The organism is Nonlabens sp. (assembly GCF_965657255.1).
Taxonomy (GTDB): Bacteria; Bacteroidota; Bacteroidia; order Flavobacteriales; family Flavobacteriaceae; genus Nonlabens.
Genome location: NZ_CBFHNM010000003.1, coordinates 1 through 57671 on the forward strand (window position 1 = coordinate 1; position 57671 = coordinate 57671).

At 36.0% G+C, this 57671-nt stretch carries 46 protein-coding genes and 3 tRNA genes (1 of these 49 running past the window's edge); 17 read left to right on the forward strand and 32 right to left on the reverse strand.

The window, feature by feature from the left end; all coding sequences use genetic code 11:
• From ACTF54_RS04265 to ACTF54_RS04290, 6 genes are all read right to left on the reverse strand, one after another.
• The coding region (locus ACTF54_RS04265) for an HYR domain-containing protein (RefSeq protein WP_438968822.1) at positions 1–7256 on the reverse strand (7256 nt) is incomplete at its 3' end.
• A complete protein-coding gene (locus tag ACTF54_RS04270; RefSeq protein WP_438968823.1) occupies positions 7256–7654 on the reverse strand; it encodes a hypothetical protein in 399 nt (132 codons plus the stop codon). The genes ACTF54_RS04265 and ACTF54_RS04270, both read right to left, overlap by 1 nt.
• Positions 7655–8343: 689 nt before the next feature.
• Positions 8344–8429 (reverse strand) — tRNA-Leu (locus tag ACTF54_RS04275).
• Between the two features lie 53 nt (positions 8430–8482).
• A tRNA-Gly gene (locus ACTF54_RS04280) sits at positions 8483–8557 on the reverse strand.
• A gap of 80 nt (positions 8558–8637) precedes the next feature.
• Complete coding sequence (gene mutS, locus ACTF54_RS04285) at positions 8638–11256, reverse strand: DNA mismatch repair protein MutS (protein WP_438968824.1); 2619 nt, start codon at positions 11254–11256, stop codon at positions 8638–8640.
• A 257-nt stretch (positions 11257–11513) separates the two neighbouring features.
• Positions 11514–12545, reverse strand: a complete 1032-nt coding sequence (locus ACTF54_RS04290) for a hypothetical protein (RefSeq protein ID WP_438968825.1) — start codon at positions 12543–12545, stop codon at positions 11514–11516.
• 200 nt (positions 12546–12745) lie between these two features.
• Here ACTF54_RS04290 and ACTF54_RS04295 point away from each other — a divergent pair, with 200 nt between their 5' ends.
• Complete coding sequence (locus ACTF54_RS04295) at positions 12746–15088, forward strand: histidine kinase (protein ID WP_347196823.1); 2343 nt, start codon at positions 12746–12748, stop codon at positions 15086–15088.
• A 4-nt stretch (positions 15089–15092) separates the two neighbouring features.
• On the forward strand, positions 15093–15827 hold the full coding sequence (locus tag ACTF54_RS04300; protein ID WP_347196824.1) for a LytR/AlgR family response regulator transcription factor: 735 nt from the start codon (positions 15093–15095) through the stop codon (positions 15825–15827).
• Positions 15828–15995: 168 nt separating this feature from the next.
• Here the strand turns inward: ACTF54_RS04300 and murI are convergent, their stop codons facing one another.
• From murI to purN, 11 genes are all read right to left on the reverse strand, one after another.
• On the reverse strand, positions 15996–16781 hold the full coding sequence (gene murI, locus ACTF54_RS04305) for a glutamate racemase (protein ID WP_347202398.1): 786 nt from the start codon (positions 16779–16781) through the stop codon (positions 15996–15998).
• A gap of 262 nt (positions 16782–17043) precedes the next feature.
• Entirely contained in the window at positions 17044–19164 is a 2121-nt protein-coding gene (feoB, locus tag ACTF54_RS04310; RefSeq protein WP_438968826.1) for a ferrous iron transport protein B, read from the reverse strand.
• On the reverse strand, positions 19157–19387 hold the full coding sequence (locus tag ACTF54_RS04315) for a FeoA family protein (RefSeq protein WP_347196827.1): 231 nt from the start codon (positions 19385–19387) through the stop codon (positions 19157–19159). Before ACTF54_RS04315 ends, feoB begins: the two co-directional genes overlap by 8 nt.
• Positions 19388–19618: 231 nt before the next feature.
• Positions 19619–20497 (reverse strand): T9SS type A sorting domain-containing protein, encoded by an 879-nt coding sequence (locus ACTF54_RS04320; protein WP_438968827.1) that lies wholly within the window; start codon positions 20495–20497, stop codon positions 19619–19621.
• Positions 20488–20733 carry a hypothetical protein gene (locus ACTF54_RS04325; RefSeq protein WP_347196829.1) on the reverse strand — a complete coding sequence of 82 codons (246 nt, stop codon included), beginning with the start codon at positions 20731–20733 and terminating at the stop codon, positions 20488–20490. The genes ACTF54_RS04320 and ACTF54_RS04325 overlap by 10 nt, the downstream gene beginning before the upstream one ends.
• Positions 20721–21434 (reverse strand): hypothetical protein, encoded by a 714-nt coding sequence (locus ACTF54_RS04330; protein ID WP_438968828.1) that lies wholly within the window; start codon positions 21432–21434, stop codon positions 20721–20723. Before ACTF54_RS04330 ends, ACTF54_RS04325 begins: the two co-directional genes overlap by 13 nt.
• Positions 21435–21500: 66 nt before the next feature.
• Entirely contained in the window at positions 21501–22313 is an 813-nt protein-coding gene (locus tag ACTF54_RS04335) for an alpha/beta hydrolase (protein WP_438968829.1), read from the reverse strand.
• Positions 22314–22447: 134 nt separating this feature from the next.
• Entirely contained in the window at positions 22448–22816 is a 369-nt protein-coding gene (locus ACTF54_RS04340; RefSeq protein ID WP_347196832.1) for a hypothetical protein, read from the reverse strand.
• 307 nt (positions 22817–23123) lie between these two features.
• Positions 23124–23762, reverse strand: coding sequence for a hypothetical protein (locus ACTF54_RS04345; RefSeq protein ID WP_438968830.1), 639 nt, complete (start codon positions 23760–23762; stop codon positions 23124–23126).
• Positions 23763–23826: 64 nt separating this feature from the next.
• On the reverse strand, positions 23827–24309 hold the full coding sequence (gene rnhA / locus ACTF54_RS04350; protein ID WP_347196835.1) for a ribonuclease HI: 483 nt from the start codon (positions 24307–24309) through the stop codon (positions 23827–23829).
• Positions 24309–24872, reverse strand: a complete 564-nt coding sequence (gene purN / locus ACTF54_RS04355) for a phosphoribosylglycinamide formyltransferase (protein ID WP_438968831.1) — start codon at positions 24870–24872, stop codon at positions 24309–24311. Before purN ends, rnhA begins: the two co-directional genes overlap by 1 nt.
• Positions 24873–25188: 316 nt before the next feature.
• Between purN and ACTF54_RS04360 the strand changes: the two genes are divergently transcribed.
• From ACTF54_RS04360 to pyk, 5 genes are all read left to right on the forward strand, one after another.
• Positions 25189–25425, forward strand: a complete 237-nt coding sequence (locus ACTF54_RS04360; protein WP_015361896.1) for an acyl carrier protein — start codon at positions 25189–25191, stop codon at positions 25423–25425.
• Positions 25426–25515: 90 nt separating this feature from the next.
• Complete coding sequence (gene fabF / locus ACTF54_RS04365) at positions 25516–26763, forward strand: beta-ketoacyl-ACP synthase II (RefSeq protein WP_347196511.1); 1248 nt, start codon at positions 25516–25518, stop codon at positions 26761–26763.
• Between the two features lie 17 nt (positions 26764–26780).
• Positions 26781–27515, forward strand: a complete 735-nt coding sequence (gene rnc / locus ACTF54_RS04370; RefSeq protein ID WP_347196510.1) for a ribonuclease III — start codon at positions 26781–26783, stop codon at positions 27513–27515.
• 179 nt (positions 27516–27694) lie between these two features.
• Positions 27695–28183, forward strand: coding sequence for an IPExxxVDY family protein (locus ACTF54_RS04375; RefSeq protein WP_347196509.1), 489 nt, complete (start codon positions 27695–27697; stop codon positions 28181–28183).
• Positions 28183–29613: a pyruvate kinase gene (gene pyk, locus ACTF54_RS04380; protein WP_347196508.1), complete on the forward strand. Its 1431-nt coding sequence runs from the start codon at positions 28183–28185 to the stop codon at positions 29611–29613. The genes ACTF54_RS04375 and pyk overlap by 1 nt, the downstream gene beginning before the upstream one ends.
• Positions 29614–29685: 72 nt before the next feature.
• Here the strand turns inward: pyk and ACTF54_RS04385 are convergent, their stop codons facing one another.
• Together ACTF54_RS04385 and dinB are read right to left on the reverse strand one after the other, a co-directional pair.
• A complete protein-coding gene (locus tag ACTF54_RS04385; protein ID WP_347196507.1) occupies positions 29686–30189 on the reverse strand; it encodes a PAS domain-containing protein in 504 nt (167 codons plus the stop codon).
• Positions 30190–30245: 56 nt separating this feature from the next.
• A complete protein-coding gene (gene dinB / locus ACTF54_RS04390; RefSeq protein ID WP_347196506.1) occupies positions 30246–31337 on the reverse strand; it encodes a DNA polymerase IV in 1092 nt (363 codons plus the stop codon).
• A 56-nt stretch (positions 31338–31393) separates the two neighbouring features.
• On the opposite strand from dinB, the gene ACTF54_RS04395 reads away from it, so the two are divergent.
• Positions 31394–32062: an NAD-dependent epimerase/dehydratase family protein gene (locus ACTF54_RS04395; protein WP_347196505.1), complete on the forward strand. Its 669-nt coding sequence runs from the start codon at positions 31394–31396 to the stop codon at positions 32060–32062.
• 363 nt (positions 32063–32425) lie between these two features.
• Positions 32426–32890 (forward strand): CYTH domain-containing protein, encoded by a 465-nt coding sequence (locus ACTF54_RS04400; RefSeq protein ID WP_347196504.1) that lies wholly within the window; start codon positions 32426–32428, stop codon positions 32888–32890.
• A gap of 4 nt (positions 32891–32894) precedes the next feature.
• Here ACTF54_RS04400 and pbpC read toward each other — a convergent pair whose 3' ends face one another.
• The 3 genes from pbpC to ACTF54_RS04415 form a co-directional block, all read right to left on the reverse strand.
• On the reverse strand, positions 32895–35264 hold the full coding sequence (gene pbpC, locus ACTF54_RS04405; RefSeq protein WP_438968832.1) for a penicillin-binding protein 1C: 2370 nt from the start codon (positions 35262–35264) through the stop codon (positions 32895–32897).
• 85 nt (positions 35265–35349) lie between these two features.
• Positions 35350–36132 carry an NAD(P)H-binding protein gene (locus tag ACTF54_RS04410; protein ID WP_438968833.1) on the reverse strand — a complete coding sequence of 261 codons (783 nt, stop codon included), beginning with the start codon at positions 36130–36132 and terminating at the stop codon, positions 35350–35352.
• The gene (locus ACTF54_RS04415; protein WP_438968834.1) at positions 36122–38539 is read right to left on the reverse strand and encodes a M28 family peptidase; all 2418 of its coding nucleotides are present in this window, start codon (positions 38537–38539) and stop codon (positions 36122–36124) included. The genes ACTF54_RS04410 and ACTF54_RS04415 overlap by 11 nt, the downstream gene beginning before the upstream one ends.
• 391 nt (positions 38540–38930) lie before the next feature.
• Here ACTF54_RS04415 and ACTF54_RS04420 point away from each other — a divergent pair, with 391 nt between their 5' ends.
• The 3 genes from ACTF54_RS04420 (at position 38931) to aat (ending at position 41090) form a co-directional block, all read left to right on the forward strand.
• Positions 38931–39782: a flavin reductase family protein gene (locus ACTF54_RS04420; RefSeq protein WP_347196500.1), complete on the forward strand. Its 852-nt coding sequence runs from the start codon at positions 38931–38933 to the stop codon at positions 39780–39782.
• A 3-nt stretch (positions 39783–39785) separates the two neighbouring features.
• Complete coding sequence (locus tag ACTF54_RS04425; RefSeq protein WP_347196499.1) at positions 39786–40160, forward strand: DUF3127 domain-containing protein; 375 nt, start codon at positions 39786–39788, stop codon at positions 40158–40160.
• A gap of 282 nt (positions 40161–40442) precedes the next feature.
• Complete coding sequence (aat, locus tag ACTF54_RS04430; RefSeq protein ID WP_438968835.1) at positions 40443–41090, forward strand: leucyl/phenylalanyl-tRNA--protein transferase; 648 nt, start codon at positions 40443–40445, stop codon at positions 41088–41090.
• 1 nt (position 41091) lies between these two features.
• On the opposite strand, the gene ACTF54_RS04435 is transcribed toward aat, so the two are convergent.
• Genes ACTF54_RS04435 through ACTF54_RS04445 form a run of 3 tightly spaced genes read right to left on the reverse strand, consistent with a single transcriptional unit; the run spans position 41092 to position 42872 of the window.
• Positions 41092–41754: a DUF2490 domain-containing protein gene (locus tag ACTF54_RS04435; RefSeq protein WP_438968836.1), complete on the reverse strand. Its 663-nt coding sequence runs from the start codon at positions 41752–41754 to the stop codon at positions 41092–41094.
• The gene (locus ACTF54_RS04440) at positions 41735–42322 is read right to left on the reverse strand and encodes a hypothetical protein (protein WP_347196496.1); all 588 of its coding nucleotides are present in this window, start codon (positions 42320–42322) and stop codon (positions 41735–41737) included. The genes ACTF54_RS04435 and ACTF54_RS04440 overlap by 20 nt, the downstream gene beginning before the upstream one ends.
• On the reverse strand, positions 42309–42872 hold the full coding sequence (locus tag ACTF54_RS04445; RefSeq protein WP_438968837.1) for a DNA-3-methyladenine glycosylase I: 564 nt from the start codon (positions 42870–42872) through the stop codon (positions 42309–42311). The genes ACTF54_RS04440 and ACTF54_RS04445 overlap by 14 nt, the downstream gene beginning before the upstream one ends.
• Before the next feature lie 34 nt (positions 42873–42906).
• Between ACTF54_RS04445 and ACTF54_RS04450 the strand changes: the two genes are divergently transcribed.
• The 4 genes from ACTF54_RS04450 to ACTF54_RS04465 all read left to right on the forward strand — a co-directional run bounded on the left by ACTF54_RS04450 (position 42907) and on the right by ACTF54_RS04465 (position 51917).
• Entirely contained in the window at positions 42907–43398 is a 492-nt protein-coding gene (locus ACTF54_RS04450) for a nuclear transport factor 2 family protein (RefSeq protein ID WP_347196494.1), read from the forward strand.
• 35 nt (positions 43399–43433) lie between these two features.
• Complete coding sequence (locus ACTF54_RS04455; protein WP_347196493.1) at positions 43434–46307, forward strand: alpha/beta hydrolase family protein; 2874 nt, start codon at positions 43434–43436, stop codon at positions 46305–46307.
• Positions 46308–46489: 182 nt separating this feature from the next.
• A complete protein-coding gene (locus ACTF54_RS04460) occupies positions 46490–49837 on the forward strand; it encodes a T9SS type A sorting domain-containing protein (protein ID WP_347196492.1) in 3348 nt (1115 codons plus the stop codon).
• Positions 49838–50009: 172 nt separating this feature from the next.
• Entirely contained in the window at positions 50010–51917 is a 1908-nt protein-coding gene (locus ACTF54_RS04465) for a CocE/NonD family hydrolase (protein ID WP_438968838.1), read from the forward strand.
• 157 nt (positions 51918–52074) lie between these two features.
• Here the strand turns inward: ACTF54_RS04465 and ACTF54_RS04470 are convergent, their stop codons facing one another.
• The 3 genes from ACTF54_RS04470 to ACTF54_RS04480 form a co-directional block, all read right to left on the reverse strand.
• Positions 52075–52527, reverse strand: a complete 453-nt coding sequence (locus tag ACTF54_RS04470) for a 6-pyruvoyl trahydropterin synthase family protein (protein WP_347196490.1) — start codon at positions 52525–52527, stop codon at positions 52075–52077.
• A complete protein-coding gene (locus ACTF54_RS04475) occupies positions 52524–52658 on the reverse strand; it encodes a hypothetical protein (protein ID WP_347202404.1) in 135 nt (44 codons plus the stop codon). The genes ACTF54_RS04470 and ACTF54_RS04475 overlap by 4 nt, the downstream gene beginning before the upstream one ends.
• A gap of 129 nt (positions 52659–52787) precedes the next feature.
• A complete protein-coding gene (locus ACTF54_RS04480) occupies positions 52788–54134 on the reverse strand; it encodes an MATE family efflux transporter (RefSeq protein ID WP_347196489.1) in 1347 nt (448 codons plus the stop codon).
• A gap of 63 nt (positions 54135–54197) precedes the next feature.
• Here ACTF54_RS04480 and ACTF54_RS04485 point away from each other — a divergent pair.
• A tRNA-Ala gene (locus ACTF54_RS04485) sits at positions 54198–54271 on the forward strand.
• Between the two features lie 210 nt (positions 54272–54481).
• On the opposite strand, the gene ACTF54_RS04490 is transcribed toward ACTF54_RS04485, so the two are convergent.
• The 4 genes from ACTF54_RS04490 to ACTF54_RS04505 all read right to left on the reverse strand — a co-directional run.
• A complete protein-coding gene (locus tag ACTF54_RS04490; RefSeq protein WP_347196488.1) occupies positions 54482–54730 on the reverse strand; it encodes a hypothetical protein in 249 nt (82 codons plus the stop codon).
• Positions 54731–54904: 174 nt separating this feature from the next.
• Positions 54905–55354, reverse strand: coding sequence for a Fur family transcriptional regulator (locus ACTF54_RS04495; RefSeq protein WP_347196487.1), 450 nt, complete (start codon positions 55352–55354; stop codon positions 54905–54907).
• A 115-nt stretch (positions 55355–55469) separates the two neighbouring features.
• Complete coding sequence (locus ACTF54_RS04500; RefSeq protein WP_347196486.1) at positions 55470–56087, reverse strand: HmuY family protein; 618 nt, start codon at positions 56085–56087, stop codon at positions 55470–55472.
• Between the two features lie 29 nt (positions 56088–56116).
• Positions 56117–57671 carry the 3' portion of a TonB-dependent receptor plug domain-containing protein gene (locus ACTF54_RS04505; RefSeq protein ID WP_438968839.1) on the reverse strand. 527 nt of this gene lie beyond the right edge of the window, so 1555 of the gene's 2082 nt are visible here — the last part of the coding sequence; the start codon falls outside the window, past its right edge — the gene reads right to left on this strand; its stop codon occupies positions 56117–56119.

Consider the following 57671-nt stretch of genomic DNA (forward strand, 5'->3'; position numbering starts at 1 on the left):
GTGGTTGTTCCTACTGGGAATTCATCACCTGAATTATGCGTACTTACAAAAGTATCCACGTCACAGTTATCACTAGCGGTAGGTAAGGTCCAAGTAACTACGGCACCACAAATACCAAGGTCATTATTTACACTGATATCTGCTGGTGTATTTGCAATTACTGGCAATTCATTATCGATAACTACTATATCAAACTGAGTGGTAGAAACATTATTATAAATATCGGTCGCTGTGTAAACTACCGTCGTAGTTCCTACTGGGAATTCATCACCAGAATTATGCGTGCTTACTAAAGTATCCACACTACAATTATCACTTGCCGTTGGTAAGGTCCAAGTAACTGCTGCTCCACAAATACCAAGATCATTATTTACACTGATATCTGCTGGTGTATTTACAATTACTGGCAATTCATTATCGGTAACTACTACATCAAACTGAGTGGTAGAAACATTGTTATGAATATCGGTTGCTGTATAAACTACCGTGGTTGTTCCTACTGGGAATACATCACCAGAATTATGCGTGCTTACTAAAGTATCCACGTCACAGTTATCACTAGCTGTAGGTAAGGTCCAAGTAACTACGGCACCACAAATACCAAGGTCATTATTTACACTGATATCTGCTGGTGTACCTGCAATTACTGGCAACTCATCATCTGTAACTACTACATCAAACTGAGTGGTAGAAACATTGTTATAAATATCGGTCGCCGTGTAAACTACAGTGGTTGTTCCTACTGGGAATTCATCACCAGAATTATGGTTACTTACTAAAGTATCCACGTCACAGTTATCAGTAGCTGTCGGTGCTGTCCAAGTAACTGCTGCTCCACAAATACCAAGGTCATTATTTACACTGATATCTGCTGGTGTATTTGCAATTACTGGCAACTCATTATCGGTAACTACTACATCAAACTGAGTGGTAGAAACATTATTATAAATATCAGTCGCTGTGTAAACTACAGTGGTTGTTCCTACTGGGAATTCATCACCTGAATTATGCGTACTTACAAAAGTATCCACGTCACAGTTATCACTAGCGGTAGGTAAGGTCCAAGTAACTACGGCACCACAAATACCAAGGTCATTATTTACACTGATATCTGCTGGTGTATTTGCAATTACTGGCAATTCATTATCGATAACTACTATATCAAACTGAGTGGTAGAAACATTATTATAAATATCGGTCGCTGTGTAAACTACCGTCGTAGTTCCTACTGGGAATTCATCACCAGAATTATGCGTGCTTACTAAAGTATCCACACTACAATTATCACTTGCCGTTGGTAAGGTCCAAGTAACTGCTGCTCCACAAATACCAAGATCATTATTTACACTGATATCTGCTGGTGTATTTGCAATTACTGGTAACTCATTATCGGTAACTACTACATCAAACTGAGTGGTAGAAACATTGTTATAAATATCGGTCGCTGTATAAACTACCGTAGTTGTTCCTACTGGGAATACATCACCAGAATTATGCGTGCTTACTAAAGTATCCACACTACAATTATCACTTGCCGTTGGTAAGGTCCAAGTAACTGCTGCACCACAAATACCAAGATCATTATTTACGTTGATGTCTACTGGTGTATTTGCAATTACTGGTAACTCATTATCGGTAACTACTATATCAAACTGAGTGGTAGAAACATTGTTATGAATATCGGTCGATGTATAAACTACCGTGGTTGTTCCTACCGGGAATACATCACCAGAGCTTAAGCCTGAACTATCAGTTTGGATTAAGGAATCCCCCACGAACGAAACATTATCCAATCCAAATGCACCAGGTCCAGAATAATCATCTGGAATATTTTGAACAAACACAATTCTAACATTTTGGCCAGAAAATGCATTCATATTATAAGAATTAGAAATCCAATCACCATCAACAGAAGTTCCCGCAAGTGCTGTAACACTCTTAGCTGTTGCCAAAACATTGTTAGATAAATCTCTAATTTGAACTTCATAAATTCTGCTAGAACATCCATCACAAAAATTTAACAGGTCATAATCTAATTGATCATCCCAAGTTAAAGTTCCTCCATTAGCTGGAATATTCACATCTTGATACAAAATTGCAGTTCCTGTTTCACCATCAAAACCGTTTCCTGCTAAGAAATTCTCATCAATAGGAGAGATAGCAGGAAAAAAGCCTGTATCAATAATTGGAGCGGCTGTCCATGGGCTTAATGGATTAGGATTATTGATCGCTGTCCATGCAGTTAATCCAGACTCAAACGAACCATTCTGAATTACTTGGCTATCGAACCCACAATTATCACTTGCTGTTGGTAAGGTCCAAGTAACTACGGCACCACAAATACCAAGGTCATTATTTACACTGATATCTGCTGGTGTATTTACAATTACTGGCAACTCATCATCTGTAACTACTACATCAAACTGAGTGGTAGAAACATTATTATAAATATCAGTCGCCGTGTAAACTACCGTGGTTGTTCCTACTGGGAATTCATCACCAGAATTATGCGTGCTTACTAAAGTATCCACACTACAATTATCACTTGCCGTTGGTAAGGTCCAAGTAACTACGGCACCACAAATACCAAGATCATTATTTACACTGATATCTGCTGGTGTATTTACAATTACTGGCAATTCATTATCGGTAACTACTACATCAAACTGAGTGGTAGAAACATTGTTATGAATATCGGTTGCTGTATAAACTACCGTGGTTGTTCCTACTGGGAATACATCACCAGGATTATGGGTACTTACTAAAGAATCCACACTACAATTATCAATAGCCGTTGGTAAGGTCCAAGTAACTGCTGCACCACAAATACCAAGATCATTATTTACACTGATGTCAGATGGTGTATTTGCAATTACTGGCAACTCATCATCGGTAACTTCTACATCAAACTGAGTGGTAATAGAGACATTATTATGAATATCTGTTGCTGTATAAACTACCGTAGTTGTTCCTACTGGGAATACATCACCTGAATTATGTGTACTTGTTAAAGAAGCAATACTACAATTATCGGTCGCTGTAGGCGCTGTCCAAGTAACTACTGCACCACAGGCTCCGGTGTCATTACTAACACTAATATCTGATGGTGTATTAGTAATTACAGGTAACTGATCATCAGTTATTACTACATCAAATGAGCATTCACTTGTGTTACCAGATGGATCTGTAGCAGTCCATGTTACTGTGGTCGTACCCACATTAAAGGCAACACCGTCTAAGCTTGAACCATTACTTGTAGTCGCACCTGTTAACTCGTACGCCACAGTCGCAGTACAATTATCAGTTGCCGTAGCATCCCAATTCGTTCCTGTATGAGTGTAAGAACAAGCATCATCATCTGCAGTTATTTCTTGATCTGAAACCGTACAAGTAATTACTGGTAGTTCATTATCTATCACCGTCACATTGTATGCACATTGCGTTGTATTTCCAGAGGCATCAGTAACGGTATAGGTAATATTTGTAACACCTACATTAAGTGTTAATGCATTTGGGAAATCATTTCCATTTAATACAGTGGCACCTGATGTTACGTAGGTAACAGATGCAACAGAACAATTATCGCCTGCCGTTGGTATCGTTAAGTTCACTAAAGTATCACAACTACCTGCTGTATTGTTCACAGAAAAATCAGCAGCACAATTTGTTATGGTAGGAAGTTGATTATCAATAACTACTATAGTTATGGTACATAAAGTTTGATTACCGCTGCTATCAGAGGCTGCGAATGTTACATCAGTAGTCCCTACTGGGAAGTTTCCAAAAACAATATCACCAAAGTTTGATAGGAATACATTATTATTAGCAGACTGTGAGGTACTCACAACGCTCACATTATCGTCCCATACAGGCTTAGCCACAGAAACTAAGGCTACACAAGAGCTAGGACCTGCATTAAAAGTATGTGTTGAACCGCAAGTGTAGTTATCAATTTCTGGATCATTAGCTGAATCTGTAGATGACACAAAAGGAGGAATGTTGTCTTCCACTGTTACCGTTGCGTTTGCACTACTTTGATTACCAGTTTCATCAAACACAGTTAACACAACTGTATTCACGCCAGCGTTGGCCAAATCTGAGTCATCAAAAGTATCAGGTGATACCGTCATAAAATCTATAGCACAATTATCTGTAGAACCGTTATCAACTTGAGCAGGTAAAATACTAGCTTCACCATTGTTGTCTAATTGAACTATAATATCTTGAGTAACAACTATTGGGCTCTCAATATCGACTATAGTAGTAATCTCGGTACTTGAGGTAGCTACACAACCGGATTGATTAAACACCGTAACATTGTATATTCCTGGATCTAAACCTGTAATCGTTTCTGTAGTGGCAGTGAAACCACTAGGGCCAGTCCAATCATAAGTATATGTATCTGACCCAGTCAAATTATTAACATTGGCCGTAGCCGTCCCGTCGCCAGAAGCACTACAGGTCTCATCAGTTTTAGTAATAATGGCCTCAAACGGAATACTAAAATTACGATAAGATGTAGCCTCTTGTGAATAGTTGTAAAATCCAAAACGACCTTCTTCAAACGTACCATCTATATTAAATACTTCAGTACCATCAATAAATATAGTGATGTTATCTGCACTATAAGTGACTTTGAAATCATACCAGGTATTATCGGCCCAACCACCTATTGCAGTGTTTGAAGCTAAAACTTCAACACCAGGATCTGTACCTTCCCAAAAAGCATTATTTTGATTCGCAATTCCACCATTAAATCTCATAACTCGCATCCCTGCCATTGCGCCAGATTGATCAGCTTGTTTCCAGTCAAACAGAATCATTTGATAATTATTTGGATTTGCATTTGTAGGGGCTTGATAACCCAATACAAAACCGAAAAAATCATCGTCGGTTGTTGTAAATACACCAAACTCACCTTGGATAGAAGTATTAAAGTAATTTTCTTGACTTACAAAAAACGTTGGATTACTATTGGTGCCTTGTGTGACTGTAAAATCACTATTAGACAAGGTCCAAGATCCATTTGAAAGGTCTCCTTCTTGAATCCAATTAGTTAAGCTAATAGGTATGGCACAGGCCGCTTCAGCATCTTCAATAGTTACGGTTTTTATATCAGACAACTGTACGCAAGACGCATCGGTTAAACCGCCGTACTCGACCACATAACCGTCTATATTTGAATTGTCAAAGGCAAAATCATTCCAGGTACCATCTGTTTTAAAGTGGGCATAATCTTCGCCGCTAGAATCATTAGGTTCATTCGTACTCCAATTGTTATACTCGCCGCCTACAGCACTACCAGATCCTTCACCTTGCCAGAATTGTGTTCCTGCTTCTGGGCCCGTGACCCATAACCATTGATCTTCAGTAGATGCATCGCTCGCACCTATCCAACCTTGACCGGCTAATTTAGCGAAAATAAAGTCGTTTTCAGCTTGGCTCGTCACCGTGGCTAAATAGCCTGGTAAGCCATATAAACTGCGATTGCTCGCTGCTGTTCTAGCGTCTTGCCAAGAAATACCTGATGCAGATACAAATTCGTAAAAATGACCGTTATCTTCTAAGGATTGTGCACTTCCTAACGTAAACTCTATATCACGGCTACTTAAATTTGTACTCGTTGTACTAAACTCAACGCCTTGTAGTAGAGACTGTGCTTGAGCATCGGTCATACTTCCCGATATGCTTAAAACACCTGTAGTTGCGTTAAATGAACTTGTAACTCCAGCTGGTAGAGCAGTACTTACGGCAAGATTATCGCCAGATTGTAAATTATTAATACTCACTCTAAGCTCATCGATCGATTGATCTTGAACAATAATAATTCCTGAATCGACTACATAACCAAAACCACTATTTAAAGCAGCTGTGTCGCCAGAAGTCGCTGTAATCGAAGCGCTTAAACTTAAGGCTATCTCAAAGGTTTGAGAAGTAGATTCCCCTTCACCATCAGTGACTGTAATCGTAATATTAGTAGAGCCTATGGCATCAGCTACAAATGTGTAAGCAAGCTGATAATCAGACCCAGAGTTTGAAATTGTTAATCCTGTATCCTGAATCAATGATTGATTAGATGACGTTGCCGTCACCGTTAATGGGGCCGCTGGAAAATCATCACTCACCGTGAAAGCAACCGGCGCAAACGTCTCACCCACACAAAAACTTAAATCGTCTATCGAAGAAACGACTGGTGTGTCGTTAGCTAAAGTGGTAAAATCTATTGAAGATATGTCACTGGTAACTTGATTACCAAAACCATCGTCAAATTCAGACACAAAGTAAACAGTGTAATCTGTACCATAAGTTAAACCTGTAATATTTTCTACAAAAGAGGTGTTGGCTGTAGTTGAAATATTATTTTCAAATACTACGTTAACTCCATTATAATCTACACCAGCAATAATTTGACTTTCAGTAGGTGCTGTAGCTGATGCCTCAGCTACTAGGAAATAAGTTTGAGAGTCTTGAGTTGTTTGCGCTGTCAAATCGCCAGATGTGTATGTTACATTATCAACAGAAGCTGAAAAACCTAAAGACCTACCATAGTCAATCATGGCATATAACATATTAGTCATTTGAGGTTGAGGTTGCCAACCTGCATTAGTTAGAAAAAAAGGTGTAGTCATTCCTGAAAACAACACCTTGCCACTACCTATGGTTTTCTCAGCAAATACATTACCAGCGCCCGCATTACCATCTTGGTCTGAAACTTTAATAATAGGGTCTAAACCTGGACCTGTTAAAACATTGTGAGCAATAAAGCTCCCAATATATTCATTAGCTATTATTGGTGTATATTCAGTGTCAGTATAAAACGGGTGATTTACATTGAATGGTTCTGATCTACTTATCAAAATCCTTGTTGATGTTATACCAAAACCAGGAGAAAATTGATCACTAGGAAAACTTTCATTCGTTGCAGCACTTATAAAAAGTATTCCGCCATTGTTTACCCAAGACTCAATTAAAGTCATATTACTATTAAGAAAATTAAGCATCATCGACGTGTCAGAATTACCTCCTTCAACAAATACAAAGCTTCTACCTGGTACAAAAACTTGGGATGCATCAACAGTATTATAGAAATAATGGGTATAGTCTGATGGGTAAATCTCATTCATCCCTAAAATCAAACTATTTTGACTCCAAGGTTGTGTTGTATTACTCACATAAGCCGCTGTTGTTTGCGAATTAGCTACATTAGAATTTAATGCAAAACATACTAGAGTAAATAAGAAAATAAAATTTTTCATTAGTTAGACAGTTTAATAGTTAATGTGTCAATAGGTGATAAATCTTTGTTCAGGATTTTAATCTCCACGTCATAAGTTGAATAATAAATTGTGGCATCTAGAATCAAAAAGTTATTTCTATCACTAATTTTTATTTGATCTAAATCGACTACTTCCCTGCCATTGACAAAAGTGTCTTTCGACAATTCAAAACTTGTCTTATCATTTATATACCTTATGATTAGGCCTTCAAAATTTTCTGTAAATATTTCTTTGAATTTATTAGAGTCCTCTATTGAATTAAGAACAATATTTAAATCCTTTTGTCTGTCACTTTTAAAGTTAAGTACTTCATTAGACTGGCCAAAAGATACTAGTGATGCAAATGCAACGATGGTTATTAATAGGTACTTCCTCATTTTAGTGGTATTATTTGTTTTGTGAGTTATTAATGAATTAAAATAATCATGTTAAAGAAATTAGCATTCAAATAAATTTATAAGCGTGATGGTATTAGTTATTAGAATAAAACCTAAAGAAAAATGGCAAGTTTTATGGTTTTACTATAAATTTTTGCAAAAATAGGCCCTAGCGCTAATTGGATGGTATAAACAAACAGTAAGTCGACAAACGTTCAATATGTCTGTTTAAAAGCTAATAAATCAGTTCAAAATAATTTATTTTATTAATTAAATTAACTTATGTTAATTTAATTGTGTTTATATTTGATATTGACTAGGTAAGTGATTCATAAAAAAGGTGAAATACGTTTATTTTGAATTTATATTATTATACCGAAAGCAGCTTGATTCACAGCTTACATATCGTAATCAACTTTTATTTAAGAATTAGGCAGGAACCAAATTTAAGTTCTATGAAAATTCTTTAAATTAGGAAAGATCTAGATTGACCATATCATCTAGTAATAGAGTTAGATAATTATATTGGGATATAATGTAGTTGATTAAAATTCACAGACTGGCATAATTGCGCGATATACAAAAAGAAAGTTATGAGCATTCAAAGTAGTTACTAGTAGAATCTAGATTTGCTCTTTGCTGTAAATTGAGCATAAAAAAAGGCCTTTCAATTAAGAAAGACCTTTGAGTACTCGAGACGGGACTTGAACCCGTACGGGCATTACTACCCATTGGATTTTAAGTCCAACGTGTCTACCAATTCCACCACTCGAGCGATTGTGTCAGCGACACATCATTGGTATTATAAAATTATTTAAGAACAAACTTTGGAGCGAAAGACGGGATTTGAACCCGCGACCTCCACCTTGGCAAGGTGATGCTCTACCCCTGAGCTACTTTCGCAATTTTAAAAAGTGGAATGCTTTCTAAAGCGGTTGCAAATTTAACAACTTTCCTTATACTGCAAAGGAAAAAAGTAAAAATTATGAATTTGACTTCTCTTTTTTTACCAACATGCGTTTGATCTCGTTTAATTTCATCAAAGCTTCTACTGGTGTTAAGGTGTTTATGTCGACTTGTAGGATCTCTTGTTTGATATTTTCCAGAAGCGGATCGTCTAGATTAAAGAAGCTTAATTGCATTTCTTCTTCTTGTAGATTCTTCATTGCCTCTTTAGAGTCTTCCTGTTTATGAGTCTTCTCAAGCCTTTTCAGTATTTTATTTGCTTTAGAGATTACTTGCTGGGGCATACCGGCCATTTTTGCAACATGAATCCCAAAACTATGATGACTACCGCCAGAGACTAATTTGCGCATAAAAAGCACCTTATCCTTTAATTCTTTAATCTCAACATTAAAGTTTTTAATACGGTTAAATTGAGTAGTCATTTCATTCAATTCGTGATAATGAGTCGCAAATAGGGTTTTTGGACTGGATGGATGTTCATGTAGATATTCTGTTATAGCCCACGCAATAGAAATACCATCGTAAGTACTTGTTCCACGACCTATTTCATCTAATAGTACCAAACTCTTTTCACTGATATTATTTAAAATACTCGCACTTTCATTCATCTCTGTCATGAACGTTGATTCTCCTTGAGAAATATTATCACTTGCTCCTACTCTAGTAAAAATCTTATCTACTATTCCCATTTTGACTTCTTCAGCAGGAACGAAACTACCTATTTGCGCAAGAAGAACGATCAAGGCTGTCTGTCTTAGAATGGCACTTTTACCGCTCATGTTAGGACCAGTAATCATTATGATTTGCTGGGTGTCGCGATCTAACTGAACATCATTTGGAATATACGGTTGATCTGCAGGTAACATTTTTTCAATTACTGGATGGCGACCATTTGTAATTACCAAATCATCGTTATCCAATAATATTGGCCTGATATAATTAGAAGACATTGCATGAGACGCAAAAGAAATCAAGCAATCTAGCTGTCCTATTAATTGAGAATTGTTCTGTATTGTTTTTATAAATGGCAAAATTTCTTTGACTACATCATCAAAAAGTTCCTGTTGTAAAGCGTTGATACGCTCTTCTGCACCCAGAATTTTACCTTCATATTCTTTAAGTTCCTCTGTAATGTATCGTTCTGCATTAACTAAGGTCTGCTTACGCGTCCATTCTGTTGGGACTTTATCTTTATGTGTGTTTCTTACTTCAATGTAATAGCCAAAAACATTATTACTTGATATTTTGAGACTGGTAATACCTGTTTCTTCAGCGTGGCGAGCTAACATTTTATCAAGGTAATCTTTACCAGAAGTAGCTAGTCCTCTTAATTCATCAAGTTCCTCATTATAACCTTGAGCAATCGTATTCCCTTTTAAAATATTAACTGGAGCTTGTTCATCAATCGCTTGTTTAAATAAATCTATTAAATGTATACAAGGGTTTAAACTTTCACCAATAATATTTAGAGCCTTATTATCAGAAGCTATCGCTTTTTCCTTTACTGGAATAATAGCTTCCAAACTGTTTTTAAGCTGTACTATCTCTCGAGGACAAATTTTACCTACTGCAACTTTAGAAATTAACCTTTCTAAATCGCTCATACGTTTTAAGTAGGATTTAATTTCTTCTTGTTGCTCTTGTGAAGTTGTAAAATACGCTACTACATCGTGACGTTTTTTAATCAGAACAGCATCCTTTAATGGAAAAGCCATCCACCTTTTCAACATGCGCCCACCCATTGCAGTAGTGGTTTTATCAATAACATCAATTAGAGTAACCGCGCCTTGACTTAAAGGTGTGTATAACTCTAGGTTGCGCACCGTGAAGCGATCCATCCAAACAAAATTATCATCTTCAATACGAGAAACATTAGAAATATGATCTAGTTTATCATGTTGAGTTTCTTCCAGATAATGGAGAATAGCTCCTGCCGAAATTAAAGCTTGATCTAATTTATCTACTCCAAAACCTTTTAAAGAATTTACCTTAAAATGTTTGAGTAACGAGTCTTTTGCAAAGTCAATTTGAAACACCCAATCTTCTAAATGGAAAAATGGTAAGTCATAAGGAAATTGCTGAGCGAGTGATTTTTTATCGCTACGCGTTACCAAAAGCTCGCTGGGGTTAAAATTTTGTAGCAGTTTATCTACCTCTTCTTTATTTCCCTGAGAAACTAAAAACTCTCCAGTAGAAATATCAAGAAAAGCAACACCGTATACATTTTTATTTACGGACAGTGAAGCAAGAAAGTTATTTGTTTTAGAGCTAAGAACTTCATCATTTAAAGAAACTCCTGGCGTTATTAATTCTGTAACACCTCGCTTTACTATAGATTTAGTTTGTTTAGGATCTTCTAGTTGGTCACAGATTGCCACTCTTTCTCCAGCTTTTACCAGTTTAGGTAAATATGTATTTAAAGAATGATGTGGAAAACCAGCTAATTCTATTTGATCACCACCATTGTTTCTAGCAGTAAGTACAATATTCAAAATACGCGCAGTTTTAATCGCGTCTTCCCCAAATGTTTCATAGAAATCACCTACCCTAAACAGCAACAAAGCATCAGGATACTTGGTCTTGATCTTATTGTATTGCTGCATTAAAGGAGTTACCTTCTTTGATTTAGTGGCCAATTTTTTACTTTTTTAGGAATATCAAAAGTACGATTTAGCCACTGTCATCAGTACCAAACTATAGAACAGTTTTCAACAGTCTAACCTATTATTTGTAGTAATTCTTAAGATTAAGAATTAGATTTTGCTCTCAAACATTGTCTGTATTTATATCCAACACAAAACCCTTTTGGTTGCTCGCTTCGCTTTGTCGCCAACCGGTTTTCCCTTTTTCAAATAGAAATGCTTGCACTTTTTCAAGTTCCAATTCAAGATCTCTAATTATTAGGTATTTGTTTGATATCAACAGGTCCATTAGGGCTGACTACATACACTTTAGGATTAGGGATTTTAACTGGTGCCGGCTGCGGCACTGGTTCTTTAACAATAGGTTTAAGCGTGTATCGCAGGCTTAAGTCCATTCCTAATTGTATTACTGGTTTTATAATAGCAGCGTTTACTACCACATCATAACCGTTGTATGGAATAGGATCATAATAGTAAGAAGTAGGCTTTCTCACGGTAGTCACGCTCTTTTGATTTTTAAGAGATTCCATGCTTATGTTTTCTGCTGCGAGGTAGCTTTTATAGAAATCTTTAGGAGTGTGGTAATATTTTTTATCGGCCATGATGACATCGTACTTGCTCATGTCAAAGCCTAGTTTTTCATAGTAGGCTTTTTTCTTCGTTACCTCAGCAAGTAATTTGTTTTGAAGATCTTCATAAACTGCTTCCAGGTTTTTTACATAGTAATCTACTTTCACCAGGTTGTAAACCTCTGCTTTACCGCAAGCGGTTAGGATTTTCTGAAAATCACTGTCCTTTTTATAACTGATCAACAGATTTTGCTGTAATTCAAATCCTACTGGAACTTCTGTATATGTTTTAGAAAAAAGTTTTTTAGTTACTTCAATCTCATATTGCGGCACAAATGAAATCATATCTAAGGCAAACTGACCTTGAAAACCACTGGAATTCAATTCCTTTTTAACTAGTTCGATTTTATCGTTCATTAATTGTGTCGTTTCCTCGGCAGTTTTTCCTACTTGCACGATATTAAAAACAGCGGTATAATCCGTCGCGTCTACATTGTAAAGAGACCTTAAATTGATGTTGAGTATACTGCTAGGTTGAAGCGGCACATACTGTTGTGCGTAAGGATTTCCATAAGCAACACCATTGCCCATACTGGTAGCAATATTTGCTCTAGATATATCCATATCAACTACTTTATTATTGAAATTTCCCATGTGTTGCGCATGGATACAAAGTGCGGCAAACATTAAGATAGAGGTGAATAGCTTTTTCATTTTCTGTTGATTTTGAATCAAATCTATCCGTATAAAAAAGTTATAAATAACTAGAATGAGTAAAAAGAGTATTTGAATGAGTGAAAAGAGTTGGTTGTTGAGTAAGCTTTCGCGAAAGCGAGATAAACACCTTCTAACATGCCCTAAACAAGCATTTTGAAAAAGTTTATATGTTTTTTAATGACTAAGTTTACACCGCAATGAAACACATTACCCTATTTTTATTCTTGCTTTTTACGGTTCAAATAACTGTTGCACAAAGCCAAGGTTACAACAAGAGAAATACCAAAGAAACTTCTATGGTGCTGCAAGGTCGCGTCGTTACTGAAAATGGCACACCTATTACAGGAGTAAATATTGAAGGTGCTTTAGGAAGCTATGCCACAACTGATGCTAGAGGATATTTCAAACTGCCTGCTAATATGGGTGATGAAGTCACTATAAGTGGTGTTGGTTTTGAAACCGTTTACTATCGTATTAGAAGTCTGGACGATCTTGAAATAAAAGTACAAAGCACAAAGCAAGACACTAAAAAATTAAGCACCTTATCTTATCAAGTAGCCATGGATAGTGCACAATTGTATCTCAAAAAAGATGCTCAAAAAACAGCTGATTTTCTCATTGCAGCATTATCTAACAATCCTAAATCGCTCAGTAAGAATCAAGAAGGTGCCGCATATGAAAAGTTAGGTGATTTATATAGTTTTAATAAGCAATATGATCTCGCGATAGATAATTATACGCAAGCAGAAAAGCTAGTGACCTCACCGCAACTTACTATTAAAAAGGCAGATGCCTTGCGATTAAATGGAAATTATCAAGAGGCTATTGTCGCTTATTCTAATTCTAATACATCTGCTAATAGAAAATCAAAAAATAACAGCACTGGACTATCTCCTTCTTTAGAAATTAAAAGGCTCAATGGACTTGCTACCGCTTATAGAAAAACAAATCAGATCAATCCATCGCTTAATACCTATAAACAAGCATTAAGGCTAGCCGAAAAAAATAAGTTGATCACACAAGTAAGTTCTATAAATACAAATATTGCCCAACTATTAAATGATATAGGTCAGGTAGATGATGCAGAGGTTTTTTATAATACAGCTATTCAAGTAGCTAAAACGGAAAGTCCTCAAGCAAATGTGATCACTCAATCTCAAACTGCAGATTTTTATAATAGCAATGCACAGTTTGATAAAGAGATTGCATTACGTAAAAGCAATATTGCTATCCTAGATGATATAGCTGCTGACAGTATTTCAAGTAAAAGAGCAAAAAAAGTACGTCTTACTGATTCTAAAGATGTATTAGAAAGCGAACCTATATCTGTAGAAGCTGATATAGAAGAAATCGTTATAGAAAGTTTTGCTTCGGGAAAAACAGTTGCTCCAGTTAAAAATACTTCTAATATGGAAGGATTATCTAAACAAAAGGAACAACTTAAAATAGCCGAAGCTTTAAAGGCTCAAAATAAAATAACAGAAGCGATTACTTATTATGAATCAAGCCTAGAGGAAGCTACAGTAAACAATGATCTAGAGGTGAAAAAAGATGCAGCAAAAAGTCTTTATGAGCTCAATAAAACTGCTGGGAACACAAAAAAAGCGCTTGCTTTCAATGATTTATACATCACAACCGTAGATGCTCTTTATTTAGAAAAAGAAAATGAACTAGAGGAAACAGCTAGAAAAGCAAAAGAACTAGTTTCCAAACAAACGAGAATACTAACCTTAGAAAAAGATCGCGAGCTTACTGAAAATAAAATCGCGTTGATAAATACAGAGCAAGAACTTACACAAGAGATGAACCAGCGCCAGCGATGGATTATTTATTCATTAATTGCGCTTAGTCTGCTGCTTCTTTCACTTGCTTACTTTATGTATCGCAACAATAAACAGCAAAAGATCAATAACCATTTACTGGCCTTAAAATCGCTGCGCAGCCAGATGAATCCGCATTTTATATTTAATGCGCTCAACTCTGTTAATAACTACATCGCTCAAAATGATGAACGTGCAGCAAATAAATACCTTGCCGACTTCTCAAAACTCATGCGTAGTGTTTTAGAGAATAGCGAGCTAGACTTCATACCACTAGAGAAAGAGATCGATCTTTTAGGATTGTATTTAAAGTTAGAGCATGAACGTTTCAAGGATAAATTTGATTTTACACTTAGTATAGATCCATCGCTGGAAAATGCAAAACTTCAAGTTCCACCTATGTTGTTACAGCCTATTATTGAAAATGCGGTATGGCATGGACTGCGGTATAAAAAAGAAAAAGGCTTTTTAAATGTTGCTTTCGCGAAAGCGGAAAAAGGAATCCAAGTCACCATAACAGATAACGGAATAGGACGCGAAAAATCTAAAGCCATAAAAACAGAACATCAAAAGAAACGTGATTCTAAAGGCTTGGGTAATATTAAAAATCGTGTGGCATTGTTAAACGAGCTGCACGATTGCGAGATTGATATCGAGGTAACCGACGCTGGATTGAGTCCTGATGTGGGAACTACCGTTGTGGTGACCATTAAAAATTAAGCAAATGAAACTAAACGCTATAATTGTTGAAGACGAACAAATATCAAGGGATATTTTAAAAAGCTATATTTCAAAATATTGCAAAGATGTCACCGTTTTAAATGAAGCCACTAATGTAGATGAAGCTTATAAGCTACTTGAAAAAGCAGAAGTTGACCTGGTATTTCTTGACGTAGAAATGCCTTATGGAACTGCATTTGATTTACTTGATAAATTACCCAATCGCACTTTTGAAACCGTTTTTGTAACCGCTTATGATCAATATGCAAAAGATGCTCTGAATCAGCAAGCGGCATATTATCTCACCAAGCCTATAGATATAGACGAGTTAATTAAAGCAATAGAAATAGTACAAGCTATTAAAACTAGAGAAAGCGAGGTAAATGTAGATGTAAGCATCAAAGAAGAAAACAGTTCTCAACTAACCGATAAAATAACGATCCCTACACAAGAAGGCTTTGAAGTGTTGCCTATAAAGGATATCATTTATTGCAGCGCAGACGATAATTACACACATATTTATCTAGAAAACGGTAAAAAGCTAGTTTCAAAAACGTTGAAACACTTTGATGATATGCTTTCTGAAAAAGGCTTTGCGCGTATACATAAATCTTATTTGATTAATGTTTCTCATGTCACAGCCTATAAAAAAGGAAAAGGTGGAAGCGTGCTATTAGGTAAAGTAGAACTGCCCGTAAGTCCTGGTAAGAAACTAGGATTGTTTGAGTATTTTGGCTAGTTGTTTATTATTTAAAAGTTCTGAGCTTAAAGCAGGCTTTTAGCATCATATGAAGCCCTTTTGGTTAGCAACAAGTTAAGTTGCTTAATCTGTTTTCCCTTTGGAAAAGGGAAATGCTTTATTTAGATTCTTAATTCCAATAATCCATCTAGCTGTTCTAGTTGTTTACTAAAAATCTAACAAAACTACCTCACGATTTGCTATCTCGCTGGTTAAAGAATCTAGGGTCTGTGTTTGTAAATTAGAATAAAGTATATGCTCTCCAGGCTTTACACTTTCATTAAGCAAATTTTGTTCTTTTAAAATATGGAGCGTTTGTCTTGCTACTGCTGCCCCAGAATCTATGATGCGTACTCGTCTAGGAAGTAGATCTTGCAACATTTCTTTGATATATGGATAATGACTACAACCCAAAACGAGATAGTCAATTCCTGAGATCATAAAAGGTTCTGTAATCCCTACAAGTAGATCACGCATTTCTTCTGTATCCTTTTTACCGGCCTCAATCAATTCTACGATACCAGTACCTACTATCTCTATAGTATTTACATTTTGAGTAAACTCTTTATGAGTTTTATTAAACAACTCACTTGATAAAGTTCCTTTTGTGGCTAGAATCCCTACTTTCTTAGTATCCGTTTGAATGGCAGCAGGTTTTATCGCAGGTTCAATACCTATGAACGGCACATCATAATGAGCGCGTAAATAAGAAATAGCATTTGTGGTAGCTGTATTACAAGGAACAGCAATCAATTTACAATTTTGTTTCAGTAAAAATTCTGTGTTTTTAATACAAAGAGATATGATATCTTCTCTAGACTTGCGACCGTATGGCGCGTATTTTGAGTCGGCTAGATAGATGGTGTTTTCATGAGGCAATAATTCTATTACTTCTTTCCATACGCTGGTGCCACCTACACCAGAATCAAAAAAACCTATCGGATTCTCATTCATAGTTGTAAAAATAGGGGAAATAAAAGAAAAGATTGCTGCACCTCAAGAGGAAAGAAAAAAGACCATTTTTATAAAGACTTTTTCTTAGTACACCGCTTTCGCGAAAGCGGAATAAACAACATTTTTAAAGTTTAATGACATCCACAATCGCCATCACCACAGTTAGAAGAGTTGAATTTTTTGGGAAATAAACTTTTCCTAAACAACCAAAGTACTGCCAAAATAGCAGCTAAAATGACTATGATGGTCTGTGCGATGTACATTATTTTAAAATTTGGAATGCACCCAAAGCGGCAAAATAAGCGGCCGCCGTCATGAATACAAATTGAATGGCTGGCCATTTCCAGCTATTAGTTTCTCGTTTTACAATCGCCAGCGTACTCATACATTGCATGGCAAATGCATAAAATAACAGTAGGGATATACCGCTAGCAAAATTAAATAATGGACCACCTAGAATAGGATTAGTCTCTGCAGCCATACGGTTTTTGATAGTTTGTTCTTCTTCTCCATCGCTTTCTACACTGTAAATAGTGGCTAGAGTACCAACAAATACCTCACGGGCTGCAAAAGAACTAACAATCGCGATTCCTATTTTCCAGTCATAACCTAAAGGTCTTACTGCTGGCTCAATGCCTTTTCCTATATAGCCTATAAAACTATATTCTAGCTCATGAGAGGCAATTTTTTGATCCATTTCTGCCTCGCTTAAATTTTGGTCAGCATATTTTTCTTTCACAATAGTTTCTGCTCCATTAAATTGATCTCCAACGCCGTAGCTAGCAAGAATCCATAATATTATAGAAATAGCCATGATTATTTTTCCAGCGCCGACTACAAAGCTCTTCGTTTTTTCAATTACTGTAATAGCAACGTTTTTAAGCATCGGTAATTTGTAAGCTGGCATTTCCATGACAAAAAATGCCTTGCGCTTTATAGGTAATATCTTATTTAACACCCAGGCAGAAAATATGGCTGCACCAAAACCTAGTAAATACAACAACATTAACGTAAGTCCTTGCATGTTAAATGCGCCGCCTAAAATGCGCTCATCAGGAATTACTAAAGCAATAATGATCAAGTAAACAGGTAATCTAGCAGAGCAGGTTGTAAAAGGAACGACTAGAATAGTAATCAATCTCTCTTTCCAGTCTTCTATATTCCTTGTAGCCATAACCGCTGGTATGGCGCAAGCTGTTCCAGACACTAATGGAACAACACTTTTACCACTTAGTCCAAATCGCTTCATGATATGGTCCATAAGAAAAACCACGCGACTCATGTAACCGCTTTCTTCTAAAATGGCTATGAATAGAAATAAGAACGCTATTTGAGGAATAAAGATGACTATTCCACCTAGTCCAGGAATAATACCTTCAGCAAAGAGATCTGTTAGTGGTCCTGAAGGAAAAACAGTGTTTACCCAAGAGCTAGCACTAGCAAATGCTTGATCAATCCAGTCCATGGGATACGTACTCCAATCATAAATAGCCTGAAAAATAACCAGCAAAATCACAAAAAAGATCAAATAACCCCAAACTTTATGAAGTAATATGCGATCTAATCTTGATCGTAAGTCTTTTGCATTTTCCGTATCAATAGAAAGTACTTTTTTAAGCAAACCATTTATGAATTGGTAACGCACAACGGTTTCTTTGTGTTGCATTTTCTTAAGGTCTGACTCTGATTTGATATCAAACTTATGTTGTTTTAAATCTTCTATATCACGATTGCGATCTAGTTTACCAAAGTTGACATCTTGTGTTATAACCAGCCATAATTTATATACCAATTGATTGGGATAAGTTTTTTTAAGCTTTTCAAAATATTCTACATCAATTACCGATGCATTTAAACAAGGCTCTGACGTTAACTGCTTATAGTTTGCTATAGCATCCTTTAAATTATCAATTCCTTGATTTTTACGCGCACTTACTAGAACTACTTTAGTATTCAGTTCTTCTTCTAAAAGCTCAATATCTAACGATATCGCTTTGCGTTCCATACGGTCTGCCATATTGATGACTAGAATTGTAGGGATTTCTAGGTCCTTAATTTGCGTAAAGACCAGAAGGTTGCGCTTCAAGTTTTCAATATCAGATACTACTACCGCAACATCTGGAAAGTCTTTAGAATTTCTATTAAGTAGTGTTTCTACCACAATACTCTCATCTAGAGAAGTGGTGTTTAAACTATAAGTTCCAGGTAAGTCTAGAATATGCGCTTTAAGACCACGATCCAGTTTACAAATTCCTTCTTTTTTCTCAACAGTAATTCCTGGATAATTACCAACCTGTTGATTGAGTCCAGTTAATCTATTAAATAAAGACGTTTTTCCTGTATTAGGATTACCTATAAGAGATACATTAATCGATTTACCCATGGATTTCAACGCTTATTTTGACTGCAGTTTCTCTTCTTATAGCGAGATGCGTTCCATTGATATCTAGATAGATAGGATCTTTAAATGGTGCTGATTGCATCATGGTTACTCTGTTACCAGGTAAACAACCCATTTCCAGTAATTTTAATGGTACGTCTATTTCATCAAATTCCTTGATGATCGCGGTTTCTCCTCTCTTTAATTCTGCTACAGTAGTTATCAAGCCTTATTTAGAATAAATTTGAATAAGCAAAAATAAGCTATGATTATGATTTGGTAAAATTTATGTTGTTAAAGAAGTATGAAGGTGGATGGATCTCGCTTTCTATTTTCTTTTTTGAAAATAGAAGTTTATGCTGAACTTGTTTCAGTACGAAAGAGGAATCAACAAACATCATATTGAAATAAAGAAGCCTCTATTGTAAAATATAGAGGCTTCAGAAAATAGATTGTTCTAATTTATCGGTATTTGGTGTATTTCAGTTTGCCCGCCATGAGAAACGTGCATGACATAAGTACCAGTGGTCAAATGAGAAATATCAAACGAAGTCCCTAACTCATGATGAGAAATGTTCAAAACCTGATTACCACTAAAGTCATATAATTGAATACTCACAAAATAGGTACAATGGGTTGTTCCACCTACATCTGCAATGCCATCACTACATGCCTTGGTATAGAATGTCCATTGTGGATCTTGAATCATATCTATTGCAATAATGGTTCTCGCTGGTACAGGAGAAATAATGAAATTGTTACTTACGATATTGCTTGAACTTGTGGTAGAGCAGTCGTTACTGCAACCGTCTATATCTTTTACAAATTCTACCCATTCTGACCATCCACAAGCATTTCTAGCTCTAACTTGAAATCTAAAAAGTTCATTACAATTAGGGTAAATGCCTACGGTATTATCTCTTCCTGTTCTTTGATCTCCATCCCAGTAAGCTATAGATGTAGGTAATTTTTGCATTTCAATTTCATCCACTAAATCAAATCGTTCTATCCCATCTATTCTTAATGCTACCAGATCACAAAAATTATTAGGTGGATAAAGAGATAAAAAGGTGCCCGAATCAATTTCAGTAACAAAGGCATGATCTAAATTAGGAGTACCCACATGAATTTGACGACCGAAGCCTTGTGAAGGACCCACACTATTACTGATATTAACTTGTATGTAACCTACTCCATTTGAAAGTGCTTCCACTTGTGCAGAGTATCCATTTTGAGAAACTATTCTTAAATTATCGCTATGTACTATATAAGTAGGAGCACTTGCCACTTTACACTCATCTTCAAACCCTATAGTAACAATATCACCTATACACATGGTTTCTGGACTTGAAAACTAGCAGTATCAATAGGGAAAACTGGAGCTAAAACATCTCCAACATCCAAGGCAAAATTACCTAGTAACCAATCTATACTTTTTTGATTAAAACTAACATGCTCCGTATTTAAACTCTCACCGTAATAACTGTCAAAAGGTGTTAGGGTATTTGACTCGCAAGTTAGATTAAAACTTAAAGGATTGCTCCAATCTTGATCTGGATTTAAATGAGCCATAGCTGAAAAAGTAGGTATGAATGAATTGATAGGGTTATTACCGTCGCTAAAACGGTATTCTCCGCTTGCATTTGCTCCAAATAAATGAAGTTGCGAGTAAAGAAAACCTTGAGCAGAAGGTAAAAGGGAATGTGGTTAACTGTATTAAATGGTGGTGGTCCACCTTCAATAGAACTTTGAATCTGACCTTGAACATCAAAGTAACCACCTGAAACATTATCCATGTTCCCTCTAGTATTGAAGTTAGGCGCTTTAGTCACTTTTTCAGAAGAACGAATATTAGAAAATCCAGCGATTTTCTTATCAGAACTTCCTGATGAAGGCATAAAATGTGAATCTAAACTAGCTACTTGAACTCTAAATACTATATTTCCTATAGGTAAATCAATTTTAACTCTTGCATGAGCAGTTGCATTAAAAACACGCTGGCTATCATTTCCAAAATGATAAGCTCGCTCATTTTCTACATAATCTGTTAGAGTACTACCAGATAAAGAACCATTTACTACGGCAAGATTAACAGTTTTTAAAGGAAAACCATTGGAACCTGGAACCCCATTGTTGAACTGGTTGTTATAATGTGTCTGAAAAAATTCATTACCACGATCTTGAGAAAAACCTTGTGAAATAGTACTTGCATTGAGTAGCGATTGTTGTACGTTTTTACTACTAGGTAATTGATTGCCAAAGAAATCTACCATTTTAGGTTGATGAAATTCTATTAATTGCTGCCTAGAGGCTGAGCTAGCAAGTTCTTCTTCATAAAATTATTTTGCAGCAGCAGACTCGCCGCTCAATAAGTAAAGTAAAGCCTGATCTCCTAGAGGTATATTTGCTCCTAAATGTGGACTGTCAAAACTGACATAGTGAGATACATTGTGATCCCATTCTTCGTCACCAGTTAACTCTTCTTGTTTTTCCATATAAGAAAGGGCATATTTTGCAATCTGACCACCCATACTAGGACCTATGAGTTTTATTTGGGCGTCGCTACCATTATCCACCAGTAGAGCTTTAGTTTTCTGTAATAATTTAACCAGTGCAAAAGCATTGCTTTCTATATAATAAGCTCCACCGTCTATAGTAACCTCTTCTGGGTCAACTATTGGAGTGTTTAAATCATCTGTCTTGTAAGTAGGGTGATTAACAATAATAACATCAAAGCCTTCTGTTCTTAAGGTTTCTAATGCATTTCCGTCGTCTCCATTACTCAAAGTAAAATCCTGCAAATCGACAATACTATCATAATTAATACTGTCAAAATTATTATCACTGTCCATATTGCCACTTATACAATCGGCATCATTTTCACAATCGCAATCTTCAATTTTACGTTTATCTCCTGGGTCAAAACCATCTAATAGGATAATAGGATTATTCACTATTCCAGTAGAGTTATTATCTGCAAAATAGGTGCGGTATTGAGTTTTTGCTTTAATGGTTGGATCTCGATTAGGATCTGATGGATCTTGATTATAGCCTTGAAAAGAAATATCAGCCTGTAAAGTATCATTTTTTGTAGTTCCTAATCCTTGTGTACCAGCGCACAGCAATCCGATACTCTTTTGTAGACCTTGCATTTTCTTAAAATATAGCGTAGAATAAGTAGTAAGCGAACTGTTATCTTCATAAGTAACTTGATAAGTAGCGGTTTTTATACCGTTAATAGCATAAGGAACTGTAATAATTTGAGAAATAAGTTGTTGATTAGTAATTAAAGTTCGTTAACGCTATCACCAAAATCTGCGGATAAAGTCTTGATCTTTTGTTGCTGATTTTGAAACAAATAATTGATATTGAGCTTATAGGTAACATCGTTTCCTTCAACCGCTTTTTTCAATGGTGAAATAACTGTTGTATGTAAAGTGTAAAAAGGCACTTTTCCACTTATTTGTGTAAATTCATTATCCTCTTCATTATAAAGCAAACCACCTGCCTGTTCATTATCTAAATTGTAATTTAATAACTGAAAATCAGTATTTAGTATTCCAACAGGAACGATATTATTATTATTATCCTGTTCTAATTGATTATCTAATTGATCTAGAGAGGTAAATAGATTCTTATTACTCGCATTATACATTTCCAGTAATGCTTGTCTAAAGTATCTGTTATTAGCCGTATCAAAAACCCTCTTCTCTATTAAAATTATAGAGATTGGCTAATTGTAATGTACGTTCATAGATAATACCACTGTCACAGTAGTTTGGTTGACATTGACCAGAGCATCATCAAGTGTTTTTTCTTGATTTTGTGCCGTGGCGTTGCATAAGGATAGTGCTAGCCCTATGCTAAGAATAATTCTTTTCATAAATTTGAATGTTTAATGGTTAATAAATAAGAGTGTTGCTGTTAAGCATTTATAGACTGCCGTTGCTGCGGCAGTCTTTTTAATCCCAGTTATGTTGTTGTGAGCTAAATGCTTCTAAATCGAAACGTCCTCTACTAATTTGTATAGTGTCTGTCACATCATCAAAGTTTATTAACTTAACATGGAATGTGCCTGAATATATATTTGATTCATTCGGTATAAATTCTCTATTTGTAACTTCAACATTACCAGAATTTTCGAAAGAAACATAATTTTGATAGCCTACTTCTGAATTTTTCCAAAATCTTCCATAAATATAATTATGATTTGGTCCATCTAATCCACGTAAGCCAGTAGCTGTTTTAACATTGTAATAACCTTCATTTAAAACAAACAAATTTTCCAAATGAATGAAAAGTGAACCAGTTCTATCGCTCTTTCGATCATAAACATGAAATTCGAGATTTTCATTTTCTGTTTGAACAATTCTAAGTCCCTTATTATCACTATTAATAGTACTTCTACCATCCCTAGGTCTAAAATATTTTCCACCAACCAAACAGCCAAAGGTATTTTCTCCTGTCATGGTTATAGGCGGTAATAAACTTTCTTGAGATGGTGCATCGTCGCTGTCGCAAGCAATTAATAAACATAGCGATAGGATTATAGCGAAACCGCAATAAATGCGGTTTGACAAATCGTTGAAAAGATTTTTCATAATCATAAGATTTAGAACTTTACAAGGATCTTCTGTCAAAATAAGTCTTTTGAAAATAATAAAACTAAAACAAACCTTTCTCTGCCGTTTCAAACCCTTCGTCTACTAAATGATTTGATTTATCCAGCGCTGCATTCACAGCTAGCGCATCACATCGTTCATTGATAGGGTGATCGTTATGCCCTTTTACCCATTGCATCTTAGGTTGCGTTCTATTGTAAACCTTTAGGAATCGTTTCCATAGATCTGGATTCTTCACATTTTTCCATTTGCGTTTGATCCAGCCGGCCATCCAGTTTTTATTGATCGCGTCACTTACATAGCGGCTGTCTGTGTAAACCGTTATAGCAACTTTATGATCTGGTTTAATTTTTTCTAATGCTTCAATCACGGCAAGTAATTCCATACGATTATTAGTCGTTTTACGATAGCCTTGAGAAAACTCTTTTTTAAAATTTTTTCCTACCGCAATCATTACGATACCATAGCCACCAGGACCAGGATTTCCTCTAGAAGAACCGTCCGTATAAATGTGAACTTCTTCCATTACTTCAATAATTCTTCAATGGTGGCAGCAAAATGTTGTTGTTCTAAATTATGAATTTTGCCGGCAAGATCTTCGGCAGTATCATGTTGATCAATTGTACAGCTAGCTTGCTTAATAATCGCTCCTTCATCATAGTTTTCATTTACATAATGAATGGTTATTCCACTTTCTTTTTCTTTATTTTCAATCACAGATCGGTGTACATTCATGCCATACATGCCTTTTCCACCATAATTAGGTAGCAATGCAGGATGAATGTTGATAATTTTATCAGGATGGTCTTCGATTAAAAAACTTGGAATTTTCCATAAGAATCCCGCCAAAACGATCAAATCGGGCTGTTCTTGGTTTAAAATAGATTGTATTTGTCCCGCTTTCGCGAAAGCGTACCTATTAAAACTCATGGCAGGGATACCAGCTAGTCGTGCTCTTTCTAACACATATGCTTGAGGTTTATTAGATAAAATCAAAGAAACTTGAATGGAATTAGAGTCTACAAATCTATCCATAATTGACTGAGCATTAGTACCATTACCGCTAGCTAAAATTACTATTTTCTTCATAAAAATTAATGGCAGGCTTGTTGTAAACCGTGAGTTGAGTTAGTTCATTATACATCAATAAATGAAATTGCAAGTTAACTCAAATGACTAAAACATTGTACGATACCATTTCCACCTCAAAATAATTACATAAAAAGCACTATTTCCCTTTCTACTTCATTTTTGAAAGAAACCGTAGCGATGGCTATGCTTGATTTCAATAACTCGTATAAAGACAAATATTATCTTTTTATTTTGTAGTTATTTTAAACTAGAAACGGTATTAACGCAAAGTTTGTTATTTTTGCGATTCATTTAAAATTAAAATTAGATTATTATGTCAGACATTGCATCAAGAGTAAAAGCAATTATCGTAGACAAATTAGGTGTTGACGAGAACGAAGTTGTAACAGAAGCAAGCTTCACAAACGACTTAGGCGCAGATTCACTCGATACAGTTGAGTTGATCATGGAATTTGAAAAAGAATTTGATATCCAGATCCCAGACGATCAAGCAGAAAACATCGCAACTGTAGGTCAAGCTGTTTCATATATAGAAGAAGCAAAAGCGTAATACTATTTTGAGCTTAGAAATACTTTTAAAGATCAATTCATGATTTTTTGAGGTATTTTTAAGCTCTTTAAGTATAAAGTAAAATTACACATGGAATTAAAGCGAGTTGTCATTACAGGAATGGGTGCCCTTACTCCTATAGGGAATAACCTAGAGGAATATTGGGAGGCGTTAAAAGCTGGTAAGAGCGGTTGTGCTCCTATCACATATTTTGACACAGAACATTTCAAGACAAAATTTGCTTGCGAGGTGAAGAATTTTACGGTTACCGATTTTATAGACCGCAAGGAAGCTAGACGCATGGATCGATTTGCCCAGTATGCACTGGTAGCAGGAGATGAAGCGATAGCAGACTCTGGACTAAACATGGATTCTATAGATAAATATAGAGTTGGTGTCATTTGGGGTGCAGGAATAGGTGGTTTAGAAACTTTCCAGGAAGAAGTAAAATCGTTTGCAGCCGGCAACGGCGTACCACGTTTTAATCCTTTCTTTATACCTAAAATGATTGCAGACATAGCACCGGCACATATCTCTATAAAGTATGGATTTATGGGACCTAACTACACAACTGTATCTGCGTGCGCTTCTAGTGCAAACGCTATGCTAGATGCTGTCAATTATATTAGACTAGGACATTGTGATGTGATTGTAACTGGTGGCTCTGAAGCTGCTGTTGCACAAGCTGGAATGGGTGGATTTAATGCTATGCATGCCTTGTCTACTCGCAATGAAAGTCCAGAAACTGCAAGCCGCCCTTTTGACGCAACCAGAGATGGGTTCGTTCTAGGAGAAGGCGCTGGCGCACTAGTTTTAGAAGATTATGAATATGCAAAAGCTCGAGGTGCAAAAATCTATGCCGAAGTTATAGGTGGTGGTTTCTCTAGTGATGCCTATCACATTACAGCACCAGATCCAGAAGGACGTGGTGTTATAGCTGTAATGAAAAACACATTACAAAATGCAGGTATCAATCCTGAAGATGTAGATCACATCAATACTCATGGAACTTCTACACCATTAGGTGATGTTGCAGAGTTGAATGCTATTAAGGCTGTTTTTGGAGATCATTCATCAAATATCAGTATTAATTCTACAAAATCGATGACTGGTCACCTTCTAGGTGCTGCAGGAGCGATTGAATCTATAGCAAGTGTAATGGCGATAAGAGAAGGAATCATTCCACCTACTATCAACCACACTACAGTGGATGAAAATATTGATCCATCATTAAGATTAGTTCTTAATCAACCAGAACGTAGAGAAGTAAATATTGCTCTTAGTAACACGTTTGGGTTCGGTGGTCATAACTGTTGTATTGCATTTAGAAAGATCTAACCAGGTCTTTTAGTTTTATGAATAGAATTAGCAAAATATTTAAATCTCGCAGTAGTTCTTCTACCAACGGGACTTTATCTAATGCAATTAAAAAAATAACTGGCTTCAAGGCTCAGGATATTTCTATTTATGAAACTGCTTTTACCCATAAATCAATGGGATTAAAAACAGATAAAGGTTTTCCTAAAAGTTATGAGCGTCTTGAATTTTTAGGAGATGCAATTCTTGGTGGCGTGATTGCCGAGTATATTTACAATGAAGTTCCTAGTGGTGATGAAGGTTATCTCACAAAAATGCGTTCTAAAATAGTAAGTAGAGAACACCTTAATGAATTAGGTGTAGACTTTGACCTTATCAAATATGCTCAAACACAAGTTCCTACTCGCAATTTTGGTGCAAATATTCATGGCAATTTATTTGAAGCACTTGTAGGAGCGGTTTATCTAGATCGAGGTTATGTGGTTTGCAAAAAATTCATCTGTAAAAAAGTCATTGAACCATACGTAGATATTGAAAATTTAGAAGGAAAAGTCATCTCTTATAAAAGCCTTCTTATTGAGTGGTGCCAGAAGCATAAAAAGAAGTTTGACTATCACACTTACGAAGATACAGGTGCTGATGAAATCAGGCATTTTGCCGTTAAGTTATCCATTGATCAACGAGTAATTGCAAAAGCTCGAGCAACCTCAAAGAAAAAAGCAGAAGAGAAAGCTAGCAAACGTGCCTTTTTTGCTTTACAGGATAAGTTTTAAACATGGTAGATTATAGTATATCCTAATGTTTTTTCGCTTTCGCGAAAGCGAAAAATTGATAATCTGATAATTATACCTTAAACTACTATCGTTTTCGTAATTTTTTACCTTTATTTAAAGTTAATGCTCAGTAAAATTGCTCCTAGTATTCTTAAATTAGCAAGGTTAAACATTTTTAAATGGCGGTTCACAAATTAATAGATTGGGAAGTTGAAGAAGAGCCATATATATTGATTGCCATACATTCTACTACAGAACCTTACAGAATGGCTTACATGATAAACAAGTATTTACAGGTAAGTTTTAGCAGAACTAATACGGATCAAGATGTTTTACAACAAGCCTACACTGCAAATTATCCAGTGTATAAATACTTTAATAAAGAGGAAAATGCGGCTTTTTATTTGATACCAAATAAATTTTGGGGTATATCAAATCAAGAAAATGCTATGACAGGTTTGTTTGATTCTACTGATTCTAAAATAGTGAAAACCTTACTGATCAAAGAATATGGAACCGTTGATTTTTTACTCAAAATTGAAAAAGACGAAAATCATTTTCCACTTAAGAAACTAATAAACACATTAGGGGAAATACCCCAAATAATAAGTGCCTATCAAATAGACACTTTTAAAATAAAACAACAAGATTATTTAATATTTGAATAATGCCAAACACTAAAAAAACTAAAATCGTTGCAACTCTAGGACCAGCAACTTCTACAAAAGAAGTTTTATTGGACATGATGAAAGCAGGCGTAAATGTATTTAGAATTAACTTTTCTCATGCAGACCATCAAGGAGTAAGAGAACGCGTACAAATGATACGTGATATAAATAAAGAATATGGATTTGCTACTGGTATTTTAGGAGACCTTCAAGGACCTAAACTGCGTGTAGGCGTTATGAAAGAAGAGGTAGTTGTAAATCCTGGTGATCAAATCATCATCTCTACAGGAAAACCTTTTAAAGGAACTGCAGAACGTGTTTATATGAACTATGAGCATTTTCCTAGGGATGTAAAAGCTGGTGAACGCATTCTTTTAGATGACGGTAAATTAATGTTTGAAGTCATATCAACTGATGGTGTAAAAGATGTTGTTACAAAAGTTATTCAAGGCGGTCCATTGCGATCTAAAAAAGGGGTTAACCTACCACAAACTGAAATCTCTCTTCCTGCATTAACAGAAAAAGATGTAGTAGATGCCATATTTGCTTGTGAACTTCAAGTAGACTGGATGGCCCTATCTTTTGTACGTCACAGTCGTGATCTGATGGAGTTACAAGAATTGATCAAAGAACACTCTGAGCATAAAATTCCAATTATTGCAAAAATTGAGAAACCAGAAGCAGTAGAAAACATCGATAAAATTGTCGCCTATTGTGACGGATTAATGGTAGCTCGTGGAGATTTAGGTGTGGAAATTCCTGCACATGAAGTTCCTTTAATACAAAAAACTTTAGTTCTTAAAGCAAAGAAAGCACGTATTCCTGTCATTATCGCAACACAAATGATGGAAACGATGATTACTAGCCTTACTCCTACTAGAGCTGAAGTAAATGATGTAGCAAACTCTGTAATGGATGGTGCTGATGCTGTGATGCTATCTGGAGAAACGTCAGTAGGACAATATCCTGTTCAAGTAATTGAAAAAATGGCGAGTATTTGTAAAGCTGTGGAAGACAGTGAGTTGATTTCAGTCCCTTACTCTGCACCACACATTAAAACTAAAAGATATATTACTAAATCTGTTTGTTATCACGCTGCAAAAATGGCCGATGAAATGGACGCAAAAGCCATTACTACCATGACTAATTCTGGTTACACAGCGTTTCAAATTAGTGCCTGGAGACCAGATGCACACATTCTTACTTTCACCAGTAATGAACGTATATTGACGCAACTAAGCTTACTTTGGGGTGTAAAAGCATTCCTTTATGATCGTTATGTTAGTACTGATGAGACTATAGAAGATGTCAATAAGTTTGCAAAGGATAAGAAATTTGTAGAAAAAGGAGACTTTTTAATCAACCTTGTTTCTATGCCTGTTGCTAATCAAGGAATGGTAAATACCTTAAGAGTATCTGAAGTAGAATAAGAAAATTCCAAAAAAGTGACTAAAACCGCTTGTTATTTAAACAAGCGGTTTTTTTTGATCATTATATAATCATTAAACGGAATACGCCTGCTCAAAAGCTATGTAATGGCATAATTTACCTAGATCATTATAAATAGGAAAGGCGTGAGTTTCACAACCGTATGGATTGCCACTACTATCATAGTATACAAGCCTGCTGTGAAAAGGTAACTCTTCATCGATCGCAATTGTTGATAAAAATTTACAGTCTGAATTAGTTTGTTCACCATGTGCAAAATTTGCAGTTCTACCTAAAACCTCTTCTGAACTGTAACCTGTCATTATCTTAATATTAGAAGAGGCCGCACAGATTCTTAACTTGTGATCTACCAGAATGATACTGTATCCTTTAAAATGAGTATATCCATCAATGAAGTACTTAAAATGCCAATTATTTTCAAGCGCTATCTTATCAAGATTTTTAAAAATTGTTACTTCTAGATCCCACAATAATAACTTTACAATATCCCAAGAAAGCAAAGGAGTGGTTTTGATTTCATTCTCGATAATAGTAAATTGTGAATCTTGAAGCCTCATGAACTTACAAATATGTACTATTGTAAGAAAAAACAACGAATAAAACTGTTAAACTTTTAGAAAGAAAAACCCAATTGAACCTCAACAAAAGATTCTTTCTCTTCAACTGTTCCGGTATTTAAATTACTCAAAGTAATTCCTAAAAGGCGTACGCTTTCACGAAAACTTTCTTGCTCCATAAGCTCTACAGCAGTATTTAAAATTGGTTGCTTATCACGTATAAAATAGGGCAAAGTCTTACTCCTAGTCTGTGTTTTAAAATCTCTATATTTGATCTTAAGAGTGACTGTTTTACCGGATACATCAGATTTTGCAATACGTTTTTCAATCTCTTCAGCAATTTGAATCAGTCGCTCTTTCATAAAAACTTCACTCGATATATTTTCAGAAAAAGTGCGTTCGGCACCAAGAGATTTTCTAATTCGATCTGGTTTTACTGGGCTTTTATGAATACCTCGTACGATTTTATAGTAATGACTACCACTTTTACCAAAACTCTCTACTAAAAACTCTAGAGACTTTCTTTTCAAATCTTTTCCAGTAAAAATCCCGAATTGGTACATCTTCTCTGCCGTTACCTTACCTATTCCATGAAATTTGCGGATTTCTAGCTCTTCTAGAAACTCTATAATTTCTTCAGGCACGATGGTTTTCTGACCGTTAGGTTTGTTATAATCACTAGCTGTTTTAGCAATAAATTTATTTACTGATATTCCTGCACTTGCCGTAATTCCTGTAGTCTCATATATGCGCCTTCTTATTTCATAAGCGATGATCGTTGCACTGGGAAAGTTGTATTTATTCTCAGTAACATCCAGATAAGCTTCGTCTAAGGAAAGCGGCTCTACAAGGTCTGTATAATCATGGAAAATCTCTCTTATCTGCGCAGATACCTCTCGATATCTATCAAATCTAGATTTTACAAAAATAAGATCTGGACACAAACGTTTTGCCGTAACGCTGGGCATCGCACTGCGCACGCCGTATTTGCGAGCTTCATAACTAGCTGCTGCTACAACACCACGATCACTGCCACCACCTACAGCAATAGGTTTACCACGCAAGTCTGGATTATCATGCTGCTCTACAGAAGCATAAAACGCATCCATATCAACATGTATAATTTTTCTATCTGCCAGTTCATGCATACTTCAAAATTACTACCTTTCACAAAGAAAACGATATACATTAACATACTTCTCAAATGGGTTTTAGAGCCATCATCATCGGTGCAACAGGATTAACAGGTAACATTTTACTCAATCAATTAATAGAAGATTCTAGATATGATGTGGTAGTTACGCTTTCGCGGAAGCGAATTGAAAACAATCACCCAAAACACAAAAATCACTTAGCTGATTTATTTGATTCTACAACCTATCAGGAGCAATTAAAAGGCGATCATTTATTTATTTGCACAGGAACGACGCAAGCCAAAACGCCTGATAAAGAAACCTATTATAAAATTGAACACGATTTACCGCTGCAAGTTTCTCAAGTGGCTCTAAAAAACGGAATTCAAAAAGTAATTGCCATCTCGGCTTTAGGAGCCAATCCAGATAGCAGCTTTATATACAATCGTGGCAAAGGAGAAATGGAACGAGATATAGAAGCATTAGGATTTACCGAATCCTATTTTGTACAACCGGCTTTAATAGGTGGTGATCGAGAGGAAAAACGATCCTTTGAAAGTGCTTGGAAAAAGTTTCAAAAACTCATTGACCCATTATTAATCGGCTTCCTGAAAAAATACCGCACTATAGAACCAGAAACCATTGCAAAAGCGATGATTTATGTAGCTGTAAACGGTTATGATAAGGTAAGAATTGAAAGTGATGAATTAAAAGAGATCGCTATAAGTCACCAATCCTAGAAATTCGCCTAAGCAAATTATCTAGGATCTTATTAACATGAACGCATTTGTTATTAAATACAAGATCTAGACAATGCCAATTAAAATAGTTGGCTTATAAAATCTCAAAAACTTTATCAAATGAAACACTCATAAACTCCTTTCCTTAGCAAAGGAAAGGTGGGCAAAGCGAACGGTAGAGAGCTGTGGTCGGATAGGATCGATACGATATTAAAAACAAATTTAATTGACTCAAACATACAACCAACAGATCCCAGATAAATTTGGAATAAGCCGTTCGTACTTATTAAAATTATGAAACGCTAAATTTTCTGGGATGACAATCTTTTCAAAATCCTATCTTGCATAACAATTGAACCACCCATGACAGAAATAGAACGCAAATTCCTTCTTAAAACAACCGATTTCCTTAAAGACGAAGCTGGAAAACGTATCACGCAAGGTTATGTATCCACAGATCCCGAAAGAACCGTTCGCGTGCGAGTAAAAGGCGATCAAGGTTTTTTAACCATAAAAGGAAAATCAAACGACAGCGGTCTGTCTCGTTATGAATGGGAAAAAGAAATTACTACTCAAGAAGCTGAGGAACTTTTGCAACTCTGTTTACCAGGCGTGATTGATAAAACCAGATACGAAGTCAAAATAGGACAACATATCTGGGAAATAGACATCTTTCACAGAGAAAACAACGGCCTTACTCTAGCTGAGATCGAGTTGCAGTCTGAAGAAGAAGTCTTCTCCCTACCAGATTGGATCGGTAAAGAAGTTACAGGTGACAAACGTTATTATAACTCTTATATCAGTGAGAAGCCTTTTTGTAAGTGGTAAAATATCACTCAAAAACCACATAAATCCGCACATCATTCCCATCTTCATCAACCGCGGTAATGAGTCGTTTTCCTTTTTTACCAGAAATAGCAAGTTCATGAAAGTTTTTGGTAGCTCCTAGAAACTCATCATCCATATACCAATAAACTTCCGTATCACTTTTTATATGAGCGATTTCAAAAACAGCGCTATTTTGCTCGCCTTTTACATTTTTAGTTAAAGTAATTGTAGTATTGTGTTTTGGTTTAATAAAACGCATCACATCATCTGTGGCAGGAACGCAATCTGCTCTGTAATCAGGCAAAGTCTGATAACTAGGATTAGATCGTGCATAATAATAAGACATGACTGGCGGCAGCGTGAACCATGACTCTGTAATTATTTGAGATGCCGGTTCACAGTCGGCATTCACTTGATAAGTTTTTGTGGCGTCCAGATTGATGGCTTTATGGTACGGACACGAAGCAAATTTTTCTCCTACGGCTGGAATATATTGATGAATAATTTCACACAATGGCGTTGCCAGATAGCCTGATTGTACGCAGGTTTGTACTTCTAGCATATCGTCATAAGGTGGCGCAAACCATTGTTGCGTAGGCAAGCGATTGAATAAATCAAAAAGTACCGGTGCAGCGCTGTCTATTCCGGTCATTTCAGCACGTCCTTCACCGTCGGCATTTCCTGTCCAGACGCCTATGATGTATTTTGGTGTTACGCCTATCGCCCATGCATCGCGATTTCCAAAACTCGTTCCTGTCTTCCAGGCTATTTCTCTATCAGGATTAAAAAAGTGCCAGATTTCCTCACCTTCTGGTCTGTTGACCATTTTCATCGCTTCAAATGTGTGGTAAATACTTCCTGCACCATAGATAGATGGTTCTAAAGACCAGTTTATTTGCTTATTGTTTCTGGCGGTTTCCGCTTTCGCGAAAGCGAGATCAAAACTACTATCGAGATAACTCAATCGATTCATAATCTTTGGATCATACTGACTGCTGTTCTCTGTGTAAAGTTCTAAGGTTTTGGCCATTCCTAAGTAAGCGCGGCTCATGTCCCAAAGGCTGCTCTCGCCACCGCCGATTATCAAGCTTAATCCATAAGTGCCTGCACCACGATTGAGGTCAGAAAGTTTTAAATCTTGCAATTTATTGTAAAATCGCGGTACGGTATGCTCGCGTAGCAGTCGTACCGCAGGAACATTTAAAGACCTAGATAAAGCTTGAGAAGCTGGAATCGCTCCTGTATATTTCTTATCATAATTCTCTGTAGAAAAACCGTCGATTATGGTAGGCGTGTCTTTTACAAGACTGTGCGGTAACAACTCTCCATCGTCCAGCATCGCAGCATATAAAAAAGGCTTCAAAACGCTGCCTGTAGAACGTGGTGCAGTGATAATATCTACATCTTTGCTGTGTTCTCTAGTTGTAGGCGCATTTCCCACGTAAGCAGCAACGGTTTGGGTTTTTACGTTCAGAACCAGCATGGCAAGGTTGTTCACTCCATTTTGTTGTAAAATTCTGTGATGATTTTTTACAATACGATTCACCGTTTCCTGCATTTCATAGTCTATACTGGTGCGCAGTTTTTTTGTGCCGTATTCCTTGTTAGCTCGTTGCAGTAAATGTGGCGCCAGTTGCGGCACTCTAAAATCTTGAGTTGGCACGTTTTCAGAAATGGCGAGTTCGTAATCCATTTCTGTGATGATGTTTTCCTCTTTTAATTTGAGCAAAACCTGATCCCGTTTTTCTTTAAGTAAACTTTCTCGCTTTCCAGGATATATTAATCCTGGCGCATTAGGTAATACAGCTAGCGTAGCACTTTCTGCCCAACTTAATTCATGAGGTTTTCTGCCAAAATAACGCCACGCCGCCATATCCAGACCGATCACGTTACCACCATAAGGTGCATGGCTTGCATATAGTTCAAGAATCTCTTCTTTAGAAAGCCGTATTTCCAATCGCGTCGCCCAAATCAGCTCTATAAATTTCTCATAATAGTTGCGGTCCTTTTTGCGCGCTAGTCGAATTACTTGCTGCGTTATCGTACTTCCACCACGAACTACTTTTCCAGCCGAGATATTATCTGCCAGTGCTTTTCCTATAGAAACAGGATTAAAACCGGGATGGCTGTAAAAATGGGCATCTTCATACTGCAAAAGACTTTGTTTATAACGATAGGGAACAGAGTCTACAGCAGGAAAACGCCACTGTTCATCTTTTGCAATATGTGCATCGAGTAACCTGCCATCCTTACTTTCTATAACAGTAGAATAAGGAACATCAAATAGTTTTTCTGGTAAACATACTGCATACCATACGAGCAAAATCGTTAGGACGCTGAGTTTGATTTTATGTTTAAAGAGCAATTTTTTCACTGCTTGAATCTACGGATTCTTTGAGTTTAAAGAACGTGAAAACCTCCAAATATTTTATCATAAGGGGCGGAATTAATTCCGCCCCTTATGATATTGAGATCATTGAAATAATCTTCTTCCCAAGGTTATTACCTTCTTTCTCAAAAACCGGTATTTTCAACCCAAATTCTTCAGCGGCTTTTTGATAATAAACTTTACGGATTTCATGAGGTTCACTGATCCCATGAATCACAGGAGCATCGATTTCTCCAGTGATCACTTTCGTAATCAGAGAATTCACATGATCACGAGTGACTAGATTTACTGGCGCGTCAGGATTTTTAATTCCGCTTTTACCAGCCAGCATTTTAATAGGATGGCGATCTTCTCCTATCAAACCACATGGTCTAATAATAGTTGATTTTTGTGCCATCTTTCGTATTCCTTCTTCAGCTGCGATGATTTTTTTACCGTTATTACTTATGGCATTAGGAAGAGAATTCTCGACGTATTCTGGAATATCTTTTCGATCCTCAAAAACAGAAGTGGAAGAAATAAAAATGACATGAGGTATTTCATAGACCTGTACAAATCGCATCAACATTCTTATGCGATAGGCAAAATCACTTTCTGGATTCTTGCGCAATCCTGGTGGAATATCAATAACAAGTGCGTCAAGATGTTCTAGAAAGCCCTGTAAATCACCATAGATTTTATTTTCGGTAATATCTATTTCAAAGGCTTTGATCTCATTTTCCTGAAGGTTTTGGAGCTTTTCTGAATTTCTGGAAGTTCCTCTTACTTGATAGTTTTGCTCTTTTAACTTTAAAGCAAGGTCATAACCTAACCAGCCACAACCTAAGATACCGATTGTTTCCTTACTCTGCATTTGGCTCAACTAGTTCGTAGGTTACGTCATCATTAGGTTGTCTGAAATCTTTTGATAGCTTTAGAGTGCGTTTTCTCAACACAGCATCGTTTAAGACAAAAGGCATTGACATCTGGTCCAGAGGTCTTTGTGAGACATTAAATTGTTCTTGTTCTAGTAGATCAAATGACGCTGCATATAAAATGATTTCAGGCTCTGTTGCCGCATCAAAAGTCAATTCCATTTCTAGTGGTGCGTTTTCTTTCACGTAATAACTTAAGAATCGGTTGCCCCATCGGTTTGCAAATGGCTTTTTTGATTTGCCGCTAGGCTGTATTTTTAATCCGTTTACTACCGCTTTTTCAAATTCATATTTAGAATCTGCAAAAACTTCATATCTATGTACATCGCTCTCGCTGGTGACTTTAAACTTTACTGTGCGTAAATCATTTACAGTAGAATCTGCAACTAATTCCAGAGCTACTTCTGGTAAATCTTGATAGATGGTTTTTGCTGCGTAAGTGAATCCTGTACCGTATTTTGAATCGATGGAGTTGGCATTTAACTCCTTTGCCTCTTTAGGGTTATCGCCTAGTTTTTCTTTCGTCCAATCTGACAATGCACGATCATAGGTTGCCCATTGTGCGGTTTGATCGTCTTGATTTTGAACGTAGATCAAGCTGGTAGGTTTGGGTTGGGTTGGTGAGAATTCCGCTTTCGCGAAAGCGAAACACAAACAAACTATAGTCACCACTAAAGAACCAAAGGCCAGCAATCCTTTCTTGCGATAATGTCCTAGAATAGGAATGAGCAAACCAAACAAAAGCGCACTTAAAACAGCAGCAACAAAAAGAATACTCATTCCCAAAGCCACTGGAAACGCTTTAATAAACGGTGCAAAAACAAAAATTGCAGGACCAGCGAGCAACAATAATAAGATGTAGCTAGGTCGTTTTTGATAAATATTGAGCCATAACATGATCAAACCAGCAAATAGCGGAATCAAAAAGAAACCTGCGCCGCCCAAATAAACATCAGGAATTAAACCGCCATCGCCTACTGGAAAGGCTATCGCTAAACTTATGATCCATAACAAAATTAAAGGCGCCACGCTTAAACTGGCAATGCGATCACGGTGGTAAAATTTATGGTACAAGAAAAAGGAAATGGTTACCGCTGCAAAAGCAGATGCTGCGATCATCCAGTAGCCGTTGTAAGGAAATACAGGATTCATGTCCACAAAAAACTCATGGTTTTTAACAGCTAACCAGCCGTAATTACTAAGTAAATAACCAATTACTAAACTCCCCAGAAAGGGAATGAAACCACCAAAAAGATGTTTTAAAGTAATGCGTCTTTTACGTATTCCTAAAAAGATCAAAAATAAAAGCAATACACCACTAACTATGATCATTGCAGCCAGCCAGCTGAATGGAAAACTGACCATTTTTACAATAGGTAATGGAAAGTAAACCAGATCATCTCCTTGAGCTACCATCACACGATCTGTCATATCAAGATTGCTGAAATGATGTAACAACGGCATTAAATATGAGCCTTGATGTGCAAGCGTATTGCGGTCTAATCGCTCATAGTTGTCCAGTTCTGTATGGTAATCATAATGATCGCCTATAAAAGCAAAATTCAATCCGTTGATATCACCATCTTGTCTAAAAATAGTCAAGTCAGTATCATTAGGGATCATTTTGTAAATACTATAAGCAAGCGAATTTGCCACAGGATAATCTGTTCCAGCTGCCATGAACTCTTCCATGATTTTGCGGTTACCGCCATTAGTTTCTACCAGAACATAACTAGGTCCACCACTACCACGAGCTTCAAAATTGAGTACAAAACCTATATTTTTTGCCCAAGGGTGCTTGTTTACAAAAAGGCTGGCACCATTTAACCCTAATTCCTCACCATCGGTAATGCAAATAATGATATCATTTTTGGGTTGTTTATTAGTAGCAAGAAATGCGCGTACGCTTTCTAAAATAGTTGCCACGCCGCTGCCGGCATCGCTGGCTCCTTTACTAGAATGTGGATCACTATCGTAATGTGTTAATAATACCAAAGCTTTATTTCCTTGCTCAGAACCTTTAATGCGAGCGAGAATATTTTCTGGTTGAGACATATTACCATTCCAGCTGATGTCATAGCCTTTTTGAGTAGTAACACTCATTCCCATTTTCCGAAATTCTTTTAAGATATAATCTCTCACCTCATTGTGCGCATCACTTCCTACATAATGAGGTTTCATAGAAATAGCTTTCACATGTTTTAGTGCACGAGCTGTTGACCACTCTGTTTCTGGTAGATTATCTTTCACTTCAGAAGATGGCGTCTGACCATGAAAAGCATACCAAATCATTAGTATAATCGCAAGAAATGATAGCGCTGATGTAAAGTGAGATTTTGGTCTCATATGGTGGAGATTTTTGGTAAGTCGTGAAAGTTAAGGAAAATCCTGAAACCTTTCTCTAACTCTGAATGGTAGGTTTCTTTTGAACTTGAATATAAATTTAAAATTGAAGTTGATGGTTGATAAACAACTGACGGATAATTCTAAAGGTAAAAGCCCTGAATCTATATTCCAGCACTGCAAAACCTTTCCGTCTTTGCCTATATCGAGTCAAATCCACCTTTCCTTTTTAAGGAAAGGAGTTTTAATTTTGATATTCACATAGCGCTCGTAAATTAATTTTAAAAAGATTCTAGCAGATTCCGCAACGAGTGTGGAATGCTCCATTTTCATACAAGACCATTATCATCTTCTCAATTAAAATCTTACCTTTGTAACTTACTAAAATCACAATTTGAAACTCAACCCTAAAGAAATAGAAACGGCTCAACTTCATGGCATTATGCTAGGTGCTGTGCAGCCACGCCCTATTGCTTTTGCTAGTACAATTGATGAAAATGGAAAGGTAAATTTATCGCCATATTCCTTTTTTAATGTGTTTAGTGCAAATCCACCAGTGATGATATTTTCTCCTGCACGACGTGTTAGAAATAATACGGTAAAGCATACTTTATTGAATGCGAGAGCTACTGGTGAAGTAGTGATCAATATTGTAAACTACGATATTGTTCAACAAATGTCTTTGTCCAGCACAGATTATGCAGAAGGTGTAAACGAGTTTGAAAAGGCTGGTCTTACTGCTGTAAAAAGTGATATCGTTGCGCCACCACGAGTAGGTGAAAGTCCGGTGCAATTTGAGTGTAAAGTAAAAGAAATCGTAGAACTAGGTCAAGAAGGTGGTGCTGGAAACCTCATCATTTGTGAAGTGGTAATGGTTCATGTAAATGACGCCGTTCTAGATGCTGATAACAAGATTGATCCTTTTAAGATTGATACTGTTGCGAGAATGGGTGGCAACTGGTATTGTCGTTCTAAGGAAGCAATGTTTGAAGTGGCAAAACCGCTATCTACTTTAGGAGTAGGCGTTGATGCATTGCCAGAACATGCTAGAAATAGTGATATTCTTACAGGAAATGATCTTGGTAAGTTAGGAAATATTGAAAAGATCCCAGAGAAGGAAGAAGTGTTAGCTTTCGCGAAAGCGGAACAACTATTCAACCTCTCTACAACAGATAAACACAATGGAGCAAAGGAGCTCATCGCAAGAGGAGAAATCCTGAATGCGTGGAATTATTTATTATTATAGACTATGGAAGTACAAGGAAAAATTAAAGTTATCGGTGAAACAAAGTCCTTTGGGGCGAGCGGTTTTCAAAAAAGAGAATTGGTAGTAACTACAGAAGAGCAATATCCACAGCATTTGAATCTAGAATTTGTTCAAGATAAAACAAGTTTATTAGATGCTTTTCAAGTAGGAGATGCGGTGAAAGTAGGAATCAACCTTAGAGGTAGAGAATGGACCAGTCCACAAAATGAGGTGAAATACTTCAACTCTATAGTAGGTTGGAGAATTGAAAAAGTAGGTGCACAAGCTCCAGCAGGTGCTCCAGAAGTACCACCATTTGATGAGTATGAACCAGTTTCTAACTCAAAGAATGAAGATCATGATGATTTACCTTTTTAACACAGAGATTTATTGAAATGTTTATCAAAGCAGCAGTTTTTCTTGCTGCTTTTTTGCGTTTAATTATTCCTAAGTGTAGACTTATGTCCGCACCTTTGAATGGCGATATCAAAATAATAAAATAAAAAATCCCGACTTTCTCAAGATCGGGATCTCCTAAATTAATAGGCTAGTCTTCAAACAAACTCAAAAAAAAGCAATGATGAAAATAAATTTAAATCTGAAGACCATTCAAAGATTGCTAATTTTGACGTTATTACCAAACTTAATTACCTATTTCTCTTGTATTTACTAGACGATTCTTTATTTTTTCCAAACCCTAACAATGCGCCCGATCATGGACTTGCAGCAATAGGTGGTGATTTAAGTGTAGACCGGTTACTGCTTGCTTATAATTCAGGCTATTTTCCATGGTATAATGATAGAGAACCTATTTGCTGGTGGAGTCCTGATCCACGTATGGTTTTTGATTTAAAATCTAACCAACCTATGCGTATTACTAAGTCTATGAGACAAAGCAAACGCAATCGAGGATATGAAGTCAGAGAAAACACTTGTTTTAAAGAAGTGATGAATCATTGTGGCACGGTAAAACGCAATGATCAGGACGGCACCTGGATCAATGAAGATATGCTTAATGCTTATTCAAAACTTCATGATTTAGGCCATGCAAAAAGTATAGAGGTTTTCAAAGACAATGAATTGGTCGGTGGATTATACGGAATTGATGTTCCTGAGAAAAAAATATTTTGTGGTGAAAGCATGTTTTCGTTAGCTACAGATGCTAGTAAAATCGCTTTCATGTACCTAGTACAAAAGTTGCAACAGCTGGATTACCATCTTATAGACGCACAAGTTTATAACGATCATTTAGACAGTTTAGGTGGTGTAGAAATGGATCGAGAGGCGTTTTTGAGTTATTTGAAATAAATTATAACTTATAGTATACCCCAATATTTAAAAACAGTAACCTTTCTGTATTTGCAGTAAAATCTTCAAATCGATATTCAGTGACCAGTTGTAATTTTAGTTTTTTATTTATTTGCCTTCCTATTCCTAAAGAAAATCGTTGGTCGTAACCTGGTCTTTCATTTCTTTCAGCAATGAAGACTGTTTCTAGACTTGCTGTAAGATAAAATTCTGACACATCTGCCGCAAAACCATTCAATGGCAAAGAACTAGAAAGTCGGTAGCGCCATCTGTGTGTAGTTCTATCACCTCGCAATCGTTGATCCCATCTTGCTCGATGTGCAATTTTGAGAGCATTGTATTTTCTACTGTACACATATTGCTCTGTAAAACGAACTTCTTCAGGTCTGGCATCATCAAATAATTCACGATACATGATTCCTAATCCTAATTGAGAATAGAAACCAATGTCATAACTAGCAAATTGAGCAGCTTGAATATGTAATGCTTTAAAAGAATCTTCTGTACTATTTCTTTGTTCTATAACGCTGTTAAAACTCCACCTGTTTCCTGTCTCCCAAGATATATTTATGGAAGGTTGCACAATAACGTCATCTACAACTTGAGAAAACGACCATAACGGCAAGAGCACGAACAAAAAAGCTCTAGAATAAAATGAAGTCATATTCCTGTCTTTTTATATCACGTTCTTGAATAAATGCTCCCTTATTATCAAAGAGGATTTCCTTGCGATAAATTTTACGTTTGTCTTTAAAAGCAACTATGATTTCATAGTTATCAAAGTCCTTACGATCTATTCTAGTTTGTATCTCTAGACTGGTCTGTCCCTTATTCAAATATTGCAATTGTACTTTTTCTATACGGTATTTTCTCGCAATAGTATCCAGTCGCCTGTTTAATAAAGTTCTGGTTTCTTTAGGTATTTCCCTTTTAGGCAGGTCTATTTCCACGTCTTCTAAGATTCCGTTTTGATTAAACTCTATGCTGTATTTAGAACCTTTGTATTTCAGCTTTGCTTCATAACTGGTTTTATCGCCATCGGTCTCTCTGTAAAACTTTACTTTTTTACGAGAATAACCTATTTCTTCAACGGTTTGTAGAGCATTTTTTGGAAAATCTATCGCATCGATCTTTTCTTCACGCTCTATTTTTTGAGTGGACTGTGCTTTTGATAATTCCGCTTTCGCGAAAGCGAGAACGCAACAAATCCATAAAACTTTATACCTGATCATATCTAAAACAATTTACCTCGTGATCATTTACCATTCCTGTGGCTTGCATGAATGCATACATAATTGTCGAGCCTACAAATTTAAAGCCTCGTTTCTTAAGATCTTTAGAAATTTGATCTGATAAGGCCGTATTTGCAGGAGCTTCTTTATAATTTAGGACTTTGTTTTTAATAGGCTTTCCATCCACATAAGCCCAAATAAACTTAGAAAAACTGCCGTATTCTTTTTGGATTTTTATAAAAAGCTGCGCATTAGTCACGATAGATTTCACCTTCAATTTATTGCGTATAATTCCTGCATTTTGAAGTAATTCTTCTTGTTTTGCCTGATCGTATTGTGCAATCTTTTGAACATCAAATTGATCGAGTGCATCAAAATAATTTTGGCGCTTGCGCAAGATCGTGATCCAGCTTAAGCCTGCCTGCATGGTTTCTAGAATCAAGAATTCAAATAAGACCTGATCTTCATAGACAGGTTTCCCCCATTCATGATCGTGATAATCTTCATAAAGATCATCGCCCAGGCACCAACCGCATTTGTGTTTTTCCATAATTTAAAATTACTAATCTTTATCTTTACGTACTATGAAACAACTGTTATTAATTCTATCCGTCGCGATCCTAGTGGGATGCGCCTCTCAACAACCTATAAATACAGCAAATGCGGCGCAATCCATAGATGCGTGGCATGAGGCTGCTGCTGTAGCTAATTTTGAAGATTATTTTAACCTCATGACAGAAGATGCTGTTTTTATAGGAACTGACGCTACAGAAAACTGGCAGCTAGAAGAATTTAAAAGCTTTTCAAAACCCTACTTTGATAAAGGGAAAGCCTGGTCTTTCACTTCTTTAGAACGCAATTTGTATGAAGCAAATGGATGGATTTATTTTGATGAATTACTGGATACCCAAATGGGAATATGTCGTGGTAGTGGCGTTATGAAAATAGAAGATGGAAAATGGAAAATAGCACATTACGTTCTTTCTATTGCTGTTCCTAATGATAATGTAAGTGCGCTTACAGCCATGAAAAAAGCATGGGACCAAAATTACATCAAAGAATTGCGCAATAAATAAACAGCCCATCAACTCTTATTATAAAAACACTTCTTATGAAAAATCTTCTCACTTTACTAGCCCTGACGATTTGCATAACTGCTTTAGGTCAGAAAAAAGCACTAACTCATGACGACTATGACCTTTGGAAACGTACAGCAAGTACAGAGATTTCTCCTAGTGGTAATCTAGTAGCAATAAGTGTTGTTACCTCAACCGGTGCTGGCGATGGTTATCTTGAAATTCATAATATCACAAATGATAGTAAACACACTTTTTTCAATGGCGTTCAACCACAAATAAGTGCTGATGAGAAGTACGTCTATTTTCTTCAAAAACCAGAATACCAAAAACTGCGCAAAGAGAAAAAAGACGATTTAGATAAAGCCAAGCAATCTAAAAACAAGTTCATGGTTTATGATGTGGCAACTGGAAAAATAATTGATTCTATACAGCGAGTAAAAAAATATACCGCTAGTGACAAACGCAATGATTTTCTAATTATAGAAAAATTTAAAGACCTGAAAACAGAGAAGAAAAAAGACACTACTACGGAAGTAGAAGAACCTATAAAAGAAACTAAAAGACAGAAAAAACGAAGACTCAAAAAAGAAAAAGAAGCATTAGAGAAAAAGCAAAAGGAGCTCAAAAAAATAGACGCCGATAAAGAAATAGTAGATTACACAAAAGAGGATTATCTAATCGTTTATCAAACTGCATCTAAAACTAAAGATAGTATCGATAGCTTTAAAGAATATGCCATGCCACGAGAAGGAAATGGCTTTATCTATTCTCGCATGCAAGGAAAAAAGAAGAAAGATCACGGCGTTTATTACTATGACGCTACCACAAGAACCTCAACCACTTTATTAGAAACCGCATGGCGCTATAAAAATCTTGTTATAGATAAATATGGGAAGCAACTTGCCTATAAAGTGGCCATGGACAGCACAGAAACTGATTCTTTAAAATACGAACTGTATTATCAAAAGGATAAAGATGCTTTTACAAAACAACTGGCCTACGGAGAAGGAAATATCAAAGATGGCTGGACGCTTACTGATAAAAGAAAAGCTCAATTTTCTGAAAATGGAAAACGCTTGATGTTTTACACGCAACCTAAAATTGAATATACCATAGACACAACTTTAATGGATGACGAGATTGCGCAAGTGGACGTCTGGAATTATAAAGACCGCATGACGCAACCAGAACAAAAAACTCGTTTATCAAGTCTAGAACGCCAGTCTTCTACCGTGATTTGGGATACAAAAAAAGGCTCTATCCAGTTTCTCAATGATTATGATATGAGAGATACCGATTGGGACGATGATATGGAAGGCAATTATGTGATTTATGCAAGCAATGATAAATACGATATAGCCAGATCGTGGGATTATCCATGGAGATCTGACTATCTGGTAGAAAACCTAAAGACGCGTAGTAAAAAGTTTATCATCAATAATTCAGGAAGTTCGCCTATAAGAAATCCAGAAAATACGCATGTGATTTATTTTAATTATGACACCCAAGATTGGCATATGATGAATCTAGAAACTCAAATAGGAAAAAACCTAACCAAGTTTTTAGACGTAAGTTTTGCAGACGAAGATGACGACCATCCATCGCTAGCAAATGCTCATGGTTTTGGTGGTTTTGATAAGGGTGGTTTTGCTCTTGTTTATGATAAATATGATATCTGGAAGCTAGATCCTACTGGAGAAGCTGCACCTGTTAATATGACTCAATCAGGCCGTAAAAACAAGATCACCTATCGCACAGAAACACTCGATAGAGAAAACCGTGACCTTGCTACCTATTTTAATAATAAGTTATTGCTCTCAGCCTTTGATCATCGTACAAAAGCAAACTCTTTAATGTTACTTGGTGCAAATGGAATAGAGCCGTTATATGAGGTGAGTGATCGTAATGTTAACGCTTTCGCGAAAGCAGAAAACTCAGACGCTTTACTGATCACTTCAGGAAACTTTCAAGATTATCCAGATATAGAATACTTGACTCCAAAACTTAAAAGACCACTTACAGATATCAATCCGCAGGAAAAAGATTTCAAATGGGGAACGGTAGAATTATTTAAATGGAATGCTTACGATGGTGTGCCGTTAGAAGGTCTTATTTACAAGCCGGCTAATTTTGATCCTAGCAAAAAGTATCCAATGATTGTCTATTTCTATGAAAAATATGCAGATAGATTACACAGTTACAGATCACCTTTACCTAGTGCAAGTACAGTAAACTTCTCCTACCTAACAAGTAACGATTATGTAGTTTTTGTGCCAGACATTGTATATAAAGATGGTCATCCTGGTCAAAGTGCCTATAACTGCATCGTATCTGGAACAGAAGCTGTAGAAAAACTAGGATATGTAGATTCTGATAAAATGGCTTTGCAAGGTCAAAGTTGGGGTGGTTATCAAACCGCTTATTTAGTAACACGTACCAATAAATATGCTGCAGCAATGGCAGGTGCACCAGTTTCAAATATGACTAGTGCTTATGGAGGCATACGCTGGGGCAGCGGTTTAAGCCGTGCTTTTCAATATGAAAAAACACAAACTAGAATAGGTAAAAATTTATGGGAAGGACTGGATTTATATATAGAGAACTCGCCTTTATTTCACATTCCTAAAATAGAAACACCGCTGCTCATGATGCATAACGATGCAGATGGGGCTGTACCTTATTATCAAGGAATTGAAATGTTCATGGGAATGCGCAGATTAGGAAAACCGTCTTGGTTATTGGTTTATAATGATGAGGCGCATAACTTAAGAAAAACTAAAAATCAAAGGGATCTTTCTGTAAGAATGATGCAATTTTTTGATCACTATCTTAAAGGAAAATCTGCACCAGTATGGATGACAAAAGGCTTATCTAGAGATAGAAAAGGGAAGCAAACCGGTTATTAGTTTTCTAATTTTAGTAATAGAAGAAAGTGAATCTTAAATAAAAATTATAGACAAAAGTCTTAGTTTGTTTAAGAATATGGCAAACAAGCAAGGTTTTTAATCAAAAAAGAATGTTTTTACTGTTAAGTTATTAAAACGTGATAAATGCTACTTATATTGCAATTCCCTCAATTTGAAGTGCCATGAAAATATTTTGTACATTTTTTATATTATTTGTTTGTTCCGTTTCTCTAGCGCAGCTAGGTACAGACGCTCCATGGATGCAGGAATTACTTCTTAATAAAAATGGAGAACAGCCTACTTATAAAGAGATTAAAACTGCCGGAGATCTCTACTGGGAAACACATAATAAAGATACTCGAGGTAGCGGTTACAAACCGTTTATGCGATGGGTTGATCGTGCTGAGGCATATGTAAAAGCAGATGGTACGGTTCAAAGTTCTTTTGATATCAAAAACGAATTACAAAGCGCCACATTAAAAAATAGTTTGTTAGATAACTCTAATTGGGTTCCTGTAGGGCCATTTTCTTATACAGCAACTGGGTCGTGGTCTCCAGGGCAAGGTCGTGTCAATACATTAATCGTTGACCCTAATGACCCAAACATTTACTATATGGGAACGCCCAGTGGCGGCGCATGGAAGTCTACAGACGCAGGCACAAACTGGTCTCCTCTAACAGATTTTCTTTCTCAAATAGGGACTAGTGCTATTGCAATAGATCCTAACGATTCAAATATTGTTTATTTAGGAACAGGTGATGATGATGCTGGTGATAGTGATAGTATTGGTATGCTTAAATCTACAGATGCTGGCGTTTCTTTTAATACTACTGGATTAACATTTACCAACGGTGGTTCTAACATCAGTGAGATTTACATTGATCCTAATAATAGTAATAATCTATTTATATCTTCTAATCGAGGTTTTTACAAATCTACTAATGCTGGTACAACTGTAAATAGAACATTTAATGGAAATGTAAAAGACATTAAGTTTAAACCAGGCGATTCTAATGTTATATATATGTCTACTATGTCTGGTTTTTATAAATCCATGGATCAGGGAAATACTTGGACACAAATTAATTCTGGTCTACCCTTTAATCAAGGAAGATCTGTTATAGGCGTTACACCTGCTAACCCTAATTATGTGTACTTACTTATTATCGATAGTAACAATGATCTATTAGGAGTTTATAGATCGTCTAATAGCGGTACATCCTTTACAAGAAGAGACTCAGGAGTAGATATTCTAGAAAGCAATCAAGGGTGGTTTGATCTAGCCCTTGAAGTATCACCTACAAACGCAGAGACTATTTATACGGGATGTCTTAATATTTGGAAATCCACCTCTGGAGGTTCTGCTTTTACTAAAATCAATAGTTGGAGTAACAGTTCACAACCTTCATATACCCATGCAGACATTCATCAAATCAGGCAATTTGGTAATGAGCTATTTGTTTTATCTGACGGTGGTGTTTACAGAAGTACGAATGAAGCTGGCAGCTTTACAGACTTAACAGCAAGTGCACAAATCGGACAATTTTATAGAATAGCGGTAAGTAAACAATCTAGTGTAGATATTGCTGGAGGTTTGCAAGATAACGGTGGTTTTTCAAGAAGTTCAAGCTCTTGGAAAAATTATTATGGTGCTGATGGTATGGAAGCCGGAATCGACCCTAAAAACCCTAATATAAGATACGGTTTTACCCAACGTGGTGGTGGCTTGTATTTCTCTACAGATGGAGGAAACAGCCGTGCAGGTTCTATTACTGGACCTGAAACTGGTAACTGGATAACACCCATGAAAACCGATAGTAACGGTGTTATCTATGCAGGTTATAGCAGTTTATACAAGGTTGAAAATGGTGCTTTTACACAAGTGTCTCCACCTTTTAGTTCTAATATTGATGTGATGGATATTGATCCTAACAATGATAGTATTATCTATGTCGCGGTAAATGAAGTCTTATATAAAAGTACTGATGCTGGTGCTAGTTTTAGCGTTCTTGCTAACTTTCCTCAAAATATTACAGCAATAGAAGTGAACACTAATAATGGTTCAATTATCTATGTGGCTACTAGGTTTTCTAATGGCCAAGTGTATAAAAGCACCAATCAAGGAACCTCTTTTACAAACATTACTGGTAATCTACCTAATCTAGGTAAAAACACTTTAGTGCATCAAGGTCTAAGTATTGACGAGCCTTTGTATGTAGGAACCACCGTAGGTGTTTACAGATATGATGAAGCAAATAACACTTGGGAACCTTTTGGAAACAACCTTCCTAACGTAAATATTAGAGATTTAGAAATCAATCTAAACGACAATACGTTAACTGCAGGAACTTATGGAAGAGGCATCTGGCAAACTGCTTTGCAACGTATTGCACCATCTACAGACATCCAGTTAGTAGAGATACAAAACGATGCTGGTGACATTACTTGTGGAAATGGAGGTTTAACAATTATTGTAAAGAACACAGGTATGAGTACTATCAACTCTATTGATATAAATTATATAATAGGTCGCAATACCCCTGTAACAATACAAGAGAACGTTACCATGGCTCCTGATAATGAAGTTTCTATAAATCTTAACGGGCTTAACTTAAGTGCTGGGAATCAAAGAATAAGTGTCTTCATTACTACTATTAATGATTTTTATACCAACAACAATAGCAGAATTATTGAAGTCTTAGGTAATTCTAGTGGTGTGATAAACGATTTACATCAATTTGAAAATAGAGAATTTCTCAATTCTGGTTCTGTCAATGACTCTTCATGGGAAAGAGGTATTGCAAATGGACAGGTTCTAACCAGTACAATTACAGGTGCATCAAATGTTTATGCCACTAACCTTTCTGGTGAATATGCAAACAACTCAACTACTTATTTGTATTCTGGTTGCTACGATTTAACTCTTGCATCTAATCCTGTTTTGTCTTTTGACATGGCTTTTGAAATAGAAAATAATTGGGATTTACTTTATATGGAATATTCAACTGATGGTGGTGATAATTGGAATATATTAGGAACAGCCTCTGATCCTAACTGGTACAACTCTAATCGTTTTCCTAATAATTCAAATTGTTTCAACTGTGTAGGTGGTCAATGGACTGGTAGCGCTACAACATTAACTAATTACAGCCTCTCACTTGCTTCACTAAACAATCCATCTCAAGTCATTTTTAGATATGTTTTTAGAACTGACGGCTCAGTAACAGAAGAAGGAGCAGTAATTGATAACTTTGTGATTAATGGTGTTTTAAGCAATGTATCCACTTCACTAGAAGATTCATTTACGATTTATCCTAATCCTTCTACTGGTATTTTTAATATTGCATGGAATACATCAGACTCATTTGACTATAACGTTTATGATGTAAGCGGTAAGAAAATTGCAGCAAAAAGAAACAATAATGGAAATAACCATGTAGTTGATTTATCTGGTGTTTCACAAGGAATGTATTTTATCCAAATTGAAACTGAAACATCATCTGTAACTAAGAAAATACTAGTTAAATAAACGACAGCCCATCGATTATTTATTAAAGGCCTCTTCTTATATAGAGGCTTTTTTTATTCTGTAAATTAAAGGTTTAGTAAATTATAGTTATTAAAATCTATTAAGGCTTTCTTAACAAAAGTCATTTTTTTAAGCCTAAAGATTATATTTAACGACTTATAATATAGAACCCATGAAAAACTTTATTCTTGTTATCGTTGCTGTTTTTAGTTTCGCTTTCGCGAAAGCGCAATCCACAAATAACTACGTAAAAGAAAACTACACCAAAACCGTAGAAACCATCTCTATGCGTGACGGCATAAAACTGTATACTGTCATTTATGCACCAAAAGACACTTCAAAAGAATATCCTATCATGCTACAACGCACCTGTTATAGCGTTGGACCTTATGGAGAAGATGCTTATAAAAGATCTTTAGGTCCTAACAAATACATGATGGAAGAAGGATACATATTTGTATATCAAGATGTGCGTGGTAGATGGATGAGTGAAGGAGAATTTGATAATATGCGTCCACACATTGCTGGTAATGATGTGAGCAACGAGAAAGATATTGATGAAAGTAGTGATACCTATGATACCATAGAATGGTTGATCAATAACGTACCTAACAATAATAAGAAAGTAGGACAATGGGGTATTTCTTATCCAGGCTTTTACACTGCAGCCGCACTTCCAGAAGCGCATCCAGCTTTAACAGCATCTTCACCACAGGCACCTATAGGTGATTTTTTCTTTGATGATTTTCATCATATGGGAGCAACTTTACAAAGTTATTTAATGGCCTATCCAGTTTTTGGACACCAGTCAGAACCTACTTCAGAAAGTTGGTACAATGATAAATGGGATAAAATGAGAGCTGCTGGAAATATGAAGGATAGCTATGAATTTAATATGGGAATAGGACCACTTAAAAATGTGACCGAAAATATATTTCCTGATAATTTCTTTTGGAAAGATGTGGCTACACATCCTAATTATGACGAGTTCTGGCAAAAACGCGCTATTATTAATCATTTGAAAGATGTAGACCATGCCGTAATGACTGTAGGTGGATGGTTTGATGCAGAGGATCTTTACGGACCACTTAATATTTATAAAAATGTAGAGCGCAATAATCCAAACAATAAAAACAATACGATTGTTATGGGACCATGGAGTCATGGAAACTGGGCGAGAGAACGTGGTAAGCAAATGGTAAATCACATTCACTTTGGTGATAGTCTTTCTACATTTTATCAAAAGAATATTGAAACACCATTTTTTGAGCACCATTTAAAAGGAAAGAAAAATCCACAACTACCAGAAGCATATATGTTTGATACTGGTTTAAAAGAATGGAATCAGTTTACACAGTGGCCACCACAAGATGCTGAGGTTACTTTTAGTTTTGGTAAAAACGGTAAGTTATTAGTTAACAAAGCTGGCGATAAGAATGTAAAGCACACATACATCAGTGATCCTATGAAACCTGTTCCTTTTAGAAGTGAAGTAACACCAGTTACTTTTACACCTAGAGCCTATATGACTGACGACCAGCGTCATGCTTCTCGCAGGCCAGATGTACTTACTTTTCAAACAGAAGTACTTGAAAACGACATGAGACTAGCAGGAGAAATTCAAGCTAATCTAGAAGTGATTTTAAAAGATATTACAGATGCAGATTTTATCGTAAAAGTAATAGATGTTTACCCTGGTGATATGGAAAATGGTGAACACACACCAGATCATGTGACTCTAGCAGGCTACCAGCAACTGGTACGAGCAGAAACCTTTAGAGGTCGTTTTAGAAATGATTTTTCAAAACCAGAACCTTTCAAAGAAGGAAAAAAAACAGAAGTGAACTTTCCATTACAAGATATATTACACACCTTTAAAAAAGGGCACAGAATCATGATCCAGATTCACAGCACTTGGTTTCCATACATAGATCGCAATCCGCAAAAATATGTAGACAACATATTTGAAGCAAAAGAAAGTGATTTTACTGTTGGACAAGTAACTATTTTAGGAAGCAGTAGTGTAAGTGTAGGAGAAAATAATGGTATTGAAATGCAATTGCCTAAAGTGAAGCAATAAGTTGATCAAAATAAATAAAAACCTCCTTAAATCATTTAGATTTAAGGAGGTTTTTTTGTTTTGTAGCGTTTACAAACTACCTATTAAATGTAAACATGTAGTAGGTAGTATTCTAAAATTAACAATAAATACACTTCTAACTCTAAATAATCGGTTTTTAAAATTGATCAGCCGCATGCCATTCTGCATAGCTGGTTTCTGTTTCTCGCAGCCTTAAATGATGCAAAGAGATATTTTCTGGTAAACGCTTTTTGATTTTATCTGCAAAATCAATAATCATCATCTCGCTAGTAGGTTGATAATCTACTAGAATCACATCGTGACCTCTATCAGATAGTTCTTTTGCCAGTTCTACGTGAGGAGTGTTTTTATTAAATACCGTAGCATGATCAAAAGGCTCAACAATTTCTTCTTTTATGATTTTTTTCAAATCACCAAAATCAATCACCATTCCATGTTTTACATGACCTAATTCGTCAATAGGCGTCCCGATTACCGTAACTGCTAATTTATAGCTATGACCGTGCACATTGCGACACTTACCATCATAACCATATAGTGCATGACCGGTTTCAAATGTAAATTCTTTTGTAATACGTACTTTTTTCATCCTTTGCGTTTGTATTTATTATAAATCACAACTATGATGAGTAAAATTCCCAAAACTAAAAATAGCCCAGAACCGCCTAAAAATCCCAAAATATCAAGGAATGAGCTGTCTTGTATAAGTAACGAGTTCATAATTTATATTTAAGCTGCAAAGATACTATTTAAGAAAATGATTGTGATGATTCCGCTTTCGCGAAAGCGAGACAAATAGAAATTTATCTAAGGTAGAAAATCCTTAAAAAAGAAGTCCTTGATAGAGTTTTATTTTGCGATTAATTTATTTTCCATCGCCCTTACTTTGCTCTTAAATTTGAAAAATAAAACCGCTGCACGACCTATCATCCAGGCAAAAAAGGCCCACCAGACTGCATAGAGATTACATTCTAGGTAATCTAAAGTGAGTAAAACAGGAATAAAAACAAATGCAGTGAGTAACCACAACAGATTACGTAAGTAAGACGCCTCGCCCCAACCCTTAAAAATACCATCGTATACAAATGCCACTGCATTAATGGGTTGCATGAGCAAAACAATCCAAAAGGTACTGGCTAGAATATCGAGCACATCAGGATCGTCTGTAAAACGAGTTCCTAAAAATGGATATAAAACGGTACATATTACTGCTAGAATAGATGCTATAACCACACCGTAAAGTGATGTCTTATTTGCTAGATATTTGAGAGAAGCAGTGTCTTTAGATCCAAAAAGCTTTCCTCCTATCGCGTTACCAGCATTTGCAAATCCATCAACTAAAAAGGAAAAGAACAGCCATACATTCATCAATACTGCATGGGCAGCAGCTTGTGCAATCCCGTACTGGTTTGCATAACGATAGGATAGATAAATAGCCACATTGATCGCCACCGTACGTAAAAAGAAATTTGCTGTCAATGCCACATGTTTTTTGAGTTTTTCATGTGGCCGCCAGAACGTTAACCTCATGGAAAAAACTGTGTTCTTATACAAGAAATAAATAGCAATAACGAGCATAACTAATTGTGCCATTAAACTGCCGTAGGCTGCACCCATCACACCTAAAGAAGGAATTACACCATCGATTCCATAAACTAAGGTAAGTGTGAGTAAGATATTTACAATGGCACCAGAAAGACTTGCTATCATAGCCCAAGATGTATTTTGCAAACCTCTAAAGATTCCAAAAATGGCAAACGCGCACAAGGTCATAGGAAAGCCTAATGCACGCACTTGATAATAACTAGAAGCGATGGAAAGCACATCATTCTGTGCTTTATAAAGAGTAAAAATAAAAGTCGCAATAGGAGCAGTAACTAGATATATCAATATCCCTAAAACAATATTAAGCCATACCACTTGTGGGATCAATTGGTTAATTTTATCTAGATTATTTTCTCCCAGCGTATTAGAAACTATAGAAGAAATAGATGTTTTGGTTTGCGCTAAAGTCCAGATGATAGCACTTAAAAAAGTGCCAACTAGACCTATGGCGGCAAGTGCATTTGTGGTGTCACCATCCATTTTACCAATTATAGCAAGATCTGTTATGCTTATTAAAGGTTCTGCAATACCAGCGATAATAGCTGGAATAGCCAGTTTTAGGATTTGAGAAGTGGTGATTTTTACAGCCATAATCTGTGCAAATATAATTGCTTACAATTAAGAACTTCCATGTATATTTGGCATCTCATTTTTGGGGGATTAGCTCATTTGGCTAGAGCGCTTGCCTGGCAGGCAAGAGGTGACCGGTTCGAATCCGGTATTCTCCACGGGAATTTTCAAATCATTTGAAAATCAAATTATTATAAGCACATCAAGTCCTTACTTGATCGATTTTATAGAAAAGAGTCCTTTATATTGTTATGTTGGACTACTAGAAAAAGCTGAGGAGCTCCATCCTTGGCTTTTTTGTTATTAAAAATGAAATAAAAAGGCCAACTTATAAAAGTTGACCTTTGTAATATGATAAAGCTTGTATTTTAAGCTTGTACATTCTGTGGTGCCCATTGGGAGCATAACATCCCAGGAGCAGCTTTTTGTGGGTTTGCACAAGTAGAGCCTTCATACCTAGCACAGGAAATACAATTAGGATCATTTTTTAAAGCAGACTTCATTTCAAAGCTATCGCACGTATAACTAGTACTTACTTTTACTCCATGAACTTTACATGATTCATTTTCCATTAAATTCTCACAATTCACACAACTATTTCCAATCCTTATAGACATAACATTTTCTTTTATTTATATCTCAAAAATAAAAACAGATCTTACAAGAATCAAACTAAATAACTGAAAATGTGCTTTTTATATTTAGACTGTTTAAAAACAAAGAGGCTTTTGGGTAAGAGTTATCTTTTTAAAGAATAGGTATAATGATTTAAATCAAAATACAAGATGTTATTACTCTTCACTGGTCTTATTCTTTGTAGCATAAAAATATAGAGAATGCTCATCTATGGTAACATTAAAAACCTCTTCAATAGTTTTTTTAATCTCTTGAACCATAGGATCTGTGAATTCTAAAACCTCTCCAGTATCGGTCATAATTATGTGGTCGTGTTTACCATCAAAAAATGACTTTTCATAGTACGCCACATTATCACCAAACTGGTGCCTACGCACCAAACGCGACTCTATTAAAATATCTAAAGTATTGTATAGCGTTGCTCTACTCACTCGATAATTTTTATCGATCATTTTTAAAAAGAGCGTGTCTACACTAATGTGTTCTTCAGAATTGTATATCTCCTCTAGAATAGCATATCGCTCTGGTGTTTTACGATGCTTATTTTCTTCTAGAAAAATGGTGAATCTGTCTTTTATAATTTTAAAGCTACTTATACATGCCATAATCAATAATTCAAATGAAATAATTAAAAAAACATCTTATTCATGGTTGACAAAAAATTAAAAGACTCTTTCTTTTTATTTGAAAGAGCCTCTTAAAGAACTAATCAAACTAAATTTAAAAAGTCGTGTCTCCTTCATTAGGATTGTACACATAATTGAAGGTGTAAAATCGACCGCTAGCTGTTGGATCTTGATTTTCATAATAACTTAAAATTTCCATTTTTACATAACGATTATCTCTTGTTCTTAATACAATAATTTGTCCAGGAATAGGAGTTATTAAATTAGTCATGAAATTATAGTTGTACCATCCATTATCACTTCCAGTAGGTATTGCAAAAGATGTGGTACTATCTTGATTAAAAGTTAATCCATCAACTGTTGTAATGCTATCAAAAGTTCCAGTTAACATTAAGGCTCCAGCATTTCCGTTTCTAGTAGGTTCGTCTGTGGTTCCCGTAGCTTCTCCACCGTTAATTGCGATAGTTGTACCTCTAAAAGCAATATCCCAGTCCGTCTCACTTGTAGTTTCTAATCCTGTGGTAAAGTCAAATTTTGTAAACTCTCCACCTACAGGTTGACCTTGACCACCAGTTTGTGGTGCTGCGAGGTTAGAGACAGTTTTTGACTCGATCGCTGCTGGTGCAGTAACATCATCATCACTATCACAAGAAGTAAATCCTATAAATAATACAGCGATGGCTAGTAATTGAATGGTTTTCATTGTTCTCATTTTGGTAATTTTTATTGTTTGTAGTTATATTAAAATTGGTAATTAAGTCTTATATATCCTTGTATCCCTGGAAGTGTTGGAATATTATTATCTCTATAATTCAATAGGTTGTTTGCTCCTATTTGAAGGTCAAAATCCTTATAAAAAGTTTTAGTAGCCGCAACATTAGTGGTTACAAATCCATTTATAAAACTGGAATCATAGATATCTATCAATCCGTTTCCATTAGTGTCAAATTGTGCGTACTTGCTTCTATAAAGCAATCGCAAGTTGACGTTTGCTTTATATTTTTTAATATCATAAAAGATTTTAATATTAGCGTTGTGCCGTGAGCGATTGACCAGTCCAAAATATTCTGACCGATCAATCGCCACGGACTGATTAGTTTGTGCATCGCGTATAAATACACTACCATCTTCAACCGCTTGTTCTTGTGCTTTATCAAAGGCATATAGCAATTGATATCCTGCACTTATATTAAGATCATTAGTTACTTTATAACCTGTATTTAATTCAAAACCTGTAGTGTAGATCTCATCAAAATTCACATAACTAAACACATTCTGTCCATTGGTCCTGCGAGCGATGATTCTAGTATCTATGAGATTAGTAAAATCATTACGGAATAAGTTCAACTCTGCATTCCATTTTCCTTTTTTGTAGGTCATTCCTAGATTATAACCTATACTGCTTTCTGCCTCTAGTGGATCGTTCAAATCATTTAACGGCACCACTACGTCTAGAATCTGGCCTTGGGCTTGTAATTCATTTAATTTGGCTGGAGCTACATTATATCCTAATACCGTATAACCTACGGCAGAGTTGGTAAAATCAAAATACAACTGTCTAAAATCTGGTGCTTTAAATCCATATCCTACAGACCCTTTTACAGCAATAGATTCATTAATATTATAAATAGCTGCCAGTTTAGGACTGAACTGATTACTGTATTCTGAATGGTTATCAAATCTTGCTCCTGCTATAACATTCCACTTCTCACTAAGATTTACATCATACTGTGCGTAGAGGTACTGAGAATCAAATTGAACACGCTCATCAAAAAATGTACGATCCAGCGCTTCTACTTGATAACCTACACCAGCGGTAAGTGTACCATATTCAGTGATTTTATAATTTGCTCTTATCTCTGGACGTAATAAGGTCTGGTTGAAATCACTATCGCTTAAAACTTCGCCGCCTATAGGATCTGCAAGTAATTCAGCAGCTTGATAATTAGTATAATAAAATTCATAAGAGATATTAAAATCATCGTTCCATTTATGATCTAATCTTGCGTGCGTATTCCATTCTTGCTCCTGACTATCACCTTCAAAATCAACATCTTCAAAAGTAAAACCAGCCTCTTGTACTTGATTATAATATCTAGCCGAAGTAAACAGCGTTAGATTCTCCTTAAAATCATAAAACACTCTCGTATTAAAAGTGTAATTCTCAAATGGATTAACAGTCTGACCGCTAGTCTCTGGAGTTAAATCGTAGCCATCGCTAGAAAAGCGATTGGCAAACAAGCTTAGACGTAGCTTTTCAAATCTCTTTTTAAGATTTAGGTTGATATCTTGTTGC

Coding starts and splice junctions, on each gene's coding strand:
- ACTF54_RS04270 (WP_438968823.1), bottom strand. CDS start 7,654: ATGAGGAAGTACCTATTAATAACCATCGTTGCATTTGCATCACTAGTA.
- ACTF54_RS04290 (WP_438968825.1), bottom strand. CDS start 12,545: ATGAAAAAGCTATTCACCTCTATCTTAATGTTTGCCGCACTTTGTATC.
- ACTF54_RS04295 (WP_347196823.1), top strand. CDS start 12,746: ATGAAACACATTACCCTATTTTTATTCTTGCTTTTTACGGTTCAAATA.
- ACTF54_RS04300 (WP_347196824.1), top strand. CDS start 15,093: ATGAAACTAAACGCTATAATTGTTGAAGACGAACAAATATCAAGGGAT.
- murI (WP_347202398.1), bottom strand. CDS start 16,781: ATGAATGAGAATCCGATAGGTTTTTTTGATTCTGGTGTAGGTGGCACC.
- feoB (WP_438968826.1), bottom strand. CDS start 19,164: ATGGGTAAATCGATTAATGTATCTCTTATAGGTAATCCTAATACAGGA.
- ACTF54_RS04320 (WP_438968827.1), bottom strand. CDS start 20,497: ATGTGTATAGGTGATATTGTTACTATAGGGTTTGAAGATGAGTGTAAA.
- ACTF54_RS04325 (WP_347196829.1), bottom strand. CDS start 20,733: ATGGCTCATTTAAATCCAGATCAAGATTGGAGCAATCCTTTAAGTTTT.
- ACTF54_RS04330 (WP_438968828.1), bottom strand. CDS start 21,434: ATGGTAGATTTCTTTGGCAATCAATTACCTAGTAGTAAAAACGTACAA.
- ACTF54_RS04335 (WP_438968829.1), bottom strand. CDS start 22,313: ATGCAAGGTCTACAAAAGAGTATCGGATTGCTGTGCGCTGGTACACAA.
- ACTF54_RS04340 (WP_347196832.1), bottom strand. CDS start 22,816: ATGTATAATGCGAGTAATAAGAATCTATTTACCTCTCTAGATCAATTA.
- ACTF54_RS04345 (WP_438968830.1), bottom strand. CDS start 23,762: ATGAAAAATCTTTTCAACGATTTGTCAAACCGCATTTATTGCGGTTTC.
- rnhA (WP_347196835.1), bottom strand. CDS start 24,309: ATGGAAGAAGTTCACATTTATACGGACGGTTCTTCTAGAGGAAATCCT.
- purN (WP_438968831.1), bottom strand. CDS start 24,872: ATGAAGAAAATAGTAATTTTAGCTAGCGGTAATGGTACTAATGCTCAG.
- ACTF54_RS04360 (WP_015361896.1), top strand. CDS start 25,189: ATGTCAGACATTGCATCAAGAGTAAAAGCAATTATCGTAGACAAATTA.
- fabF (WP_347196511.1), top strand. CDS start 25,516: ATGGAATTAAAGCGAGTTGTCATTACAGGAATGGGTGCCCTTACTCCT.
- rnc (WP_347196510.1), top strand. CDS start 26,781: ATGAATAGAATTAGCAAAATATTTAAATCTCGCAGTAGTTCTTCTACC.
- ACTF54_RS04375 (WP_347196509.1), top strand. CDS start 27,695: ATGGCGGTTCACAAATTAATAGATTGGGAAGTTGAAGAAGAGCCATAT.
- pyk (WP_347196508.1), top strand. CDS start 28,183: ATGCCAAACACTAAAAAAACTAAAATCGTTGCAACTCTAGGACCAGCA.
- ACTF54_RS04385 (WP_347196507.1), bottom strand. CDS start 30,189: ATGAGGCTTCAAGATTCACAATTTACTATTATCGAGAATGAAATCAAA.
- dinB (WP_347196506.1), bottom strand. CDS start 31,337: ATGCATGAACTGGCAGATAGAAAAATTATACATGTTGATATGGATGCG.
- ACTF54_RS04395 (WP_347196505.1), top strand. CDS start 31,394: ATGGGTTTTAGAGCCATCATCATCGGTGCAACAGGATTAACAGGTAAC.
- ACTF54_RS04400 (WP_347196504.1), top strand. CDS start 32,426: ATGACAGAAATAGAACGCAAATTCCTTCTTAAAACAACCGATTTCCTT.
- ACTF54_RS04410 (WP_438968833.1), bottom strand. CDS start 36,132: ATGCAGAGTAAGGAAACAATCGGTATCTTAGGTTGTGGCTGGTTAGGT.
- ACTF54_RS04415 (WP_438968834.1), bottom strand. CDS start 38,539: ATGAGACCAAAATCTCACTTTACATCAGCGCTATCATTTCTTGCGATT.
- ACTF54_RS04425 (WP_347196499.1), top strand. CDS start 39,786: ATGGAAGTACAAGGAAAAATTAAAGTTATCGGTGAAACAAAGTCCTTT.
- ACTF54_RS04435 (WP_438968836.1), bottom strand. CDS start 41,754: ATGACTTCATTTTATTCTAGAGCTTTTTTGTTCGTGCTCTTGCCGTTA.
- ACTF54_RS04440 (WP_347196496.1), bottom strand. CDS start 42,322: ATGATCAGGTATAAAGTTTTATGGATTTGTTGCGTTCTCGCTTTCGCG.
- ACTF54_RS04445 (WP_438968837.1), bottom strand. CDS start 42,872: ATGGAAAAACACAAATGCGGTTGGTGCCTGGGCGATGATCTTTATGAA.
- ACTF54_RS04450 (WP_347196494.1), top strand. CDS start 42,907: ATGAAACAACTGTTATTAATTCTATCCGTCGCGATCCTAGTGGGATGC.
- ACTF54_RS04455 (WP_347196493.1), top strand. CDS start 43,434: ATGAAAAATCTTCTCACTTTACTAGCCCTGACGATTTGCATAACTGCT.
- ACTF54_RS04460 (WP_347196492.1), top strand. CDS start 46,490: ATGAAAATATTTTGTACATTTTTTATATTATTTGTTTGTTCCGTTTCT.
- ACTF54_RS04465 (WP_438968838.1), top strand. CDS start 50,010: ATGAAAAACTTTATTCTTGTTATCGTTGCTGTTTTTAGTTTCGCTTTC.
- ACTF54_RS04470 (WP_347196490.1), bottom strand. CDS start 52,527: ATGAAAAAAGTACGTATTACAAAAGAATTTACATTTGAAACCGGTCAT.
- ACTF54_RS04475 (WP_347202404.1), bottom strand. CDS start 52,658: ATGAACTCGTTACTTATACAAGACAGCTCATTCCTTGATATTTTGGGA.
- ACTF54_RS04480 (WP_347196489.1), bottom strand. CDS start 54,134: ATGGCTGTAAAAATCACCACTTCTCAAATCCTAAAACTGGCTATTCCA.
- ACTF54_RS04490 (WP_347196488.1), bottom strand. CDS start 54,730: ATGTCTATAAGGATTGGAAATAGTTGTGTGAATTGTGAGAATTTAATG.
- ACTF54_RS04495 (WP_347196487.1), bottom strand. CDS start 55,354: ATGGCATGTATAAGTAGCTTTAAAATTATAAAAGACAGATTCACCATT.
- ACTF54_RS04500 (WP_347196486.1), bottom strand. CDS start 56,087: ATGAGAACAATGAAAACCATTCAATTACTAGCCATCGCTGTATTATTT.